The organism is Bradyrhizobium sp. 141, assembly GCF_023074055.1.
In the GTDB taxonomy this organism is placed as follows: Bacteria; Pseudomonadota; Alphaproteobacteria; order Rhizobiales; family Xanthobacteraceae; genus Bradyrhizobium.
On the sequence record NZ_JADPKR010000071.1, the window covers coordinates 1 to 42,029 of the forward strand.

The following is a 42,029-nucleotide window of genomic DNA, read 5'->3' on the forward strand; positions in this document are numbered from 1 at the left end:
CGGCCGTACAAAGGATGGTGGGGGTCTCGAACTTCGACCACCTCCGGAAATGATTCGTCAGACTCACTATTGGGGACATTCCTCAATCCCCTCGCTGGAGGGCATCGACTGGCGGATGCCGCAACATACCTGGCGACCGCAGGCGGCCGGCTGATCGCTGGGATTTGAATCGGTGGCGCGATCAGCGGTTCGGACAGAGATCGCGTCTTGTGATTCTCTGGTCGGCGATGGGCACTGATGATTCTCTTCCCGACGATGTGACCACGCTGCAGGCGATGCTGCGCGCCGAGCGAGTGGCCCGCTTGGCCGCGGAAGCCGAGGCCCAGGCGGGGACTTTGCTGATCGAGAAGCTCAAACTCACGATCAAGAAGCTGCGGCACGAGCAGTTCGGACCGTCCTCCGAGCGAGGCGCATTGCTGGACCAGCTCGAGCTACAGCTCGCCAACCTGGAGGAGAACGCGGCGTAAGCTGAGACCGCGACGCAGATGGCAGCCGAGAAGATTGCGGTGCCATCGTTCGAGCGCCGCAAGCCAGCCCGCCGGCCGCTGCCGGAGCATTTGCCGCGGGAGCGCATTATCTATCCGGTGCCTGCCACCTGCCCATGCTGCGGCGACAGCCGATTGCGCAAAATTGGCGAGGACGTGACCGAGACGCTGGAGCTCGTTCCGCGCCAGTGGAAGGTGATCCAGCACGTGCGCGAGAAGCTCGTCTGCCGGGCCTGCGAAGCGATCACCCAGCCGCCGGCTCCTTCGCACCCGGTTGCGCGCGGGCGTGCAGGGCCCAAGCTGCTGGCTCATGTCCTGTTCGCCAAGTACGGCCTGCACCTGCCGCTTCATCGTCAGAGCGACGTCTACCAGCGTGAAGGCATCGACCTCGACGTATCGAGGCTCGCGGACTGGGTAGGTGCCTCCGCGGCAAGCCTGATGCCTTTGGTCGATGCGATCCGGAGCCACGTCTTCGCAGCCGAGCGCATCCACGCGGATGACACCACGGTGCCGGTCCTGGCCAAGGGCAAGACCCGGACCGGCCGGCTCTGGACCTACGTGCGCGACGACCGTCCGTTTGCCGGCCCAGATCCGCCGGCGGCCATGTTCTTCTACTCGCCCGATCGTGGCGGTGCGCATCCGGAGCAGCATCTGGCGGGCTATGCCGGACTGATGCAGGCTGGCGCCTACGCCGGCTTTGGCAGGCTCTACGAGGCCAATCGCAAGGGCGGCCCGATCATCGAGGCCGCATGCTAGGCTCACGGCAGACGCAAGTTCTTTGATCTCGCGCGGCTCAGCAAGGCGCCGATCGCGGCCGAGGCGGTCAAGCGCGTCGATGTCCTGTTCGCCATTGAGCGCGAGATCAACGGTCTTCCTGCGCAGGAGCGTTTGCGCGTGCGCCAGGAACGTAGCCGCCCTTTGATGGTCGAGCTGGAGGCGTGGTTGCGCGAGCAGCGCGCCAAGCTCTCCAGGAACAACGACACGACCAAGGCGATCAATTACTGCCTCAGCCGCTGGGATGCATTTAGCCGCTTCCTTCATGACGGACGGCTTTGCATGTCGAACAATGCTGCTGAACGTGAGCTACGGGCGGTCGCCATCGGGCGAAAAAATTGGACCTTCGCCGGGTCCGATGAGGGCGGTCGGCGTGCTGCTGCCATCTACAGCCTCATGGCCACCGCAAAGCTCAACGATGTCGACCCGCGGGCTTGGCTTGCCGACGTGCTGGCGCGCCTACCTGATCACTCTGCCAAGCGCATTGACGAACTGCTCCCTTGGAATTGGCAGCCCCAAAGCGTCGCTCACGCAGCTTGAGCGCGATCAGCCTTCCCGAAAGCCGCCTAGCCGGGGGCCTTCGCCGGATGCGTGTGCGATACTCGCCGCGATGAAGAAGGTTTGCGGCCGCGAGCTCGTTTCTCAAACGGTGTAGCGCGGCTAAGCACCGCACTTTGATCTAGTGCCCCCGGGTCGCCGGCCCTGGGCTTCTCGGCCCGAGATCGTGCCTCGCTCACCTAGGTTGACGCAATCAGATCATAGTACTGCGTTCACAGGTCAGTGGGTAGTGGGGATCGGGTACGCCTCCGACGAGCGGCAGTACGTTGCCGTTTCCAGCACTTTCCTCCGGAACACTATTATTCGGTCGAGTGCGGGGTTGATATCAATTCCCTAAAAGGCGCAGAATTCCTGCAATTGAGCTCCGAAAATTGGGCAAATCGGTAGAGGGACTCGGTAAGTGTTGTGATAGGCACGGATGTCGCTGGTCAGAACGCCATCCACAAGTTTGACGGAGCTGGGACTATGACAATGAACAAAGCGCGGCAAGTGTTCCCGCGGAGAGAGTATCTGCGAAGGCTTGCTGCAGTGAAATCAGAAATGGCTCGCCGGGGAGCCGACGCGCTTGTCGTCTCTTTCGACCGAAATATGAATTATCTAACCGGTTATACCGCGCGGTCAGGCTATATCCCGCAGGGGCTCGTGGTTTCGATGCAAGAAGAGGAGCCGACAATCATCCTGCGTAAGATGGATGCTCCGGCGGCCCATCACCAGACGTTCCTTGCGCGCGATAGGGTCATCGGATATCCGGAGTCGCTGATTGGAAATCCGGAGAAGAATGGCTACGACGCCGTCATCGATTTCGTCGAGGAACTGGGCGCCGCCAATCTCAGCGTTGGGCTTGAACTCGGTAATTTGCCGCCGCCCGCTCTGGACAAGTTTCGATTTCGGCTGCCGCGAGCAAAAATTGTGGATTTCACGAGCGTCATCACTTGGATCCGAATGATCAAGTCTGATCTCGAGATTGCTCTTATGCGGGAAGCGGCTGCCATCACTGATGCCGGAATTCTGCGCGCATCAGACGTGATACGCTCTGGCGTACGAGAAGCTGATGCTGCTGCCGAGATTTTGGCGACGCTCGCTCGGGGGGCCAATGGCAAAGCCGGAACATCGCTTGCAAGTTTTTGGATGAATTCCTCGCCGCGGACCGGGACAAGTCACCTTACGTGGAGTGATGAGGCTTTTCGAGACGATTCGCAAATCAATCTCGAAATCGCGGGTGTTCGTTATACCTACACGGCGCCCGTGAGCCGGACTTTCTCAATCGGGCGCCCCTCTGATCGTTTACGTCGTGTGCACGAAGCTCAGATCGTCGGTCTGGACACAGCGCTTGAGACTATCCGAGCTGGACGCACCTGCAGCGATGTCGCCCAGGCTGCTCATCGCGCGCTAGCTAAGCACAATGTCCAGAAGGAGTCCCGTTATGGCTACCCGGTTGGGATCGATTGGACGGAGCAAACGGCGAGCCTCATGGAAGGAGATATGACGGTTCTCGAGCCGAACATGACTTTTCATGTGCACCTGGGCAATTGGATCGATGAGGACTTCGGGGTAATGGTCAGTCAATGTATTCGCGTAACCGAATCGGGAGTCGAAGTCTTGACAAAAGCGCCACTGAAGCTTTTCGAGCTGCCGTCTGCAGCCTGATTGAGCTTTTGATTGCTATCTGACGCATTAGCGGGCCAGCCAGGCGAAGGCGCTCGCTGTCTTGGATGGCGCCAGAGTTGCCGTTAGGTTGCAACGTTCCCCGCCGCGCAGGTTTCGGATTTAAAAGTCGCCAATTTAGGGAAATTCGGCTTTGACGTGCCCTATTTTCTGAAGTTATCGCAATCTGGAGTCCTTGTTGGCTTGGCTTTCGAACGAAAGCGTCCAGCCTCACGAGCCGGGACCGGTGCGCTTGTTCGGAAATCGGCTCGGTCTTCACAAGCGCTCCGTTAAGCGAGATACCATCGTGATGATCTTTGTCTATCGGCATCGGCCGACATGCGTCGGCAGGGCTGGCATCGTAAGAGAGGAACTTCTATGGCCAAGGTAGCAATTGTGACCGGTTCGGCGACGGGGCTCGGTGCCGCTTGTGCCGTGGATCTTGCAGACCGCGGCTGGAATGTCACGATCAACTATACGAAGAGCAAGAAGGAGGCCGATGAGACCTACGCAAGCGTGAAGGAGCGAGGTGGTGATGCGATCGTGGTACAGGCCGATGTCGGACGGGATGCCGATTGCCGCAAGCTCGTCTCCGAAACTTTCAAGAAATGGGGGCGCATCGACGGTCTGATTAACAACGCCGGCACAACAAAATTCCAGGCGCAGGGCGACTTCGAGGGTGTAACGCCGGAGGACTTCGATCGCATCTTCCGCGTCAATGTCACCGGAACCTATATGATGAGCCGCGCAGTGTGGCCAACAATGAAGAAGCAGTGGGAGGAAAATAAGCAGCGCGGCTCAATTGTGAACGTTTCCACGAACGCGACAGTGACGGGCAACGGTAGCTCGATTCCTTACGTTGCTTCCAAAGGTGCAGTCAACACGCTGACATTGATGCTAGCGCGCATGTTCGCTCCAGCCGCCAGGGTGAACACCATATGTCCTGGTTTTATTCAGTCGCGCTGGCTTCTGAACGGCTTGGGCGAGGCCGACTACAATAAGATGAAAGATGACATGGAGCAGAGAACGCTTTTGTGCCAGGCCGGTACACCTGAACAAATGGCTGAAGCCGCGCTCTTCTTTCTCACAAGCGCCTCCAACATTACCGGCGAGATATTGATCGTTGATGCCGGAAGCCATCTTGGGTTAATTCCAGCCAAGGAACGCTAGCCGCCCTAAAGCGGCATCGGTTAGGTTCAATCCATTCGGATTCCCGCTTGTTCCTGATTGATCGTGCTGGGTAGGAGGCCAGCATGGATCGGCGAACTTTACGCCTAGATCTTCGCTTGTCGTGGCGGCGATTGAGGGCGGAGCCTAAAGCCAGAGTTCTTCTCGGACGACTAGCGAACGCGATCGTCCCGATGTGGCACGGCGACGAGCCCAGTGGACAAAGTACCAGGTTCGCGCCGAAGCTGAGCGGCTGGCCTTCATTGACGAGACTTGGACCCGGACACCGCGAGAGACATGATGCGCTTACGGGATTGGCCCATCGCGGGCACAGAGTCAGCGCCAAAACTCCTGACGCCGCTCGAGAAGCATGACTCCTCCTCCGTGACCGGATCGATCCACCATGATGCGTCGAGCGACCAATCGATGCCGTGAGCCTCCCGATCTATGTCGAAAAGATTCTCCTCCCGCCTCTTCGCGCCGGCCAGATATCGTCGTCCTGGACGATCCCGGCAGTCATACAAGCAACGCCGTGCGCCACTTATCCGCTCCGCCGTAGCCAAGCTGCATACTCGCCCGACCTAAAACAGATCGAACAGGTCTTTGCCTCAAACATCTACTCCGCAAGGCAGCCGCACGAACCATCGTGCAGTCTGCGCCGCCCTCGGCAAACCGACGCTTTCACTCCCGAAGAATGCGCGAACTCACGCTATCGAAGCTAACTATCACGCTTTAGTGCCTAAAGAACTTAAAGAACCAGCTTCTGCCTCCGAGCTGATCGTCTCGGCAGGAAAACAATGCACGCCATCAACCGCTCGCACGCCAGGCGAGCTTCGGGCGACGCTCAATGAATCGGCGCGTCTCCGCTCAACATGCGCTGCTCCATGCGTGCGCAGTGATCTAATCGTTTGAGGAACACTAGCGATCGGTATCATTTTTTGTCAGCTTGCGCGCGGCCCAGATTCCCACGAGGACGATCGAGCCGCCGATGCTTTGCCATGGGCTGGGCACCTCGCCCATAACTAACCAAGCCAGTACGGCAGCAACGACGGGCTGCAACAGCAGCGTGAGTTACGAGATCGTCACCGGCAGCCAAGCCAGCGCATAGGTAATCAAGCTCTGTCCTCCCGCCTGACTGAGCCACGACAGGGCAAACAACACAGTCCAGCCCGCCATTGTGGAGGAAGCTGCGCTGGCTCGCCGAGCCGGGCGAACGGAACAATGCTCAAAGCGCCTGCGCCACTGCTCCAAATCATGATAGCGGACGTGGAGAACCTTTTACGCATTTTGGCAAGCGCAAGTATGTACGCAGCGTAAAGCATTGCGGAAAAGATCGCGGCGACATCGCCTCTCAGGTCGCCGCCGCCGAAATCTTGCGATCCGCCTTGAGAATAACCAGCCCGGCAATCGTGATCGACAGCGCGGCGACGAACAATCGGCTCGGCATCTGCCGAAGGAACAACCAGCAATATAGTGAGACAAAGATCGGAGCGATATTGAGCGTCGCGTTCGCAACAGACGTCATATGTAGCCAGATATGCCAACATGTCAGTTCCGCCGCGAGCAGGAGTCCCGGCAGGCTTACGAGCAGGGCGTCCCGAAGAGTTCGCGGCTTCTCTGCTCCTGTTGCAGCTCCGCGTTCTGAGAAGAGAAGCACTGGGATCAGGGCCAATGCAAGTCGCCAGAATGCCGTCGACGCGGGGCCAACTTCGGAAAGCCGAACAAAAATTGGTGAGCAACCAATGAGCGTACCGCCGCTCAACAGTGCATGCAGGGCCAGCCTCGTCTGGAGAAGTTTAGTGCCCTGCATGTATTCGATTCAACCGAAGCATTTCACTGCATGCAGGCACTGCGACTTCCGAAATTCACGGCCATCCAAACTAGTGCCTCGTTACGCGGCTTGATGTGCATTTAGAGCGCATCCGTTCAGTTCGGCTGATCACCGTTGTCATTGACGGACCTGCATCTTCTCTTGTGGCTTTGATCAAGCGATTAAAAGCTTCAAATCTAGCGTTGACTTGCAGAATTGCGGCGATATGAGCCGATCCATCGAGGGATTTCGGCTTTAGGAACTTGGTAATGTTTTCAGAAGCCGCGATATTGAGGGGGTGGTCGGCCCCCGGAAAGATCTGGCGAATGTAGAGAGGATTCGCACCAAAGGGGCGAGAAAGATGATGTGTGCGACTTGGCCTCACGCAACGGGCGACCTGGCATCCACACGTTTGAGCGCTTCGGCATTCTTGGATGAGCTCGCCAGGATCTATGCGGCGACAAATCAGCAGAATTGGGTTAGGCGGTGGACGAACATCGGCAATGCGCACTGCCTCATCGGTGACTTGGAAACCGAAAAAGGCGCATCCGATAAAGCCGTCGAGGGTTGGCTTTGCGCGCTAACTGCCTTTGAGGTCGCCAGGCGGCTGCTTGATGGTGACGATGCGCAACGCGCACGCGTCTCAATCAAAGTCGAGCGAGCCATCGAGAAGATCCGATGTTCAGAACACGGCATGGAACGGGTGCATGTTGCGTGCGGGGACGCAGCCGAAATATTCCCATACTACTTGCCTTCTGGTGATCCAGACTTGCTCGCACCCGCAGTCATTTGCATTAGCAGCGAAGAGGAAAGCGCAGAGATGCTGCTGGGCAGACTCTTGCCTGTGTTGGTTCGTAGGGGGATTTCCGTTCTCGTGATTTGTCACGATGAAGTGTCATCTCAGCGGCGTGGCCAAACCAACTTCATGCTGTCTTGCTGCTTGGACTATTTAGCAGCTCAGCCGAATGTCGACTCTTCTCGTATCGGCGTCTACGGAGATGGTCTGTCGGCTGTCCTTGCGACCGATTTTGCTCTTTGTGATCGCCGGGTTAGCGCGGCAGTTTGCGACGGTGGTCTTTGGCATTGGGCTCGAACGCTGGCAGCTGTCGGCTGGATTTCTAAGACTGCAGATCTGGTGGACGAGGAGACGTTATCGGCGCGTCGCTTGCGATCAGTACGCAAATTGAGCTGTCCGGCTCTAGTCCTCGCCGGTGGGCGCAGTGCGGTCAACGAGGCGGAGGCGGTCAAACTACAAGTCGACTGCGAGATGGCGCACATAGATCTTGAGTTAGCTATCCCGCGGACAGCCCTGACTCCCGCGGGAGAGGTGGAGAACTTCGTCACTTCCGATGAGTGCATCTTCAGATGGCTTGAGTACAAACTCAGAAACAGCACAGCTCCATCGCTATTTGCCTCCGAAGAACCCGTACGGTTTTGATCGGGATCGGATGACCGCTGGCCCTACAAACGCATCAGAAACGGCGCGCCGAGGCCCGGGATCAGTCATTTGGGCCTACAGTATGCCTATGCTCAGCTTTTGCGATGCCAATTCGCAATTCTTGGCAATCGAAGTCAGCCGTTTGTTGAGATAGTGCAGCGATTCCTCATCGAGTCCGCCCACCATCGTTGCGTTGAGCGCTTGCCGCTTGACTGAAAGGTTTGTGATTTCGGTCCGAGCTTTTTGCGTAAGCGACATTTGCAGATATCTGGCGTCCTCACGAGACGTGACGCGCGCCAGCAACTCAATCTTCTCCAGCCTTTTCGTTTGGTTCGTGACGAATGCGGGGTGGATACGGAGTTTATTCGCAACCGCTATTCCCGAGACCCCCCGACCTTGATCGAGCTCGTCGATGGCCATCAGGATCAACCACTGCGGTTCCGTTATGCCAAGCATCTGAGCCCAGCTCTTGTGGATTTCCTCGAGCTGAGAGTGAACCTCGACAATGTTCCAGATGAAATCGCTAACCGCTCTATCTAGTTGTTTTGTTTCGGCCATGTGGTTTCTCGCCAACCTCGGTGTTGCCAGTACGGCCCCGCCTGATTCTAGGTCCGTCAATTACCTATCGCTGTTGCGTTGCGCGAAAAAGTGCTAGCGCGACACAGTTAGCATGTTAAAAAAACAATTGACATCTTCAATTGCTATCAGCTATGGATCTGGACCGACCGTTGATGCAGATAAGGGGGACGGCAAAGCTTTAGACCTCTAAATGAAGTTTTAGACCTCCAAGTAAAGCCTCCAGGATGCCCCCTGGAGGCTTTCTGCTTGAAAGGTGCCGGTTTATTGAGGAACTTTGAGCTGCAGGGGCGCGTGTTGCCGGTTTGCAACGCTCTCAGACCAACTATTGCTTGCGATCATTATTTGATTGTAGCAATTGATGACCGAAAGTATAGATAGATCGACAGCGGGGGGCGCCTCGAAGTCGTTCCGTCAAACGCCCGAGGCGGCGACTCTACTGGAGGCGGATCTTTGAAGGATGCAACTGGATTTCAAACTTGGAGGGTTCATCAATGAAGCTGACGAAAAGCCTTATGCTCAGTTCCGCAGCAGTGCTCGCGTGCGCTGGGGCGCAGGCGGCCGATCTTCCCGTTAAAGCGAAGGCAATCGAGTACGTTAAGGTCTGCTCGCTCTACGGGGCCGGATTCTATTACATCCCAGGTAGCGATACCTGCATCAAGCTGAGTGGTTATCTACGTGTCCAGGCTGAGCTGGGCTCGAATGTTGTCGCTGATACAGCCACGTTTGGAGCCGGTGGCGCGCAGAACCGCCTCAGCAACGACTATACCGCCCGTGCCCGTCAAACCCTGTATGTCGATACGCGTACCGCGTCCGAGTACGGCGTGGTCCGCACCTTCGCCCAGCTAGTATTTACCTGGACAACGGGTGGTTATGCGGGGACTGGTAGCACTGCAACCAATGGTGCAACGAGTTACAGCACATCGGCCGGTGCTCAGGTGGGGGGCGGCGCGCTCACTCTGTACGATGCCTTCATCCAGTTCGCTGGTTTCACGTTCGGTAGGGCTGCGTCGCAGTTTTCCTCGCCTTGGGCGGAGTACCCGGCCAACTGGCATGAACTGCCGGGTAGCGGCGGCTGGGACCGCGTAAACCAGATCACGTATACCGCTGATTTCGGCCAAGGTGTCACGGCGGCCTTCTCCGCCCAGGACCAAGTCGCCGAGTACACGAGCAACATCTGGAACGTGAGCGGTGCGACCGCAGCTGGCTTGGCAACGGGCGCCTACGGCTCCAACAACATCGGCGGTTCGCGAGCCCCCGACCTCGTCGCGATGGTCCGTATTGACCAGGCTTGGGGTCTGTTCCAGGGTTCGTTTGCCGCACACGACAATCACGCCGCCTACTATGGCGCATCCGAAGTCACTGGACACCCGACCGACAAGTGGGGCTGGGCCGGTCAGCTGGCATTGTCGATCAAGAACCTCCCGACGGGTGTCGGTGACACCGTCAACATCCAAGGTGTCTATGCCAAGGGCGCAAGCCGTTATACCCTCAATGATTTCATGTCGAGCACCTATGCCAGGTACGGTGGGTCGGGGCTTGCGGGAGTTTACCAAAGTGTCGGACTTGCCGGTCTTTCTGATTCCGTGTTAGTTCCTGGCTCTGGCCAGGAACTAACGACGACTTACGGCTTCAACGGTGGTTATACTCATAACTGGGATCCATATTGGGCCACTGCGATCTTCGGCGGCTGGGCTGCTGTACGATATAACAACACAGCGACGAACTATATCTGTGGCGCGGTCGTTACAGGCCTTGCCCTCTCGACCGGGACTGCCGGCTGCAACCCCAACTTCAACTATGCGACTGTCGGTATGTACACTGGCTGGACCCCCGTCAAAGGCCTGACTTTCTCGGCGGAACTGGCTTACACCATGCTCGACCAGAAGTACGCGAGTGGAAGCACTGTGGCGCTGCCACTGCAGGCGGGCATTGCAAAGCCGGGGGCAGCATATGAGCTGAAGGATCAAAACGCTCTCGTGCTGCTGCTTAACGTTCAACGCAACTTCTGAGCCTTGTCGCGCAACCCGAAAAGACGAATGCCGCTCTTTCGATTGAGCTAGAACCAGAGAAAGGCCTCTCGCGTAACGCAGGAGGCCTTTTTTACAAGGCGCAATCCTTAGGCACGCGGCTGGCGATTGTCATGTCGGATGTGGTCCCACAGATGGTATCCGTCCGGTGAAGCTTTCAATTACCCATAACTTTGTCCACTCGAACTGATCCGCTGATCGGCGAAATCTTGAATCGAAAGAATCACTTGTGATTCCTTGCTGAGCACCTGATTCGCGAGGGGGTGCTCTATGGGGCTCACATTGAGGGATCGATCGGAAAAAGGCGGTTTGCGATTTGTAGGCGGTGAATGTTGGATTGATCGAGATTGAGTGGATGCCAGTTTAGGGACGCGCGGCTCGGCGACAGATTCCGCAAACTGCTCACGCAGATTGGAAGCGCCATGGGACAAAGTATTCCGCTCGTCTGCCGGGATTGGGCGAATACCAAGGCAGCCTATCGCTTCTTCTCCAACGACCGGGTCAGTGAGTCGGACATTCTGGCTGGCCACTTTCAATCGACGCGTGAGCGCAGGATCGCCACCGGCGGTCCGGTTCTGGTGCTCCATGATACGACCGAGTTCAGCTATCAAAGAGAGAACTCAGACGCGATCGGGATCACGAAGAGCATAAACAGCGGCCGGGACAAGGCGGGCCGCCTGAGATCGCACACGGTTTGCGGCATCCTGATGCACTCGAGCCTGGCGGTGACGACTGAAGAGCTGCCGCTTGGACTGACGGCCGTCAAATTCTGGACCCGGAAGAAATTCAAAGGGACTGCCGCGCTCAAGAAGAAGATTAATCCGACGCGCGTTCCCATTGAGAAGAAGGAGAGCATTCGGTGGCTGGACAATGTCCGGCAATCCACGAAGCTGTTGGGCGATCCGGGACGATGCGTCCATGTCGGTGATCGCCAGAGCGACATCTATGAGCTGTTCTGCGCGGCTCAACAAGCTGGAACGCACTTCGTGATCAGGACTTGCGTTGATCGTTTGGCTGGGGAAGGAGATCACACGATCGCTGACGAAATGGACGAGGTCGCCGTCAAAGGACTGCATTGCATAGACGTCAGAGACAACAACGGTGATCCCGATGAAGCCGTCCTCGAGATCAGATATCGCAAGATTCGCGTCTTGCCACCGATCGGAAAGCAGAAGCGCTACCCGGCGCTGATCTTGACGGTGATCCCTGCCGAAGAGCGCGTGACGCCGAAGAACAGAAAGAAAATCGAGTGGAAGCTGATCACAGATCTGCCTGTTAGCTCCCGCACCGACGCGATTGAGAAGCTCGAATGGTATGCTTTGCGATGGAAGATCGAGGTGTTCCATAAGATCCTCAAATCGGGCTGCAAAGCTGAGGAGTCGAAGCTCAGGACCGCCCAGCGTCTGACCAATCTGATCTCGCCTTTCTGCATCCTGAGTTGGCGGGTCTTCTGGATGACGATGCTCAACCGTTCCGCTCCAGATGCACCGCCAACCAGCCAACCCTCGCGTTGACCGCGACTGAAATCGGCGTGCTCGATCGCCTCGTCAACGACAAACCAAAAGCGAGACAAAAAACGCTCTCGCACTATCTGATCAAGATTGCCCGGCTCGGCGGCTATCTCGCCCGCGCCAGCGATCCGCCGCCCGGCAATACCGTCATGTGGCGCGGGTTGTCACGCCTCACTGACATCGCGCTGGGCGCCACGGGGGAATTTGTGGGTAATTGAAAGCCGGTGAAGCGTAAGACCGTATGTCCGCCTCTGCCGATGAGGTGGCTCGCCCTACACTGCGCGTCCGAGGGTTGCTCGGGCGAACCGAGCCGATCCTCATCACAGGAGGACGAGCCGTGGCAGATTATAGGGAAGCATTCGTCGGAATGGATGTGGCCAAGCTGAGAAATGCCGTCGCGATTGCGGACGCAGGCCGGGAGGGGAGGTTCGGTTCTTCGGCGAGGTTGATGCTTCGGCCACCAACATGCGCCGCGTCTTAGCGCGGATCGCCAACCGGTTTGACCGCGTCCACTTCTGTTACGAAGCCGGCCCGACTGGCTATGGTCTTTATCGCCTGATCCGGTCGCTCGGCTATCCATCTAATCGCGAGCGGCCTTGCGAACGAAGCGATTCGCGCCCAGATCGCGGTGGCCAAATGTGCCGAAGGGCTGCCGCTGTGCGAGAGGCGATATACGCACGTGACGCGTCGATCTCGACCAATGTTTAATGGCAAAATGGACTGGGAAGGTCGGCCTCGAATTGCAGCTACTGGCCGACTATGTGCTGGAGGAGGTCAAGCAGAGTGAGGGGATCTTTCCCTATGGCGCGACAATCAGGATGAGAGCGGCGCGTCAATCAAGATGAGACAAAGCGGCCGAATCAGGAGATAATTGACGCTGGCCGCCGGCTTGGCAAGCGTTGATTGACGCTGCGCGACAATCAAGAGGCGCTGCCAGCGTCAATCACCGCTTTGTCGAGCTCGTTTGGAGTGGCGTGCACGGGTGGCCGTCCTGGACCGCGCCTTCGATCGAGAGCAACTCTTCGACGGTAGCTCTCGACATTCATCTCGAGGATCGTTGCGTGGTGGACGAGGCGATCGACGGCCGCCAGCGTCATTGCCTGATCACCGAACACGTCAGAGTACCCCTATTCTCGAGCGGGTCGTGTCTCACGTCACGATCACTGACCCGCATCATTTTCTGTTCGGGCACCGGCTTGAGGTGCTGAAGGAGCGGTCGGGGCGCGGTCCCGCCTACGTCGTTGTCGCGCTGCCGGACGGCCGGCCGCGGGCGGTTCGGATCGCGTCGACGGATCTTGCCGAGACAATAACTTCTGGCCCGAACGCCGCCGATCTGCCGCGCATCAGCGCACGTACGCTGATCCCATTGATGCAACATTTGAGCGCGAGTCTGAGCCTTCTTGACGAGAAGGTGATTCGCGATGACCCACCGACCGCTTCGAGGTCGCGTTGCGTATCGACCCATGCCGACGTTGGCAAATCCACCCGGCCGTCCGACGGACGACATTCCGCGCCTGTGGCCGAATCTGTCGACCGCGACGCAAACCCAGATCGCTCAAATCCTCGCCACGCTGCTGCGGCGGATGCAAGCGGTTCCCGGCACGCCCGGAAGGGGACTGGGTCGTGCTGATCAGCTTGAACGTCGCTGACGAGCGGCTCACGACTGCGCACCGAGCCAAGTTGGCCTATGTTTACGTGCGGCAGTCATCCGTGAACCAGGTGCGCCAGCATCAGGAGAGCACGGAGCTGCAGTACCGCCTCGTCGATCGCGCCATCGGTCTGGGCTGGCCGCCGGAGCGCGTCCAGGTCATTGACGAGGATCTGGGCAAATCCGGTGCTGGCGGTGTGGATCATCATGGCTTCCAGAAGCTCATTGCCGAGATCGGTCTTGGCAACGCCGGTCTTGTGGTGAGCCTCGACGCTTCTCGCTTGGCCCGCAACAACCGGGACTGGCATCAGTTGCTCGAACTGTGCTCGGTGTTCGGTGTGCTCATTGCGGATGGCGAGCGGCTTTACGATCCGCGCGCCTACCACGATCGCCTGCTGTTGGGCTTGTCCGGCATCATGAGCGAGGCGGAGTTGCATCAGCTTCGAATGCGCCTTCACCAAGGGGAACGCCAGAAGGCGGCGCGGGGCGAACTGCGGCTGCCCCTGCCAGCCGGGCTCGCCTATGGTCGCGCCGGCACGATTATTCTCAATCCTGATGAGGAGGTGCAGGCCCGTCTTCATCTCGTTTTTGCCAAATTCCAGGAACTGCAAAGCGCCCGCCGTGTGATGCGGTACTTGGACCGGAACGGATTGTCCTTGCCGGTTCGGCCGCTGCTTGGACCAGCTCCACACGAGACCGTCTGGCGTGTGCCATAGTGCACGCGTCCTTAGTATCCTTCAAAATCCGGCTTATGCTGGGGCGTATGTTTATGGCCGCCGGCAAAAGGATCCGAGCCGATGCCAATCGGGATCGCTGACGGGAACGGTCAAGGTGGCGATCGCCGACTGGGCGGTTTGCCTCCGCGCTGCTCACCCGGGTTATATCAGCTGGGAGGAGTTCATGGCCAACCAGCGGCGACTGGCAGATAACGTCGCCCACTTTGAGGCAGGACACGCTGGCGTGCCGCGCAAGGGGGCAGCCCTGTTACAAGGAATTGCGATCTGCGGCCGTTGCGGACGGCGCATGAGCATGCGCTACACTGGCCCGAATGCCGATTATCCGGTCTATTGCTGCCGGTCGGATCGGGATCAGGAAGGCAGTGCACTGTGCCAGGAAGTCCGGGCCTTAGCGGTTGACGCCTTGGTCCAGCGGGTGGTCCTCGACGCCCTGTTGCCGGATCAGATTGAGATCGCACTCGCGGCGGCGAGCCAACTGGAGCAGGACAGCCGTCAGCTCGAGCGCCAATGGGCGCTTCGCGTAGAGCGCGCCCGCTACGAGGCCGAACGCGCTCGACGTCAGTATGACGCCGCCCGAGAACCGTCTCGTGGCGCGCTCACTTGAGCGGGCTTGGGAAGAGAAGCTGCGTGCCGTCGAGGCGGTCGAGCAGGAGCATGCGCGTTGGCGCGGGCAAGAGCCGCTTCTGATTGGCCCGGTGGAACGCGCAGGGCTACAAGCACTCGGCGAGAACCTGCCGCAGATTTGGAACGCGGCCACCACGTCGGCAGCCGATCGCAAGCGCATTCTGCGATTTGTCATACGCGAAGTCGTTCTTGATCAGAAGCGGATCCGAGGTCAGGTGTGGCTCAAAATCGTCTGGCAGACGGGCGCAACCAGCGAGCATCACGTGCAACGGCGCGTTCACACCTACCGCAATTACATCGACATTGATCGGTTGCGGCAGCGGATCGTCGAGTTGAATGCTGAACACAAAATGGATGCCGAGATCGCGGCAATACTCAATCAAGAAGGCTTCGTCGCGGCCCGAGGCTGCGCCTTCAAAGGCGAGAACGTCTGGCTGTTGCGCACCCGCTGGGGCATTCCCACCGTCAAGATCAACGGCGTGGACCAGAATCCCATGCGCTGGCCCGACGGCAGCTTCTCGATTCAGGGGGCAGCGGCTGAGCTTGGATTAACCCCGCAAACAGTGTTCGATTATCTTGCGCGCGGATTGCTGGCAGGTCGTCAGTTAGCCAAAGGTCAGCCATGGCAGATCGAGCTCTCAGACGAACAAATCAGTCAGCTGCGCAATCGGGTACGACGCACCAAGCATTCGAAGAAGGAGGCATCATGAAGTCATCGGCTCGGGGAAGATACGCCCCCACTCGCCGAACGGCTGATTGGCCGTGATCAGCAGCGAGCGTCGCTCATAGCGGGCGGCGATCAGCTCGAACAAAACGCTGGTCTCCGCCTGGTCCTTGCTCACATACGTGATGTCGTCGAGGATCAGGAGGTCGTATCGATCGAGTTTGGCGATCGCGGACTCCAGCGCCAGTTCGCGCCGAGCCACCTGCAGCCGCTGCACCAAATCAGTAGTGCGCGCGAAGAGAACGCGCCAGCCGTTCTCGACGAGAGCCAGGCCGATCGCGGTGCCGAGATGGGTCTTGCCTCCGCCGGGTGGACCGAACAGCAGCAGATTGGCGCCCGTCTTCAACCAGACGTCGCCGGGGGCGAGCGCCATCGCCTGCGCCTTTGATAGCATCGGCACGCTCTCGAAGTCGAACGTGGCGAGCGTCTTGCCGGCAGGCAAACGCGCTTCCGCCATGTGTCGCTCGATGCGACGGCGGGTGCGATCCGCAGCCTCGTGCTCGGCAAGGACCGCGAGGAAGCGGGCGGCAGGCCATCCTTCCTTGTCCGACTGTGCGGCGAGCTTTGGCCAGATCGCCTTGACGCCGGGCAGGCGCAGCTCATTCAGCAGCAGCTCGACGCGGGCGGCATCGATTGAGGTCGAATGCTGGTCATGCCGCTTCTCCCTGGTTCGAGTGGGCCGACACGATGCTGACGGAGGCCAGCTCATCGTAGACGTCGAGCGGTGCCAGCTTGACGGCGACACTCGGGATCGAGGCCGCCTCGGGTCGGAAGCGGTCGCGCAGCGCGGCAAGATCGGGTAATCGTCCGGCATCGAGGTCGATCGCGATCACCTGGGCGAGTTCGGCTTCGCAGGCTCGCTCGTGGGCCAGCGCCAGAAGCTCGACCGTCACCTTACAGGCGCGCCGGTCATCACCGTGTTCCCGCATGGTCTCGAACAGGCGTTTGTAAGCCGTGCGCGGGAAGAGCTGGTCGCGATAGACGAGGCTGACGAGCGCCATCGGCTTGCGGCGCAGGGCATGGATGACGTGCCGGTAATCGACGACATGCCCGCCCTGGCTCTCCGACACAGGCCGCCCGCGCCGCAGCGTCACGACCGGCGTGACGCCGAGGAAGCATTCGAGCCGGTCGTCGAAGATGCGCACACGCAGGCGATGGCCAATCAATCTTGAAGGGACGGTGTAGAACACACGCCGCAGGATAAAGCCGCCTGACGACGTCACCGGGATCACCTTCTCCTCGAAGTCGGTCGTGCGGCCTTTCGGCAGTGGCGCCAATGCTTCCTTCTCGAGCGCGATCCGCTTGGCGAGGTTGGCGTTGCGCCGGCCGACAATCTCGTCGACAAAAGCCCGGTAGGCATCGAGATTGGCGAAGTCGCGCGTGCCCCGTAGCAATAGCGCATCCTCCAGGTCTCGTTTGAGATGGCCGTGCGCACTCTCGATCGAGCCGTTCTCATGTGCGATGCCCGCATTGTTGCGCGTGGGTGCCATGCCGTAGTGGCCCATCAATGCGGCGTAGCGCTGTGTCAGATCCTCCCGCGCGTCGGTCGCCAGATTGCGGAATGCTGCCGACAAGCTGTCGCTGCGATGCTCCCGCGGCACGCCGCCGAGCGCCCACAGGGCGTTCTGCAAGCCCCGCCGAGCACGACATGGGCATGCTCGAAGCCGGAGAACGCCAGCCGGAAGTGATAGAGCCGGTGATCGAGCGCCTCACCCGCGATGGCAATGCCGAGCGCGCTTGTGTCGGTAAAGTCGGACAGACCCAAACGGCCGGGCTCGTGCTCTTGGCGGAAGATCACGTCCTGTTCGGGGACGTTGAGCGCGCGCCAGGCATTGATGCGTCGCTCCAGCGTGCGTCGGATGTTGGGGTTAAGGTCGGGATGCCGTCGGCGCAGCTCGTCCAACACCGCCGATCACGCGGATGCTGCGCAGCCTTCAGGATCGGGATGATCTCGGCGTCCCAATAGGGCACGAGCGGATCTAACCGTCGCCGGCCCCTCGGCACCTTCTTCTGCGATGGCAGGCGCAAATCGTCCTCAATCCGATACGCGCTCGCTTTCGAGAATCCCGCTTTGGCCGCAGCGGCCTCGGGGGACAATGTCAGTCGGTAGTTCATGTACAGCCTCATCTGTGGTCGGTGATGTGAAGGCCAGGCAAGGCGTCGATTCCCTCTTGTCGAGACGAATCAACAGCTTGCACCAGCCGCACCCGGCCGCCAGACGGGTTCGAAAAACGTGACGCCGATGGGGACGGTCCTTCGGTCGGGCTACGCCCTCCCTTCGGTCCGCCCCCATCGGCGCAGTCTCATCCTGATTGTCGCTAAGGTCTCACCTTGATCGCCGCCGCCCACTTTCCCCATGAGATGATCCTGCCGACGCTGGCTCCCGGACCTGCAAGACGCAAAAGGTCTCGCTGTGGGTGTATGCGCGTGACGACAGACAATTTGGCGGCAAGGGTCCGCCGACGCTGGCCTTATCTCTTCGAGAACAGCCGCGGACGGCAAATGCGTCGAGCCTCATCTGGCGGGCTTTGCCGGCATTCTGCAGGTCGACGGCTAGCATATAATCGGCTAGCCAGATCGGCGGGCGCAATGAGGCCTGACGCTTGCAGCGCGTGGCCCACGTCAGAAGGCGATTCTACGAGCTCCACGTCAACGCAGGGGCGGTGACACGCCGGAACTTCCGACCGTCACGTCTGCATTTTCTACCTGCCAGGTCGCGCTATCGGCAAATCGCACATCGTCCAGCGTAATCTCGAGGGCATGCTTCTGGTCAAGACCGCGCATAAGCAGCGCCCCCTTGTCACCACGAACATGGCGCAGAACTATCTGGCGATAGACCGGAATGCTGTCACCTTGGGCATGGGGATCGTCTTTTGTATCAAACATAATCGGCCATTGGTTGCCGCGCAGGCGCACATTCTCGTAGGTTACCTTCTCCACCAGACCGCCTCGGCTGACATCGCTCTTGATGCGCAGGCCAGACGTGGGACCATCGAGGGTCAGGCCGCGCACCAGTATGTCGCTAACGCCCGAGCTCACCTCGGTACCGATCGACATGCCGTGCCCCCAACCGAAGCAGTTATCGATCACGGAGACATAACGGGTGGGACCATTGTTGCCGGCCTTGATCGCCACATTATCGTCACCAGTTCGGATGAAGCTCTGGGTGATGGTCACATCTTGGCTGGCGCTTACATTAATGCCGTCGGTATTGCGTGTGTTGGCCGGTGCATCGATGGTAACGCCCCAAAAGATGGCACCTTCGACCCGGTTCATCGCCACATGGAAGTTGGGCGCGTTGCGCAACGTGATACCATAGAAGGTAATGTCCTTCGCATCTTCGATCTGGATCAAATGCGGGACGTTCTGCTTCCCCCCCCCGGGTGATGCGCGGAAGGCCAGCCGCCACCAAGCGGTGCTGCCGACCGCCACAGCGCCGCCCAGGCCATCGATGATGCCGTCGCCATAGATACCGCCGCCATATGTTTTGGAGAAGCTGATGAAAGGCCGACAGCCGTCGCCTTTCTGATCGATGGTAGCACAACTTCTCAAGCCCTTATCATAGGCCGTCGGGTCGGCGATGGCAAAGAGCGTGGCGTTGCGTTCGATCCAGAGCGTAACGCCTGACTTCATCTTGAGTGGACCCGACCGGAACTCGCCACTCGCCAAATAGACCGCTTCGCCAGCGGGGCAATGGTCGATGGCGTCTTGTAGCCTGGCGGTATCGTTTTTGCTGAAAGGGACTAAGTCTGTGCACACCTGTCTCGGCGCGGCCGGTTCGGCGACAGTGCGGCGGTCTTGGGCCTGTGCGGCGGAGCAAAGAGCGATGGCGGCAACCGTGGACAGCACGCCCAGGCAGCGGAAAAGATCTGTCATGAACACCCTCATGTGTTTGCGCCATATAGGCGACGTGATCTGTCCCGGAGCTGAGCGCCAGCAAATTCTGGCTCACAGCCAGGGAAGCTTGCGAAGGAGGCGTCAACGGTCCGGCTAGCGTTCATTCACTTCTCAATAGCAAAAGCCCAGGCGCTCAAGCCTGCTCCCGAGGCAAAGTCCGCGATTTCCTGCGGATTGGTCCTGACGTTGTAGCGGGCGGCTCCCAGTTTCAATTTTTCCTAGGCGGGGGTGTAAACCGATAGGGTGTAGCCGGTGGTAGTGTAAGGCTCGCAATTCTTTTGTTCGGCTGGCCGGGCCGACATCGGTAGTGCGTTCCATGTCGGAATCGTGCAACACGATGACGCCGCAGGAAGTGTTGGCGGCGCAAATCGAGGTCCGAACATTCGATGTTGCTGTTTCCGATGGCGTTGATGGGGCGCCGGAGTTTTCAGCAATCCCGTCGGATGATGAGATTGCTGTTCTTGTTCCAAGCAGCGCGTCACATAGCCCTGAGGGGTGCACGTCAGGGTTAAGTCGCGGTGAGCTTGCCGCCGAACGTCGCCGATCTTATCCGTGTTGTATTCGCCCGCCCGCGCGGCGTCGGTGATCAAGACCAGGGTCGCCATGGCCAGTGCGCTAGTCGTCCTGGAGGTCCAATTCTTCATGATTGTCTTTCGTCGCATATCCTGTCCTGCCGTGGACAAGTCCGATAAAACAGGGGAGTTGGACGTTGTTGGCAGCAGCCAAGCAAGAGCTGGGCCAATCGCCCGATGCTCCGCCCGTGAGAGCCGCTTCGTGGACAGGTGGTCAGAGCGAAGCGCAGTTCCTCCTTCCATCGAAAGCAAATCGTCGCTTGTGATGATATCGCGCCAACCTGTTGCGAACACGACCTCGCACAACGAAAAAGTACAATTTCGCTGTTCGCGCTGGCCCAAATCCTTCAGCGTCACAGACCGCATGGAAAGCAGGCGGCAATACGATCAGGAGCACGTTTGCGTCTCGACCTGCCACGTTGTGATGCGATCGCCGGGTCTCCGCGAGCCCGCGACGATCGCACCTTGTGCGCCAAACGTTAGCGGCGCATTCTGATCTGCATCACAGATGATGCGGTCCGCCGCAAAAAAAAAGGCAAAATGTTAGCCTCCGGGTACGCATCCAATGACGGCCGCGCAACGATTACGCGCGCGCATAGACGGTCTGGGTTATGATGGTCGTTAGCCGGAAGAGACGTTCAAGTGCGACGGACCGCTGATCAGACGTTTTTACGAGCGCGCGTAGCCTTTTCCATTCTCAAGAAAGCAGCTCGTGCAGGCGCGAGGCAAGCAGATCGGCGATGCGGGCCAGAACATCGGCGAGCCAGGCTTGCGGGTCGACATCGTTGAGGCCTGCGGTGGTGAGAGCGTCAGCATGACTAGCGGCGCGGTTCCCCCGCCCTGAGAACCGGCAAAGGTCCAATTGCGTCTTCCTAGAGCGATACCGCGCAGCGCTCTTTCCGCAGCGTTGTTGGTCAGGCAGATTCTGCCATCATCAAGGAGGCGGGCGAAGTCGGCCCAGCGCTTGACCAGTAATTGATCGGCTCGCGAGCCTCGGAGGAGCGCTAGAATGTGGCGCGTCTTAGGGCGAGCAACCGCTTCGCAGATTGCGGCCACATCAGTGGCATCTTTTTTAGCTCCTCGCCGGACGTAGGGCTTTACATATGCCGGCGGAATCAATCTCGCGACGAAGCCGCTGGATCTCGCGTGCCCAGTCGTGCGCGGAACCACAGGCCTCGATGCCGACCAGGCAGAGATGACAGTGATGAGAAGAAGGAGATGATCTCACCACGCCCAGGCGTTGGCGACAGACCACGCTACCTTCGTCATCCACCTCATGGAGGTGAAAAGCGAGCTTCGAAATGTCCAACCCAATAGTCGCGATGTTCATCTTGATTGACTCCTTCTGCCGCCAGCACATCTGGCACGATATCACCGGCGCCGTGAGAGCGGGGCCGTCTTCTGCATCAACGGCCAGATGCGAGACGAGTTCTTGAACGATAGCTGTTCTTCGGCCTGGACGATGCCCAGAACAAGCTAGCCGAATGGGTCGCCGACTACAACGGCGAGCGCCCACACTCTTCGCTGAAATACCAAACACCCGCGGCCTATGCTGCCGCATTCACCGCAACGGGCGATCGGCTGCGCAACCCGACCAGCTCCGCCGATCGCCCGTTGCTCCACCCGCGCCAAGCGACGTAAAAACCCACGAGACTCTAGTTAGCGCTGGATGAAAGTTCGGGGGCAGGTCACTCCTTGCCCACGCCCGCGAAGAACTCGCAGTCTGGAAAGACGATTACACGGTGAGACCACATAGCGGTGTCGGCAATGTCGCACCCTCGACCTACGCAGAAATCAGCGCTCCCAAGATGCAACAGGATGGGACGCTGCCCTATGCCGAGGCTCCGCGCACCATCCCGTTGCATCACCAGGCCGAAGGCTCAAATCAACCCGGGACTCTACCCATCGCAGGATGAAACAAGGGCTCAGGTCGACGACAAACACAGCATGCGGCGCGGCTAACTACCAGGGTTAGTCGTTGATCTAAATGAAAAACGTATGGCACTTATTGGTAACGAACGCGATTTGGCCAAGCATAACCAGCAGGGAATTCGGCATGCAACCTCAACCACTATCAGTTCTCACAAACAAACCTGATCGATTGCTGATTAGTCAAGAACAAGCGCCTCCGCCGCGATCTCGGACGCCTCAGGGCATCTGGCTCGTCGAAGGAATTTCATAGACGAGGATGTCATCGCGTGTACGACGTCCCGCTGCACAACCCAGTGGCGTCACCAGCACGTTGCCGGGATTAGAGCCGAATAACTCTAATCCTCCAATCGAGGACTCAGCGGACGTACACGTGTTCCCAGTAGTCTTCTAAAGATTTGTGTAGTCAGAGATGGTGAATACAGCTCTAGTAACCGGCGGCTCGGGATATTTTGGGCAAGTGCTCAGCAAACAATTGCTTGAGCAAGGAACCCACGTTCGCGTGTTCGACCTGAACCTCCCCGGCTTCAATCATCCTAATCTGGACTTTTTCAAAGGCACGATTCTGGATCGCAAGGCAGTCAAACAGGCACTCTCCGGCGTGAACAAGGTATTCCACACCGCTGCCCAGAACCCGTTAGCTAAGGACCTATGCTTGTTTTGGTCCGTCAACAAGGACGGCACACAGATCATTGCTGACGAATCGGCTGCGGCAGGAGTCGAGAAGCTCATATATACCTCCTCCACCGCTGTTTATGGCGCCCGGAAAACGAATCCCGTCACAGAGATTACAGAACCCAATCCTGCCGAAGACTACGGACGCGCAAAGCTCGCAGGAGAAACCATTTGTAAAAGAGCAGTGCATCGTCATGATCTAGATGTGGCGATTGTGCGTCCGCGGACTATTCTCGGAAATGGCCGCCTCGGCATCTTCCAAATCCTGTTTGACTGGATAGAACGGGGCCTCGACATTCCAGTTTTGGCTGGCGGAAATAACAAATATCAATTCGTTCACTCGGACGATTTGGCCTGGGTTTGCATTGCAGCTTCGGATGTGAAAGGCTTTGCAGAATACAATATCGGAGCCGCCGAATTTGGCACAATGCGTGACCTTCTGCAGGCGCTAATCGACCACGCCGGAACCAAAAGCCGAATCAAATCTGTTCCGATCTGGCCGACTATCATCGCAGCGAACTTCGCAAGTGCGCTCGGCCTCTCTCCCTTGGGCCCTTTCCATGCACTGGCGTACGGGCGATCAATGTATTTCGATATTTCGAAGGCGCAAAGAGAACTTGGATATACGCCGAAGTACTCTAATTCTCAGATGATCATCGATGCCTATGATTGGTATCGGGCCAATAAGGCTTCTATAACCAAGCGCGGAGCGTCACACCATAAGTCGCCTGTCAAACAGCAGGTTTTAGCACTGGTCCCTCACGTGTTGCGGATAATCCCGGGATGAATATGCAACCCCTGATCGCGGTTCTTGCCGCCAGCTTGAATTCCTGTATCCGCAATCTATTGCTTAAATGGAGCCGGGCCTCACTCCCTTCGACTGGACTAGCCAATAAGTTTCTCTCAATTGGCTTTATAGGCGGTGCTATTTGCAAAGGCTCTCGACTCCATGGAGGTGTCCGTCCCTTATCCGGTTTTGGCAGGTCCGGGTTTGCGATGCTGGCGGTTACATCATCTTATATATTTGGAGAACCGTTCCATCTGCGCAAATGGATCAGGCTCGATCTTGTCTTTGCTGGCATTATTTTTCTGGCTCGAGGAGACAAAAATGGTATTCGATAGAGTGCTTGTGGCAACTCTGGTGCCTACGTGGCCATTGCTTGATGGGGAAGAAAAACCTGCCGTAGTCACTGAAGTCGTAGGAAGCGTCACCCGAGCCATTGCAGACGCCCCGTTTCATATTCGTTTGGCGGTTCGAAGCGTTTCGATATTGCTGAGCCCTTGCATCTTCTTGATTTCATGCCGCGCGGGCGGTCCATTGGCAAGCGCATTACGCGCAGACAGGCTTTATACTCTTCTGCAGAGATGGCCCGGTCCCATCACGTCCGTCATGCGCCTTTATCGATCGATGACGCTGCTCGCATTCTGTGAGCAGACGCCCGTGGCGGCAAAGCTGTTGTCCGCACGGACTACACAGAACCAAAAGGCTTGAACATGAAAAGCAGTTTTCGTTCGAGCCACGAACTGCAACTGGAGGCGGATGCGGTGATTATCGGCTCCGGCGCAGGCGGCGCCAGCGTGGCAGACGTGCTGACAGCTGCCGGCTTATCTATAGTTATGCTTGAAGAAGGCAAGCATATTCCCTCATCATCGGCTTCGCCTAGAGCAAGCGAGGCATTTTCGGCGGCCTGGCGCGGCGGGGGAATAACCGCCGCGATTGGCCGGCCCCCCGTTACCTATGCTGAAGGCCGATGCGTCGGGGGCGGGACAGAAATCAACACCGCTATTACCCAGCGAGTCGATAGCGATCTCATTGATCAATGGCGCAAGCTCAATAAGATCGAGAATTTTAGCCCGGATGAACTGGCGCCATATTACGACCGCGCGGAGACGGCGGTAAGTGCAAGCCTGACCCCCGGTCCGCTCGGACGTCCGACTGACATTCTGCGGCAAGGAGGCGAAGCGCTGGGCTGGAAAGTGACGGAGCTGAAACGGGCACAACGTGGCTGCAAGGGGGCCAACCGATGTTCCTATGTATGCCCGAACGGCGCCAAGCAGTCCATGGCGGTGACCCTTCTGCCAAAGGCGGTTGACGGCGGCATGCGGCTGCTGGCGCAAACGCGGGTGGACAACATACGAATTGAAAAACGCCGTGTCACGGAGGTGCGTGCCCAGTCACGCGATGCGGGCGGACAAGCCGTGACAGTGCTTGTAAAAGCCGGCATGGTGTTTGTTTGCGCAGGTGCAATACACACCCCCGCGCTTTTGCGCTGCTCCGGCCCGCGTAAACGCATTGGCGATACACTGCGCCTTCACCCGACGGTAAAGGCAACGGCGCTGTTTAACGACCCTGTCGATGCACATCAGTCGCGGCCTCCTCTGACGGCAATTACCGAATTTATGCCGGAACAACGCATTGGTGGATCGATATTCACGCCCGGGGTATTTGGCCTCTCGCTTGCGGAAGATTGGACAAATCGCAGTGATCTGATGCGGGACTGGCGTTTTTGCGGCTCGTATTACGGCATGATACGGCCCCGCGGGGTAGGCTCAGTGAGATCGCTTCCCGGCTTCAGCGAGCCGCTCGTTAGTTTCAAGCTCGCCCCTGAGGACTGGATTGCTCTAAGCCAGGTTCTCACCCGTCTTGGCCAAGCCATGTTTGCGGCCGGCGCCCGCAAGGTGTTCCCTAGCATATCCGGCCATGAAGGGTGGACGAGCCCTGATCAGGTACATGAGTTCTGGAACAAGCCTCTGCCCAAAAGGGCAACGAATCTGATGACCGTACACCTGTTTTCGAGTTGCCCGCCAGGTGAGCATCAGGATGCCTGCGCCGTCGACAGTTACGGACGAGTGCGTGGCCTCGAAAACCTCTTTGTAGCCGATGGCAGCCTGATTCCGGAAGCGCCAGGCGTCAATCCCCAAATGACCATCATGGCCTTAGCCTTCCGCGTCGCGGAAGCAGCACTCCATCATTCCGCACAAGAGCGCGCCCGGTCGGCCGCAAGAGACAGTGATTAAGGCGGTTATTATTGTGCAACAGGTAATCCCGGTAACCCTGAACGTCCCCCTCGTGCTTCTGACGGGCGCCACCGGCTGGCTGGGCCGGCGCATCGCGGCGGCGCTGACGAAAGGTTTGCCGGAAGTACGACTGCTCGCAACCGGAGGCTTCCGGGTAAGGGCGCTAGTACTTCCGGGGGAAGACGTGTCGCAGCTGCGTGAACAGCACGTGGAAATCGTGACAGGTGATATCAGGGACATGGAAAGTGTCCGTGCACTCGTGGCCGCCGCCGAGGACGCCATATTGATCCACATGGCGGGGGTCATACATCCCAGATCCGTTGCTCAGTTTGAAGCGATCAATACGCAGGGCACGATCAATCTGCTCACGGCAGCGCAGAAGGTAGGTGTGCGGCGTGCGATTATCCTGTCGTCGAACTCGGCGATCGGCTGCAACCCACATCCGGATCACAGATCCACAGAGGAAAGCCCCTATAACCCGTATATGGGATACGGCCGCTCCAAGATGCTGATGGAAAAAGCGCTGCGTGCGGAGATTGCCGCTGGCAGCCCTACAGAAATTGTCATCATCCGTGCGCCCTGGTTTTACGGACCGAACCAGCCGTCAAGGCAAACGCTTTTTTTCAAGATGGTCAAAGACGGCAAGTTTCCGATCGTTGGATCTGGACGGAACCGCCGATCCATGGGCTACACCGATAATCTGGCGCAGGGCATCCTGCTCGCCGCAGCTCACAAAAATGCGGCGGGCGAGATTTTCTGGCTTGCGGACGAAACGTCCTACACCATGAACGAAATTGTCGAGACGGTCGGCAAGGTTCTGCGTGAAGATTTCGGCATGACGGTCAAACCCAACAAACTCCGTCTGCCGAGCATTGCAGCCGAGGTAGCAACTGTGCTCGATGCAACTCTTCAGCATGCCGGCATCTATCACCAGAAAATCCATCTCCTGTCTGAAATGAACAAGACAATTGCCTGCGATATCACGAAGGCCCGAAAAGTGCTCGGGTATGCGCCCAAGATCGCCTTGCGAGAAGGCATGCGCCTTTCGGTCGACTCCTGCCTGAAGAACAGGCAGACGATTTAACGTTTCTTGCTAGGTGTCTGGTCCCGGGGTGTGGGGGAATCAGCCAAACTACCCGTTCATTCTGGGCTATGGGATGCCCGAAACTGATTCCCCGGAATTTATGCAGTGTGATTCAAGGCCTTTCGACCTGTCTGGGAGGGAGGGCATGCGATGTCTTTGGGCGATGTTCGGGTTGCTGAGCGGGCTGATTGGCTGTGAGCGTCATGCAGGGACCGCGCGCTAAGGGCTGATCTGATCGGCTAGAAGATCTCGCGGAATGGTTTGTCGCGAGGTCACAATGTCGAAGGATAGTCGTAAGGATAGCGATAAGGATAGGCATACGCCTATCCTCGAACACGGCGCCGACACGCTGCGGCGTGTCGAAATCATCACCGGGACGGGCCGGCGTCGGCGCTGGTCGACCGATGCGAAGGCGGCGATTGTCGCGGAGAGTTTCGCGCCGGGTGCAAGCGTGTCCGCGGTGGCACGAGGACACGACATCAGCCCAAGCCTGTTGTTTCTGTGGCGTCGTCAGACCACGCGGGTGAAGCTCGCGGAGCGCCGGGACGGAGATGTGCCACCTGGCTTTGTGCCGGTCGCGATCACTGGCTGCGGCGGCGAATTGTCGTCGCGCGAAGAGCAGGCAGCAATTGAGATCCAAGTCGGCGCGGTTCGCATCCGTGTCAGGGGGACGGTCGACCGGCGGGCGCTGTGCGAGGTGCTTGCGGCAGTCGGGACGGTTGGCCGATGATCGGGCTCCGACCTGGGTTGTCGATCTGGATCGCGACGCAGCCGATCGATTTCCGTCGGGGGATGGACTCACTGGCGATGCTGGTGAGCGAGGCGTTTGGGGCCAATCCGTACGACGGCGGACTTTATGTCTTCCGGTCCAAGCGCCGAGATCGCGTGAAGATCCTGACCTGGGACGGAAGCGGCCTTGTCCTTTACTACAAAAGAATCGAGGGGCAGTTCACCTGGGCGCCGATCAAGGAAGGCGTTATGCCGCTATCTCATGCTCAACTCTCGGTGCTGCTCGATGGCTCAGACTGGAAGCGTGTGCCGATGCGGGTTGTGGATCAGCCAGCGCGAGCTGGTTGATCCGTATCAAGAGTAGCTCGTCACTCATGCGGAGTTGTTGTAAAATCACTCTGCATGAGTGATTTGCCTTCCGATCCAGCATTGCTCCGACACACCGTGATGGCGCTGTCGTCACGGCTTGCGGCGTTGTCGGCGGAATGCAGCACGCTTTCGGCCGAGCGTGATGCGGCGATCGCCCAACGCGACGCTGCGGTTCAGGAGAACGACAAGCTCCTGATGATCCTGTCCCAGTTCAAGCGCACGATCTTCGGTCCCCGCTCCGAGACACTGGATCCCGGACAGCTGCCTCTCTTCACCATCACGGCACAGGCGGCTCGTGCCGCGGCCAACGACGACGTAACCGGAGGCAGGCTGCCTGATGGAGCGGAGGGCCGTGGAAAGCGACCGGCGCGACGCAACCGGGGGAAGCTTCCGGAGCATTTGCCGCGCATCGATGTCGTAATCGATGTCGAGAGCCACATCTGCCCTTGCTGCGGCGAGCGGCTGCACAAGATCGGGGAGACCGTCAAGGAAGCCTTCGACGTCGTTCCGATGCAGTACCGGGTCAAGCGCATTGTGCGTCCGCGGTATGGCTGCTGGGGATGCCGCCAGGGTGTGATGCAGGCACCTGCGCCGGCCCAGGCGATCGATGGCGGGATGGTGACGGAAGCCTTGCTGGCCCACATCGCGGTGATGAAATACGGCTACCAGTTGCCGCTGTATCGGCAGGAACAGATGTTCGCCGCGCAAGGCATCACGCTCGATCGGCAGACGCTGGCCTCGTGGATGGGCCGCGCCGCCTGGTGGCTGAAGCCGCTTCACACGCTGTTGCGCGACACAATGATGTCCTACCCGCGGCTGTTTGCCGACGAGACGCCGCTGCCAGTTCTCGATCCCGGCCGTGGCAGGACCAAAGTCTGCCAGTTCTGGGCGATCGCCACCGATGACCGTCCGTGGGGCGGCCCGGCACCGCCGGCGGTAGTCTACATGTTTGCTGAGGATCGCAAGGCGATCCGCGCCAAGCAGCTGTTCGGGGACTACCACGGCATCCTGCAGGTCGACGGCTATGCCGCCTACAAGGGCCTGATCAAGAACGGCGGCCATCTGGTGCAGTTGGCGTTCTGCTTCGCGCATGCGGGGCGGAAGTTCTGGGACGTTCACGTGGCGACGAAGTCGCCGATTGCTGCGGAAGCGCTGCAACGGATCGCGATGTTCTACGCCATCGAGGATCGCATCCGCGGTCTGCCGGCGGCGCATCGGGCTGCAGTGCGGCAGACCGACACCAGGCCGTTGATCGAGGACTTCAAACCCTGGCTCGAGGCGCGGCTACTGGAAGTCTCGAAGAAATCCGGCCTTGGCAAGGCGATCCGCTACACCCTCAACCATTGGGAAGGCCTGACGCGCTTCATCGATGATGGGCGCATCGAGATCGACAGCAATACGGTCGAACGCAGCATCAAGCCGATAGGCCTGGGAAAGAAGAATTACTTGTTCGCCGGCAGTGAGGGCGGCGCCGAAACCTGGGCCACCCTCGCATCGCTCATCAACACGGCAAAGCTGCACGACATCGACCCGCGGCACTATCTGACCGATGTTCTCGAGCGCATCGTCTCCGGACGTACAAAGATCAATCAGCTGCACATGCTGTTGCCGTGGAATTGGAAGGCCGAGCGCGATAGTTCGCAGGCAAAGCTCGCCGCCTGATCAGTTCGACGGCAGCGCATCTGGAACTTCCTGCGCATCGCTGGCGTCGTCGTAGATCTCTTCGCGGATCACGCGCAGCGTCACCTCGTACAGATACACTTGCAGCGCACCCTCCAGCTCGGTGAACTCCGGCAGCAGGACTCGATCGACGAAGCCCCGTGACGCACGGACCATCACCGTGTTGCGTCGCTGCCGGCGATAACGAAACGGCCGCAGCCCATATCGGCGGCAAAGCGCCAGAAAAAGGTGCCGAGACCACTGGTCGGGAAGTGAGAATTGCTGTTCGATCGGTGGATCGTGGCGAGCGAGTTCCTCGACCCGGGCCCGCACCCGCTGCAGCGCGGCTTCCGCCGCAAGGCGCTCACCAGCAGTTCCGGCCCCCACGAACAACGCCTCGATCTTCCGAAGCTTCTCGCGCAGCTGCGACTCGCTGTTCATTCTGATCCCGTTGCCCGCTCCGAACCGGGATCACCCCATCACCGCGCCCCGGCGGCGTCAATCATCCCGACCGCGCTATCCAGAGCATTCCGCGCAAGTCAAGCCCGGGCACCGGTGATCCTATCGTGACGCTCACGATTGGCTGATCGAGCGAGTGGCGACGGCGGGCACGTTGGTGCTCCGCAAATTGGGAGAGACCCGAGCTGGTGAGAAGGCCGTGCACGGTCTTTGTCGTCGCCCTACGTCACGGTTGATCGGATTGTGGAGACACTGGATGGGCGGACGGCCCGGCAATGCGCTGGCCGCCGGATTCTGGCAGTCCAGGATACGAGCGAGATCAATTTTGCCGGTCGTGACAAGAAGCGGCGAGGCTTCGGGCCTGGCGGGACAGCAAGACACCAGGCTTCTTCATTCATCCGGTGATTGCCGTCGACATCGAGAGCGAGGCGGTGGTGGGCCTCGTTGATGCGGAGATCTGGACACGCTACAAGCAGCGCGTCACATCGCGCCACAGCGCACCATTGCAGACGAGGAATCTGCGCGCTGGCTATCTGGTTGCGAGGCCGCTGCCAGCGTTCTGTCGGATGCGGCCGGAGTGACGATGGTGGCCGATCGTGAATGCGATATTTACTTGCTGTTCGCCCGCAAGCCAAAGCTGCTCGATCTATCGTGCGCTCAGGTCAGGATCGATCTTTGGCGGATAGGGGATCGTTGTTCATGGCGCTTGCCGGCGCGCAGCCGTTGGGTATCTGCCAGGCACAGGTAGCGTCGCGCGGACCTGGCGATAAGGACGTGTGGCAACGGTTGAGTTGTACGCCGCAGGCGTGCACATTGCCCGTCCCGTCCGGCAAACATGAAGCGATCCGAGGCCCCCGATCTGGTCGACCTCACCTTAGTGGAAGTACGGGAGGTCGATGCTCCAGCCGGCAAGACACCCCTTTTGTGGCGCTTGCTCACGACCCATACCGTCGCTTGCGCCGAGGAAGCCGAAAATATCGTCAGACCTTCCGCGCGCTCAAGAGCGACGGGTTAGCCCTGGATGATAGCCAGGTTATTGACGAGGAGCGCATGTTCAATCTCGCGGCCATCGCTTTCGCCGGCGCCATCCGTACGATCCAGCTTGTTGACCAGAGACGGCGGCCCTCGTCCAGCCAGCGACGTGATCGATGCATCCTGTCATTCGGCCCTTTAATTGCGGGTTGTTGTCAAGCTGCCATTCTTTCTCTCCAGTGGCACGCCGATAGCGATTGCTCCGTTGAGCTGGTCAGGTTGCGGAGACGGAGCGATCGCGGATGGCGGGACGATCGCCTAGTGACATTGCATATTCGATGTCGTTGGCGCCTTTGCGTAGTTGGATTGATGTCGTAGCTGGGGTCATGGTCCTTTCCGAGGTCGCGAGCGCCTCATGATGATGTCCGGATCGAGCGCCTCAACGTTTGCAGCGGAGTGCGGACGAACCGCCACCAGCCGATTGACCGAGGTCGCCACGACCACCGTCCCCGCGGGACATCGCCAGTCCAGCGGAGCCGGACCAGGAGCTTGAAAAATAGGACTATGCGCCATCGCCTGCCCCCACTGGAACGAGGTGCCGTCGACCCAGATGCAGTGCAGGATTACGGCGATCTTCCGGGCAATGGCTACCTTTGCCTTCTTCATGCCAATCCGCTTTGCGAGCTTGATGCCCCAGGCCTTGAGGCAAGACCATTTCTTTGTTCGGTACAGCAGAACGGTTGCGGCCTCGAACAGGGAAGTTCGTAGAAGTCGATCGCCCCAACGGGATATCTTGCCATTGGTGTCAGTTTCGCCAGATTGGTTACGTCGCGGCGTAAGCCCCAGATAGGCGCCAACTGTCGAGGCCGATCGGAAGCGCGAGGGATCATCGATTGTATGGCGGAAAGTTAGGGCAGTCACAACACCAACACCCGGGACCGTCATCAGACGGCGCGTCGTCTCGTCCTGTTTTGCCAACCGGCGGACTTGGTCATCGAACTTATTCTGTTGCTGACAGACGTTCTCATGGATCGACAAGAGCGGCGCTATCAGCTCAGGAGCTGATGATCATCGCCCAAGAGCTCGTGCACCTGGTGGCGGAACTGCAAGCCAATTGCGCAAGGGAACAACAATCCATATTCCTTGATCAGGCTGCGAACCTGATTCTCGATATCCCGGCGAATGGTCACGAGACGAAATCGCGCAACGAGTATCGCACGAATCTTCTGGCTTTCTTCGCTCTTGACCTTCACCTCCCGGTACCAACCGACCGCAGTTCGGCGAGGCCTCGCGCGTCGTTTTGGTCACTCTTGTTCATGCGAACCGACAAGGCTGCGTGCGCGTGCCGAGCGTCGATATAGGCGTAAGCGCCAGCATAGACGGGATTTGTGAGCACGTGGTGGATAGCAGTGTAGCTGGCCTCGACCCAGCGGATCTCTGCGCCCTGGTGCATCTGCAGAGGGAATGTGAGCCCCTCCGAGCGGAACCAGAGCCAGACGCGGCGTACCGAGCCTGTCTCGGCGAAACGGGCGAAGACGTTGCGGATGGCAGTGACAACGGCCTCGTCGGGGTGGAAGCGGGTCTCGCCATCGGCTTCGCCCCAGACAAAGCCGACCGGCAATCCTCGGCGGAGCTCACCACGTGCTGCCTTGTTGCGAATGCCGCCGTTGAGGCGGGCCCGCAGCACATGCAGCTCGGCTTCGCTCATGGTGCCCTTGAGCCCGAGCAGGAGACGATCATTGAAGAGGGCTGGATGATAGATGCCGTCGGCGTCGCCAATCAGCGTGTCGGTGAGGCCGCCGAGGTCGATGAGGCGGTGCCAGTCGGCATTGTTGCGCGCCAGGCGCGAGACCTCGAGTCCGAGCACGAGGCCGACGTGGGCGAGCGCGACTGCGGCGGTGAGGCGGGCGAAGCCCGATCTCGCGACAAAACCGGAGCCGGAAACCCCGAGGTCCTCGTCGATGACGATGATGCGGTCGTCGGGCCAGCCGAGCTCGCGGGCTTTGGCGGCAAGCGCATACTGCCGATCGGTCGACTCGCGATTGTTCTCGACCTGGGCGGCGCTCGACTGGCGCAGGTAGACGATGGCCTGACGGGACAGATGGCTGGCCGTGATCTTGGCGCGCTCATTCATCGCTGGCCTCCCTCGTCGACCCGGTCGAGAGCGTGCGGGCGATGAGACGTGCGAAGATATCGAGCGCCGCGAGGCGCGAGGCTTCGTCGAGTTGCTCCCACGCCGTCGCTGACGGGACCGCTGGAAAGGGATTCGGTGGAAGCTTGGATTGGTCGAGAAAGGTTAGGTTCAGTTGCATGGCGGCTCTCCTGCGCCGACTCGACGTGTCGGCCGTAGAGAGCGTCGATCACCTTGCGCATATGGAGCAAATCGCCAAGGCTGCCGAGGTCGTGGACACCACCAGCATCGTCCGCCGGCGTTCGGCTTGCCTGCTCGGCGTTCCAATCGGTCCAGTCGGCCGGAATCAGCGAGCGGCTACCGTCCGGCAAGACCACGAGAACGAAGAGGACGCCGCGCCGCCGGATGCTGCTGATCACGGCCAGCGACTGGCCTTCGAAGGCGTGGCGCTCGCGGGTGATGGTCAGCGAATCTGGAATATCACGGTGATGGGTAGTCTGTGGCCGCTTCCTTCGACTCGGTCGACCACGAGTGGCTGTTGCGAATAGTGGCGCACAGGATCGCCGATCCCATCTTGCGGCTCATAGAGCTGTGGCTGCGGGCTGACATTCTGGAGAGCGGCGAGAAGCAAGAAACGGACAAGGGTACCCCGCAAGGGGCGGGCATGGCTCCCTGAACGCAAAAGATAACTTTGCGGTGGAGGAGCGGTCACGGAACTATCGGCGACGCCGGGCGCCTTTCCACCCGGAGGGGTGAATGGGAGGGGGATTGAGTGCCGGATGACGATCTTGTCGTCGCCAACGAGGACTTCCTTCACGAGAAGGCGCAGCACGCGTTGGCGTTCGATTATATCGAGCGCGCCGACGGACGAGCGCAGGCGGTCGAGGAAGCTCGTCACGAATTCGGCGAGACGCAGACGAACTTCCCGTTCCTTCGATTGGTCTTCGATCGCTTGCAGCTCCAACAGGCAAGCCTGTTCGCGGCTGCGCAAATCGGGCATGCGACCGCGCAGCTCTTCAAGTGAGAGAAGGTTCTCCTGATAGGCCGTGAGGAGACGCTCGATGCTTTTCCGGGCGCGCGCAAGATCGCGGCGAAGCGTTTCCTCCCGGCGCTGTGTGGGATCGGCGTTGCGCGCCGCCTTGAGTCGGCGCTCAAGTTCGTCTTCGATGAGGTGTCGGTCTTCAAGTAACCGCGCGATCTCTTTCCATACCACCTCGTCCAGCAAATCCTGGCGCATCGGGCGATTGTCGCAGACCGGCCCGCCGAGCCGGCGCCAGCCATCCGAGCCCAAGCAGCGGTAGTAATGGATGGTTCGAGCGCTCGACCTGGTGGAGGTGCGATAGAGCCCATAGCCGCATTTGGCACAGCTCAACAATCCTTGCAGGGCGCTCGGCGTGATCGTGCGTCGCGGGGCATGCTTCTTGTTGGCTTCCAAAAGCTCGTTCGCCAATGCGAAGGTCTCTTCGCTGATGATGGTCGGCACAGGGATTTCGATCCACTCTGTGCGAGGAAGTTCATGATTGGCGCTGTTGCGAGGCGCGACGCCGCCGCGCAATCGCAACGGCCGCGTCACACGCATGCGCGGCGCGATCCGCGTCTTGCCAAAGCAGGCCATTCCTTTATACGCGGGATTGCGCAGCATCGCCCAAACCGTCGAGCGCTCCCAGCGGCCGGTTTCTTTGGCTGTCGGAATCTGGCGCTCATTGAGCAGGCGCGTGATAGCGCCGATGCTGTGGTTTTTTGCGGTGTAAAGCTCGTAGACCCAGCGCACGACACCGGCCTGTCGCTCGTCGATCTCATAATAGGCGGCAGAGTGATCGGTCTTGCGCTTGTAGCGATAGCCAAACGGAGCGCCAGAAAGCACACTCACTTGGCCTTGAAGGGCGCGATGTCGCTTCCCTCGCCGCGACCGCTCCAGGATTTGCGCGCGTTCATATTCGGCGATCATACCCTGAAACTGCAGCAGCAGTTCGTCTTCCGGCGTCGCCGCCCGTCTCGAGCGAATGAACAAGACCTCGACGCCGGCGCGCGCGAACTCTTCGATAAGAAGGATTTGATGCGCATAGCGCCGGCTCAGCCGATCGGGAGCGTAGACGAGCACGGCTTGGATCCGCCCTTCTGCGGCGAGATCGCGCAGTCGTTCAAGCCCAGGGCGCAACAAGCTCGCGCCGCTATAGCCGTCGTCTTCGATCACCCATTCCGCCGGCACGTCGCAGTTCTGCTCGCGCGCGAAAGCGATCAGCGCGCTCGTCTGACTGGCGATCGTGTTCTCCTCCTTCTGCTTGTCCGACGACACTCTGGCGTAAATCGCGGCGGTTTTCATCTTCGCCTCCCGTCACATCGGCGCCAGCACGCGTGAAGCGCACCTGATCTGGAACGAGAATTTCGTAAACCTGTTCAAGTTTGGCGGCGACGAGACGATCGAACGCAAATTCGAGTCGAACGTCGCGCTTTTTTCGCCGCTCAGCCATCTTCGCGGACAGACGCGAGATAAGCGGCCACCGCTCGGCGCATCACCTCGCTTGCCGAAAGCCTGGAAGCCGCCGCATGCGCCTGGAGTTTTTGGGCGAGATCGCCAGGCATTTTCAGGGAGAGCGTCACAGACGGCGGCGGCGCGGAAAGGAGCGGCTCCTTCCTTTTGGCCACTTCGAGATAGCGATAGGCTTGCCGCAGCGACAAGCCGCTTTCGCGCGACAGCGCCAAGGCCGCCTCCGCCATGCCGATTTTCTTCGCGAGCAAGCGTCGCGCCGCCCTCAGCCGTTCGGCTTTCTGCGCTTGCGTCGATCGAATCATATGACATAATGGTATTACCTTTTGCGTCTCAAATCAACAACGGCTCCATCGCGCCAGCCGGTGATGACGCGTTCAAAGCGGAAGTTATCTTTTGCGTTCAGGGAGCCAACAGCCCGCTCCTCGCCAACATCTTCCTGCACTACGTCCTCGATCTCTGGACCCACCAATGGCGCCGTCGCCACGCAGGCCGTCGCATAGTGACGTGCGCTATGCGGATGACCTCCTCATGGGTTTTGAGAGCAAGGCGGATGCGCAGGAAATGCTTTTGGCCCTCAGGGCGCGGCTGGCCAGCTTCGGTCTGACGCTCCATAAGGACAAGACGCGGCTGATCGAGTTTGGCCGGTTCGCGGCCCTCTCGCGTCAGCGGCGCGGCAAGGGGCGGCCCGAGACCTTCGCCTTCCTCGGCTTCACCCACTACTGCGGGCGGACCCGAGATGGCCGGTTCATCGTGAAGCACAAGACCGAAGGGAAACGCCTGACGCAAGCTGACGGCGTTGCGGCAGGGGCTTGGCGGCTCATGCACGCGCCACTTGCCAAGCAGCACGAGTGGTTCGCCGCTGTGCTGCGTGGACACTACGGCTACTACGGCAGTCGGCACAATTATCCAGCGCCCGGAGGCAGGGGTTCAAGCCCACCGCGAGGGATCTCCGTCTTCACCATTGGGTTCATTTCTGGCTAAGCGGCCGTCGTCGCCTTGCTTCACGACAAGTTTGCTCCGCCAAGGCGGCTGGGCGTACGGGCTTCAAGAGAAACTGCCTGGCAGCATTCGGATTTTCATCGTCAAAGACAGGGGGATCGAATGTAGCGGCGGCGACGTAGTCTGCCTGCCCAGCTCCAAAGGAGGCCATGACGCTGGCTTGATCAAGACGATAAGGGCCCTCCGGCTCGATCAGTAGCCACGCTTTGGCCAGGTCGGCGCAGTTCTCAAGCCCCAGCGTTTCCACCGCGACTGCGTTACTGCCGGGTTGTGACCCGAGCAGCCATGGTAGACCGAGCGCTCGCGTCTCAAGCACGTACAGCAGGGTCGGCGAGAGGCCCGTGAGATCGACCACCGGAGTGCCGGCTTCAAGGCCGGCCGCACGAGCCTGGGCCCTGGCCGTGGCCAGATAGCCGTGGAAGAGTTGCGAGAGCACCAATTTTCCGCGACCCGGCATGGGCATGATCGCGGTATAAGCGTGCAGATCTTTCACCTGACGGAACGGCTTGAGGATGCTGCCATTGACGAGTGATGCAGTGAGCAACTGTGCCAAGAGCGATAGGGGCAGCAAGGTGGCGGCGACGCTGCATCCCTGTTGCGAGAGAGGGCTCAGGAGAGCAATGACCGCGAGCATCCAGAAAAACCCGGCCATCGCACCGAGGTTCCAGTAGTTGAGATTGGACCCCAGTGCGAACAGGTGGGGCAGGACCAAAAAGGTTAGCGCTAGAGCGATGCTGGTTGGCGTCTGGGCGGTCAAAACCAATCCCTCACGATAGAATATCGCGCCAAGGCACGTGAAGGCCGGCACAAGGAACAGAGTCGACGGCTTGATACTGATCGGATCGGCCCCCAGCAGCGCAATCGCTATTGTTAGGATCAATACCGCAGCGAGAACCAGCGATGAAAGCAACTTGTGCGTAGCGCCCATGAGGATGCTGAGCAGATAGGCTATCGCCACTAACACAGCGATACCGAGTTGCGAGCGACTGGTGGCGAACCAGTCGATCCGAAACATGAGAGAGACCTCATGCCCTGCACCCAGCAAGATTTCCATTTCAGCACTGTTGATCATACGGGTCAGCAGCCCGGTGATGCCGGCGTCGACAAAGTAGGCGGTAGCGATCAGTAGAGCGAGAGCGACCACCGCGGCGCCAAGCATGAGCAGCAGCGACTTTCGACGCAAGACGACGACATAGAGCACAACGACGAGGGCAATGGCCGCAGCGCTGGTCGGCTTGGCCATGAAGCAGCACCAGCCGCCAACGCCGACCAGGATCCAGCCGAAGACCTGGTAGATGCGGGCTGGGCTTTCGGCTAACAGCAAGCCGGTCATCACCATCAAGAGCGATTGAAAGGTCAGTGAGTAGTAGCTGGGGGTGAGCCACCAGCCGAAAAAGTTGCATAAAGCCAAGCTGGCGATCCCCGCCGATAATACCGCCGCCTCCGGCCAGCGCGTAGTCCACAGGCGCCGGATCACAAGGAAGCTGACAATCCAGCCCAGCGACATGGTAAACGTGACGTTCGCCATGCGGAGCACTGCGATGTCGCCACCTGCCCACTGATATGGCCAGTGATAGACGAAGCCGAAAAGGGAAGCCGAGTAATTGATTGCGTAAGGGAATGGGTTCGCGATGAAGTTGAGATAGAAACCTTCGTCAGCGAGATTGAGACCGTAACCGCTGTAGTATAGCAGCGAAGCGAAAAGGTTCCCTGTGGTTACGGCGGACAGAACCAGCAAAGTCCGATCCAGCAAGACTGGCAACGTCCCTCCGTTGGCAAAGTGGCTATCTCTTGGCATAGGCCCCTTCCTACCAGCCTTGTAGATGAGACCCGTTCCAATGGAGACCAGGCTCAAGGAGCATCTAACTGACCTGAGCCCCGCAATCTCCCCCCAAAATTGGTAGAGTCTCTAACCTGAGCGAGATGGACATGATAGACATGAAGCCGAGCCGATTCAGAGCTATGGTCCAAAGTTGGTGACGGCGGGAATCGGAAAGGCGTCATATCGTGGGGGTGCTTGACGCCTCCACTTCTCCACCGAAGGAGCGATACGCCGTGTCCAACGGTAACGTCGTCCATCTGATTCAGCCAGGAATCTTCGACGATCAACTCACAGAAGTCTTGCGCAATGGGGCACGTGCCCTGCTTGCCCAGGCGGTCAAGGCCGAGTTTGGGACTTTCTCGGTCAGCATGGACAGCCAGCAGCGCGTCGCCCGCCAAGGTCACCTGCCGGAGCGCGAGGTGATGACCGGCATCGGTCCGGTCGCCGTCCGCCAGCCGCGTGTACGCGATGGCGAAGCGGACGCCGCCGATCCTGGCCGCATCCGGTTCTCGCCTTCGATCCTGCCGCCCTACATGCGCCGGTCGAAGTCGATCGAGAGGCTGCTGCCGATCCTTTCACCTGAAGGCTATCTCGACCGGCGACTTCTCCGAGCCGCTGCCTGTGCTGCTCGGAAAGGATGCTGCCGGGCTGTCGGCATCCACCGTCGATCGCCTGAAGGATGGCTGGCTCGAACCACACACAGAGGTGTCGCCCGCCGGGCTCTTACCGCCTCTGAAGCGCGCCAAGCTCTATGTCTGCAGCGATGCGGAGATCAATGCGGGATCAAAGGCGGCCTGATCCTGTTGCCTTGCGTTCAATCGACCTCGTATGCGAAATCTAGAATGGCGCAGTCGCCCCGATTTGCCCATTTGCTGAGACCGCGATCCCTCGCACTGGGGTGCAGGTCGCGCCCATTGACCGAGCAATCGTATCCGCCCGTAATCAGCGCCATGACAGGAACACCCGAATGCTTCTTGCGCAACTTACAGAATAGGAAACTCTCCAATCATCGTGCCGCTCAAACATTTCGCCTAGCTTGAGGGCTTTCATGCGCTCGGGAAACTCGTCGTACATGATGCCCAAGGCATTTATTCCGGTTCTCGAATAGCCGTCTCCACGCAGGACGAGCTTGCCAATCTGTTCGAGACTGAACTGTCCACCGTAAGACCGCGCCAACATGTAGAGAAGTTCCGCGAGCGCGTTTCCTTCGAGGGTCGCCCATATTCGATTTCCCAAGGACAGAACTTCGTCCAGGACGAGGTCGATAGGAAAGTACGAGATTTCCTTTTGATAGCGGGACAGGAGTCGGTTGGCGGCTCCGACGAGGTCGTGCGTCTCCAACGCGAATCGGACAAGATCCCGAACGTGCATCGCCCTGGCTACGGATGAATACCACGAGCGATCGACTTCAGTTCCGCATTCCCCGCCTCGTCAAGCGGGGGCGAGCCAGTCCGCGGCAATCGTAGTGAATCCACGCGAACCGTAGATTGAAGGCCGAAGGCGATTGGCCTCGATGCACCCCTGGAGCCAGCAGAACCAACTCTCGCCCGTAACCGCCTGGACCAGCACAAGAACCACGGGAACCCTGCATTCACACGCGTATTTCAGGAATTCATTCTTCAACCGAACTGGCCTTTTGGCAGCGGCACCTTCGAAGCTCTTGATCTCGCACTTCAGAAAGTCCGCGGTCGGGTCGGGATCGGACAACTCGGCCTCCATGTCGATGCCGACATCCTCCTCCTGATTTCTGACGATCCAACTGCCGAGCCGCTCGAACCGCGCTGCCGCGACCCGATGTCCTAAGGATCCAATGCGTTGTGAGGGCGTTCGCCGTGGCATGTCCGAAACTCGATTGGGGATTTTGAAGTGCAGCACGTTGCCTCGGTTAGCGAGCGCTTTGAACGCAAGCAACGAAGCCCTCGACGCAAGCCTTAGGGCGAGGAGAAAATCCTAAGGTTCACGCCTACCGACTGGCAGCCGAATACGTTGAGATGACCAGGTGATAGAACTGCAATACGTGAGCCTTGGGGGGCGACGATTGGAATTCGCGCTCGAGAGCAGACTTGGAGAGCATGCCCCCCGCGCAAACGAGCCAGATCTCACGCTCTGCACCGGGTCCCCAGTCATCAAGGATGAGCAGGTTGACGCGCTCAAGGGCTGCGATCAGGCGCGCCAGACGGCCTTCGCCACGCGCCTGCGCGAGATCTGCGAACAGGCGGGGTGCCCGCTTGTAGAGGACGGAAAAGCCGTCGCGGCAGGCCTTGTTGCCGAGCGCACAGGCAAGCCAGGACTTGCCTGTGCCGGTCGAGACAGCGTCACAATGCCGGGTGTCCGAAGTTCGAGGTTTTGATCCTCTATCCGTTCCATCCTCGGGCCGGGCAGATGGTGCAGGTCGAGCACCGCAAGCGCTTCGCCGGCGAGGACCATCTGGTCGTGGTGCAGCCCGACGGGACACTCGCCCTGATCCCAGCCTGGATGAGCGAGGATATTGCCCGCTCTGCAACGCTCACAGCAAGCCCTCGGTTGGCTGTCGAAAGGCTCGTCGAGCTGCGGTCGCGAATCGATGTGCTTATCGCCTCTCGAGGCGGGGCATGGCCCCTGCGTGAAGGAGGGGATCATGCAACCAAGACGCCACTTGCAAGGGAGCCTGTTCGAGGAGGATCGCCAGACGCCGGCGATTCCGGCGTCGCAGAGAAGCACTCTCGTCCGCCTGATCGAGGGGCTGCTGGTCGAGGCCCTCGCCGACAGCGCCAATATCGAGAGGGGCACGCCAACGGCAGAGACGAGGGAGGCCGCTCATGAGCAAGGTCACGCCTGAGCACCTCGCCCGCAGGCCGTCGTCTACATCCGTCAGTCGACGCCTGATCAGATAGCCCACAACCTGGAAAGTAAGGCCGTCAGTACAATTTGCCGGAGCGCGCGCGACAGCTGGGCTGGAGCGATGTTGCCGTCATCGATGACGATCTCGGCCGCTCCGGCGGTGGCGTCGCGCGGCCCGGCTTCGAGAAGCTGCTGGCCGCCATCTGTGAGGTGCGCGTCGGGGTCGTGGTCTCGATCGAGGCGTCGCGGCTCGCACGCAACGGTCGCGACTGGCACACGCTGCTCGAGTTCTGCGGTCTCGTCGGCACACTGATCGCCGACGAGGACGGCGTCTACGATCCACGACAGCCCAACGATCGCCTACTGCTCGGCATGAAGGGTACCATGAGCGAGATGGAGTTGTCGGTACTGCGCCAGCGCTCGCTCGAAGCGCTGAAGCAGAAGGCGCGCCGGGGCGAGCTGTTCATGACGGTTGCCGTCGGCTACGTGCGGGTCGGCCACAATCGTATCGAGAAGGACCCGGATCGGCGCGTCGGCGAGGCGATTGCGCTCGTCTTCGCCAAGTTCACCGAGATGCATGAAGTGGACCCCGGAAATAGGACCAAACGTTAAGGTGTGAAGCGTCCTGCTCTGTTTGAACCGACGGAGCACGGATATGACGAAATCACGCAAGAAGT

The 42,029-nt window shown here is 59.5% G+C and carries 32 protein-coding genes and 11 pseudogenes; 24 read left to right on the top strand and 19 right to left on the bottom strand.

Annotated elements, in window-relative coordinates:
• The first annotated feature begins 227 nt into the window (after positions 1 to 227).
• The 3 genes and pseudogenes from IVA81_RS19595 to IVA81_RS19605 all read left to right on the top strand — a co-directional run bounded on the left by IVA81_RS19595 (position 228) and on the right by IVA81_RS19605 (position 4,631).
• Positions 228 to 1,799: pseudogene (locus IVA81_RS19595) on the top strand (IS66 family transposase).
• Between the two features lie 483 nt (positions 1,800 to 2,282).
• Entirely contained in the window at positions 2,283 to 3,464 is a 1,182-nt protein-coding gene (locus IVA81_RS19600) for a Xaa-Pro peptidase family protein (RefSeq protein ID WP_247321032.1), read from the top strand.
• Between the two features lie 375 nt (positions 3,465 to 3,839).
• On the top strand, positions 3,840 to 4,631 hold the full coding sequence (locus tag IVA81_RS19605) for an SDR family oxidoreductase (RefSeq protein ID WP_247321034.1): 792 nt from the start codon (positions 3,840 to 3,842) through the stop codon (positions 4,629 to 4,631).
• Positions 4,632 to 5,546: 915 nt separating this feature from the next.
• On the opposite strand, the pseudogene IVA81_RS19610 reads toward IVA81_RS19605, so the two are convergent.
• Positions 5,547 to 6,438 (bottom strand): annotated as a pseudogene (locus IVA81_RS19610) (DMT family transporter).
• 430 nt (positions 6,439 to 6,868) lie between these two features.
• Here IVA81_RS19610 and IVA81_RS19615 point away from each other — a divergent pair.
• The gene (locus IVA81_RS19615; protein WP_247321035.1) at positions 6,869 to 7,876 is read left to right on the top strand and encodes a hypothetical protein; all 1,008 of its coding nucleotides are present in this window, start codon (positions 6,869 to 6,871) and stop codon (positions 7,874 to 7,876) included.
• A gap of 75 nt (positions 7,877 to 7,951) precedes the next feature.
• Here IVA81_RS19615 and IVA81_RS19620 read toward each other — a convergent pair whose 3' ends face one another.
• Positions 7,952 to 8,434, bottom strand: a complete 483-nt coding sequence (locus IVA81_RS19620) for a MarR family transcriptional regulator (RefSeq protein WP_247321037.1) — start codon at positions 8,432 to 8,434, stop codon at positions 7,952 to 7,954.
• 512 nt (positions 8,435 to 8,946) lie between these two features.
• Here IVA81_RS19620 and IVA81_RS19625 point away from each other — a divergent pair.
• From IVA81_RS19625 to IVA81_RS19645, 5 genes and pseudogenes are all read left to right on the top strand, one after another.
• Positions 8,947 to 10,464, top strand: coding sequence for a porin (locus IVA81_RS19625; RefSeq protein WP_247321039.1), 1,518 nt, complete (start codon positions 8,947 to 8,949; stop codon positions 10,462 to 10,464).
• A 365-nt stretch (positions 10,465 to 10,829) separates the two neighbouring features.
• Positions 10,830 to 11,996, top strand: coding sequence for an IS4 family transposase (locus tag IVA81_RS19630; RefSeq protein WP_247321041.1), 1,167 nt, complete (start codon positions 10,830 to 10,832; stop codon positions 11,994 to 11,996).
• Positions 11,997 to 12,013: 17 nt separating this feature from the next.
• On the top strand, positions 12,014 to 12,211 hold the full coding sequence (locus tag IVA81_RS19635) for a hypothetical protein (RefSeq protein ID WP_247321043.1): 198 nt from the start codon (positions 12,014 to 12,016) through the stop codon (positions 12,209 to 12,211).
• Positions 12,212 to 12,234: 23 nt separating this feature from the next.
• Positions 12,235 to 12,569 (top strand): annotated as a pseudogene (locus IVA81_RS19640) (IS110 family transposase); the annotation flags it as partial.
• A gap of 1 nt (position 12,570) precedes the next feature.
• Positions 12,571 to 12,790, top strand: a pseudogene (locus IVA81_RS19645) (transposase); the annotation flags it as partial.
• Between the two features lie 123 nt (positions 12,791 to 12,913).
• On the opposite strand, the pseudogene IVA81_RS19650 reads toward IVA81_RS19645, so the two are convergent.
• Positions 12,914 to 13,117: pseudogene (locus tag IVA81_RS19650) on the bottom strand (ATP-binding protein); the annotation flags it as partial.
• 499 nt (positions 13,118 to 13,616) lie between these two features.
• Here IVA81_RS19650 and IVA81_RS19655 point away from each other — a divergent pair.
• From IVA81_RS19655 to IVA81_RS19665, 3 genes are read left to right on the top strand one after another with little or no spacing between them, the layout of a single operon-like run.
• A complete protein-coding gene (locus IVA81_RS19655) occupies positions 13,617 to 14,357 on the top strand; it encodes a recombinase family protein (RefSeq protein ID WP_247321046.1) in 741 nt (246 codons plus the stop codon).
• Positions 14,347 to 14,982 (top strand): recombinase family protein, encoded by a 636-nt coding sequence (locus IVA81_RS19660; RefSeq protein ID WP_247321049.1) that lies wholly within the window; start codon positions 14,347 to 14,349, stop codon positions 14,980 to 14,982. Before IVA81_RS19655 ends, IVA81_RS19660 begins: the two co-directional genes overlap by 11 nt.
• On the top strand, positions 14,942 to 15,712 hold the full coding sequence (locus tag IVA81_RS19665) for a hypothetical protein (RefSeq protein WP_247321051.1): 771 nt from the start codon (positions 14,942 to 14,944) through the stop codon (positions 15,710 to 15,712). The genes IVA81_RS19660 and IVA81_RS19665 overlap by 41 nt, the downstream gene beginning before the upstream one ends.
• Before the next feature lie 6 nt (positions 15,713 to 15,718).
• Here IVA81_RS19665 and istB read toward each other — a convergent pair.
• From istB to IVA81_RS19690, 5 genes and pseudogenes are all read right to left on the bottom strand, one after another.
• Positions 15,719 to 16,435 (bottom strand): annotated as a pseudogene (istB, locus tag IVA81_RS19670) (IS21-like element helper ATPase IstB); the annotation flags it as partial.
• Positions 16,377 to 17,882 (bottom strand): annotated as a pseudogene (istA, locus tag IVA81_RS19675) (IS21 family transposase). The pseudogenes istA and istB, both read right to left, overlap by 59 nt.
• 493 nt (positions 17,883 to 18,375) lie before the next feature.
• On the bottom strand, positions 18,376 to 19,602 hold the full coding sequence (locus IVA81_RS19680; protein ID WP_247321053.1) for a glycosyl hydrolase family 28 protein: 1,227 nt from the start codon (positions 19,600 to 19,602) through the stop codon (positions 18,376 to 18,378).
• A 1,290-nt stretch (positions 19,603 to 20,892) separates the two neighbouring features.
• Positions 20,893 to 21,365, bottom strand: a pseudogene (locus tag IVA81_RS19685) (transposase).
• Positions 21,268 to 21,525 carry a hypothetical protein gene (locus tag IVA81_RS19690; RefSeq protein WP_247321085.1) on the bottom strand — a complete coding sequence of 86 codons (258 nt, stop codon included), beginning with the start codon at positions 21,523 to 21,525 and terminating at the stop codon, positions 21,268 to 21,270. Before IVA81_RS19690 ends, IVA81_RS19685 begins: the two are co-directional and overlap by 98 nt.
• 78 nt (positions 21,526 to 21,603) lie before the next feature.
• Here IVA81_RS19690 and IVA81_RS19695 point away from each other — a divergent pair.
• The 8 genes and pseudogenes from IVA81_RS19695 to IVA81_RS19730 form a co-directional block, all read left to right on the top strand.
• Positions 21,604 to 21,868 (top strand): annotated as a pseudogene (locus IVA81_RS19695) (integrase core domain-containing protein); the annotation flags it as partial.
• A 668-nt stretch (positions 21,869 to 22,536) separates the two neighbouring features.
• Entirely contained in the window at positions 22,537 to 23,586 is a 1,050-nt protein-coding gene (locus IVA81_RS19700) for an NAD-dependent epimerase/dehydratase family protein (protein ID WP_247321055.1), read from the top strand.
• Positions 23,583 to 23,921, top strand: a complete 339-nt coding sequence (locus tag IVA81_RS19705; RefSeq protein WP_247321057.1) for a QacE family quaternary ammonium compound efflux SMR transporter — start codon at positions 23,583 to 23,585, stop codon at positions 23,919 to 23,921. Before IVA81_RS19700 ends, IVA81_RS19705 begins: the two co-directional genes overlap by 4 nt.
• A gap of 372 nt (positions 23,922 to 24,293) precedes the next feature.
• A complete protein-coding gene (locus tag IVA81_RS19710) occupies positions 24,294 to 25,817 on the top strand; it encodes a GMC family oxidoreductase (RefSeq protein ID WP_247321059.1) in 1,524 nt (507 codons plus the stop codon).
• Positions 25,810 to 26,901, top strand: a complete 1,092-nt coding sequence (locus tag IVA81_RS19715) for an NAD(P)-dependent oxidoreductase (protein ID WP_247321061.1) — start codon at positions 25,810 to 25,812, stop codon at positions 26,899 to 26,901. The genes IVA81_RS19710 and IVA81_RS19715 overlap by 8 nt, the downstream gene beginning before the upstream one ends.
• A 277-nt stretch (positions 26,902 to 27,178) precedes the next feature.
• Positions 27,179 to 27,631 (top strand): transposase, encoded by a 453-nt coding sequence (locus IVA81_RS19720; RefSeq protein ID WP_148745815.1) that lies wholly within the window; start codon positions 27,179 to 27,181, stop codon positions 27,629 to 27,631.
• The gene (tnpB, locus tag IVA81_RS19725; RefSeq protein WP_247321063.1) at positions 27,628 to 27,978 is read left to right on the top strand and encodes an IS66 family insertion sequence element accessory protein TnpB; all 351 of its coding nucleotides are present in this window, start codon (positions 27,628 to 27,630) and stop codon (positions 27,976 to 27,978) included. Before IVA81_RS19720 ends, tnpB begins: the two co-directional genes overlap by 4 nt.
• A 216-nt stretch (positions 27,979 to 28,194) precedes the next feature.
• On the top strand, positions 28,195 to 29,661 hold the full coding sequence (locus IVA81_RS19730; RefSeq protein WP_346659407.1) for an IS66 family transposase: 1,467 nt from the start codon (positions 28,195 to 28,197) through the stop codon (positions 29,659 to 29,661).
• Here IVA81_RS19730 and IVA81_RS19735 read toward each other — a convergent pair whose 3' ends face one another.
• The 7 genes from IVA81_RS19735 to IVA81_RS19765 all read right to left on the bottom strand — a co-directional run bounded on the left by IVA81_RS19735 (position 29,662) and on the right by IVA81_RS19765 (position 35,938).
• Positions 29,662 to 30,099: a hypothetical protein gene (locus IVA81_RS19735; protein WP_247321067.1), complete on the bottom strand. Its 438-nt coding sequence runs from the start codon at positions 30,097 to 30,099 to the stop codon at positions 29,662 to 29,664.
• 1,374 nt (positions 30,100 to 31,473) lie between these two features.
• Positions 31,474 to 32,127, bottom strand: a complete 654-nt coding sequence (locus tag IVA81_RS19740; protein WP_247321069.1) for a transposase — start codon at positions 32,125 to 32,127, stop codon at positions 31,474 to 31,476.
• Positions 32,128 to 32,138: 11 nt separating this feature from the next.
• On the bottom strand, positions 32,139 to 32,342 hold the full coding sequence (locus IVA81_RS19745) for a hypothetical protein (RefSeq protein WP_247321071.1): 204 nt from the start codon (positions 32,340 to 32,342) through the stop codon (positions 32,139 to 32,141).
• Positions 32,339 to 33,223 (bottom strand): recombinase family protein, encoded by an 885-nt coding sequence (locus IVA81_RS19750; RefSeq protein ID WP_247321073.1) that lies wholly within the window; start codon positions 33,221 to 33,223, stop codon positions 32,339 to 32,341. Before IVA81_RS19750 ends, IVA81_RS19745 begins: the two co-directional genes overlap by 4 nt.
• Positions 33,216 to 33,401, bottom strand: a complete 186-nt coding sequence (locus tag IVA81_RS19755) for a hypothetical protein (RefSeq protein WP_247321075.1) — start codon at positions 33,399 to 33,401, stop codon at positions 33,216 to 33,218. The genes IVA81_RS19750 and IVA81_RS19755 overlap by 8 nt, the downstream gene beginning before the upstream one ends.
• A gap of 282 nt (positions 33,402 to 33,683) precedes the next feature.
• Positions 33,684 to 35,543, bottom strand: coding sequence for a recombinase family protein (locus IVA81_RS19760; RefSeq protein WP_247321077.1), 1,860 nt, complete (start codon positions 35,541 to 35,543; stop codon positions 33,684 to 33,686).
• A 140-nt stretch (positions 35,544 to 35,683) separates the two neighbouring features.
• Complete coding sequence (locus tag IVA81_RS19765; RefSeq protein ID WP_247321079.1) at positions 35,684 to 35,938, bottom strand: ribbon-helix-helix protein, CopG family; 255 nt, start codon at positions 35,936 to 35,938, stop codon at positions 35,684 to 35,686.
• Positions 35,939 to 36,239: 301 nt separating this feature from the next.
• Here IVA81_RS19765 and IVA81_RS40690 point away from each other — a divergent pair, with 301 nt between their 5' ends.
• Positions 36,240 to 36,692 (top strand): hypothetical protein, encoded by a 453-nt coding sequence (locus tag IVA81_RS40690; protein ID WP_346659406.1) that lies wholly within the window; start codon positions 36,240 to 36,242, stop codon positions 36,690 to 36,692.
• On the opposite strand, the gene IVA81_RS19775 is transcribed toward IVA81_RS40690, so the two are convergent.
• Entirely contained in the window at positions 36,679 to 38,448 is a 1,770-nt protein-coding gene (locus tag IVA81_RS19775) for a hypothetical protein (RefSeq protein ID WP_247321080.1), read from the bottom strand. The two genes, IVA81_RS40690 and IVA81_RS19775, sit on opposite strands and share 14 nt — an antisense overlap.
• Positions 38,449 to 38,717: 269 nt before the next feature.
• Here IVA81_RS19775 and IVA81_RS40695 point away from each other — a divergent pair.
• A pseudogene (locus tag IVA81_RS40695) lies at positions 38,718 to 39,234 on the top strand (transposase); the annotation flags it as partial.
• A 240-nt stretch (positions 39,235 to 39,474) separates the two neighbouring features.
• Here the strand turns inward: IVA81_RS40695 and IVA81_RS19785 are convergent.
• From IVA81_RS19785 to IVA81_RS19795, 3 genes and pseudogenes are all read right to left on the bottom strand, one after another.
• Positions 39,475 to 39,873, bottom strand: a complete 399-nt coding sequence (locus IVA81_RS19785; RefSeq protein WP_247321081.1) for a hypothetical protein — start codon at positions 39,871 to 39,873, stop codon at positions 39,475 to 39,477.
• Positions 39,874 to 39,963: 90 nt separating this feature from the next.
• Positions 39,964 to 40,443 (bottom strand): DUF4365 domain-containing protein, encoded by a 480-nt coding sequence (locus IVA81_RS19790; protein WP_247321082.1) that lies wholly within the window; start codon positions 40,441 to 40,443, stop codon positions 39,964 to 39,966.
• Between the two features lie 202 nt (positions 40,444 to 40,645).
• A pseudogene (locus IVA81_RS19795) lies at positions 40,646 to 40,834 on the bottom strand (ATP-binding protein); the annotation flags it as partial.
• A gap of 315 nt (positions 40,835 to 41,149) precedes the next feature.
• Here IVA81_RS19795 and IVA81_RS19800 point away from each other — a divergent pair.
• Positions 41,150 to 41,350 (top strand): hypothetical protein, encoded by a 201-nt coding sequence (locus IVA81_RS19800; protein ID WP_247321083.1) that lies wholly within the window; start codon positions 41,150 to 41,152, stop codon positions 41,348 to 41,350.
• 89 nt (positions 41,351 to 41,439) lie between these two features.
• Complete coding sequence (locus IVA81_RS19805; RefSeq protein WP_247321084.1) at positions 41,440 to 41,964, top strand: recombinase family protein; 525 nt, start codon at positions 41,440 to 41,442, stop codon at positions 41,962 to 41,964.
• Positions 41,965 to 42,029 lie beyond the last annotated feature (65 nt).

Excerpts from the sequence above, each read along its gene's own strand:
- IVA81_RS19750 (WP_247321073.1), bottom strand. The coding sequence starts at position 33,223 with ATGAATGAGCGCGCCAAGATCACGGCCAGCCATCTGTCCCGTCAGGCC.
- IVA81_RS19625 (WP_247321039.1), top strand. The coding sequence starts at position 8,947 with ATGAAGCTGACGAAAAGCCTTATGCTCAGTTCCGCAGCAGTGCTCGCG.
- IVA81_RS19665 (WP_247321051.1), top strand. The coding sequence starts at position 14,942 with ATGACGCCGCCCGAGAACCGTCTCGTGGCGCGCTCACTTGAGCGGGCT.
- IVA81_RS19680 (WP_247321053.1), bottom strand. The coding sequence starts at position 19,602 with ATGACAGATCTTTTCCGCTGCCTGGGCGTGCTGTCCACGGTTGCCGCC.
- IVA81_RS19620 (WP_247321037.1), bottom strand. The coding sequence starts at position 8,434 with ATGGCCGAAACAAAACAACTAGATAGAGCGGTTAGCGATTTCATCTGG.
- IVA81_RS19700 (WP_247321055.1), top strand. The coding sequence starts at position 22,537 with ATGGTGAATACAGCTCTAGTAACCGGCGGCTCGGGATATTTTGGGCAA.
- IVA81_RS40690 (WP_346659406.1), top strand. The coding sequence starts at position 36,240 with ATGGGTTTTGAGAGCAAGGCGGATGCGCAGGAAATGCTTTTGGCCCTC.
- IVA81_RS19735 (WP_247321067.1), bottom strand. The coding sequence starts at position 30,099 with ATGAACAGCGAGTCGCAGCTGCGCGAGAAGCTTCGGAAGATCGAGGCG.
- IVA81_RS19760 (WP_247321077.1), bottom strand. The coding sequence starts at position 35,543 with ATGAAAACCGCCGCGATTTACGCCAGAGTGTCGTCGGACAAGCAGAAG.
- IVA81_RS19600 (WP_247321032.1), top strand. The coding sequence starts at position 2,283 with ATGACAATGAACAAAGCGCGGCAAGTGTTCCCGCGGAGAGAGTATCTG.
- IVA81_RS19765 (WP_247321079.1), bottom strand. The coding sequence starts at position 35,938 with ATGGCGGAGGCGGCCTTGGCGCTGTCGCGCGAAAGCGGCTTGTCGCTG.
- IVA81_RS19755 (WP_247321075.1), bottom strand. The coding sequence starts at position 33,401 with ATGCAACTGAACCTAACCTTTCTCGACCAATCCAAGCTTCCACCGAAT.
- IVA81_RS19800 (WP_247321083.1), top strand. The coding sequence starts at position 41,150 with ATGCAACCAAGACGCCACTTGCAAGGGAGCCTGTTCGAGGAGGATCGC.
- IVA81_RS19705 (WP_247321057.1), top strand. The coding sequence starts at position 23,583 with ATGAATATGCAACCCCTGATCGCGGTTCTTGCCGCCAGCTTGAATTCC.
- IVA81_RS19720 (WP_148745815.1), top strand. The coding sequence starts at position 27,179 with ATGTCGAAGGATAGTCGTAAGGATAGCGATAAGGATAGGCATACGCCT.
- IVA81_RS19605 (WP_247321034.1), top strand. The coding sequence starts at position 3,840 with ATGGCCAAGGTAGCAATTGTGACCGGTTCGGCGACGGGGCTCGGTGCC.
- tnpB (WP_247321063.1), top strand. The coding sequence starts at position 27,628 with ATGATCGGGCTCCGACCTGGGTTGTCGATCTGGATCGCGACGCAGCCG.
- IVA81_RS19710 (WP_247321059.1), top strand. The coding sequence starts at position 24,294 with ATGAAAAGCAGTTTTCGTTCGAGCCACGAACTGCAACTGGAGGCGGAT.
- IVA81_RS19730 (WP_346659407.1), top strand. The coding sequence starts at position 28,195 with ATGATCCTGTCCCAGTTCAAGCGCACGATCTTCGGTCCCCGCTCCGAG.
- IVA81_RS19690 (WP_247321085.1), bottom strand. The coding sequence starts at position 21,525 with ATGAACATCGCGACTATTGGGTTGGACATTTCGAAGCTCGCTTTTCAC.